55 protein-coding genes and 1 riboswitch (1 of these 56 running past the window's edge) are annotated in these 55,052 nt (G+C 68.6%); of the genes, 28 read left to right on the top strand and 27 right to left on the bottom strand.

Annotated features, from left to right (window positions below):
• A protein-coding gene (locus LRF89_RS01535; protein WP_238636481.1) for an ammonia-forming cytochrome c nitrite reductase subunit c552 crosses the window boundary here: on the bottom strand, positions 1-156 show its beginning. Its footprint begins 1,446 nt before the window's first position; only the first 156 of its 1,602 coding nucleotides appear in the window; it begins with the start codon at positions 154-156; its stop codon lies beyond the left edge, outside the window.
• A gap of 155 nt (positions 157-311) precedes the next feature.
• On the opposite strand from LRF89_RS01535, the gene LRF89_RS01530 reads away from it, so the two are divergent.
• Complete coding sequence (locus LRF89_RS01530) at positions 312-764, top strand: hypothetical protein (protein ID WP_238636480.1); 453 nt, start codon at positions 312-314, stop codon at positions 762-764.
• A gap of 70 nt (positions 765-834) precedes the next feature.
• Here LRF89_RS01530 and ccmI read toward each other — a convergent pair whose 3' ends face one another.
• From ccmI to LRF89_RS01480, 10 genes are all read right to left on the bottom strand, one after another.
• Positions 835-1,731, bottom strand: a complete 897-nt coding sequence (ccmI, locus tag LRF89_RS01525) for a c-type cytochrome biogenesis protein CcmI (RefSeq protein WP_238633919.1) — start codon at positions 1,729-1,731, stop codon at positions 835-837.
• A gap of 15 nt (positions 1,732-1,746) precedes the next feature.
• Positions 1,747-2,277, bottom strand: coding sequence for a cytochrome c-type biogenesis protein (locus LRF89_RS01520; protein ID WP_201170428.1), 531 nt, complete (start codon positions 2,275-2,277; stop codon positions 1,747-1,749).
• Positions 2,274-2,807, bottom strand: coding sequence for a DsbE family thiol:disulfide interchange protein (locus LRF89_RS01515; protein ID WP_201170425.1), 534 nt, complete (start codon positions 2,805-2,807; stop codon positions 2,274-2,276). Before LRF89_RS01515 ends, LRF89_RS01520 begins: the two co-directional genes overlap by 4 nt.
• The gene (locus tag LRF89_RS01510; protein ID WP_238636479.1) at positions 2,804-4,831 is read right to left on the bottom strand and encodes a heme lyase CcmF/NrfE family subunit; all 2,028 of its coding nucleotides are present in this window, start codon (positions 4,829-4,831) and stop codon (positions 2,804-2,806) included. The genes LRF89_RS01515 and LRF89_RS01510 overlap by 4 nt, the downstream gene beginning before the upstream one ends.
• Positions 4,832-4,833: 2 nt before the next feature.
• Entirely contained in the window at positions 4,834-5,283 is a 450-nt protein-coding gene (gene ccmE / locus LRF89_RS01505; protein WP_201170422.1) for a cytochrome c maturation protein CcmE, read from the bottom strand.
• Positions 5,284-5,286: 3 nt separating this feature from the next.
• Positions 5,287-5,475 carry a heme exporter protein CcmD gene (gene ccmD / locus LRF89_RS01500; RefSeq protein ID WP_201170419.1) on the bottom strand — a complete coding sequence of 63 codons (189 nt, stop codon included), beginning with the start codon at positions 5,473-5,475 and terminating at the stop codon, positions 5,287-5,289.
• On the bottom strand, positions 5,475-6,299 hold the full coding sequence (locus LRF89_RS01495; RefSeq protein ID WP_201241938.1) for a heme ABC transporter permease: 825 nt from the start codon (positions 6,297-6,299) through the stop codon (positions 5,475-5,477). The genes ccmD and LRF89_RS01495 overlap by 1 nt, the downstream gene beginning before the upstream one ends.
• A gap of 95 nt (positions 6,300-6,394) precedes the next feature.
• Positions 6,395-7,063: a heme exporter protein CcmB gene (ccmB, locus tag LRF89_RS01490; RefSeq protein WP_201170415.1), complete on the bottom strand. Its 669-nt coding sequence runs from the start codon at positions 7,061-7,063 to the stop codon at positions 6,395-6,397.
• Positions 7,064-7,072: 9 nt separating this feature from the next.
• Complete coding sequence (ccmA, locus tag LRF89_RS01485) at positions 7,073-7,753, bottom strand: cytochrome c biogenesis heme-transporting ATPase CcmA (protein ID WP_238636478.1); 681 nt, start codon at positions 7,751-7,753, stop codon at positions 7,073-7,075.
• A 127-nt stretch (positions 7,754-7,880) separates the two neighbouring features.
• On the bottom strand, positions 7,881-8,222 hold the full coding sequence (locus LRF89_RS01480) for a high-potential iron-sulfur protein (RefSeq protein ID WP_201241936.1): 342 nt from the start codon (positions 8,220-8,222) through the stop codon (positions 7,881-7,883).
• A 181-nt stretch (positions 8,223-8,403) separates the two neighbouring features.
• Here LRF89_RS01480 and LRF89_RS01475 point away from each other — a divergent pair, with 181 nt between their 5' ends.
• Genes LRF89_RS01475 through apbC form a run of 3 tightly spaced genes read left to right on the top strand, consistent with a single transcriptional unit; the run spans position 8,404 to position 11,766 of the window.
• On the top strand, positions 8,404-10,182 hold the full coding sequence (locus LRF89_RS01475) for an ABC transporter transmembrane domain-containing protein (protein WP_443134956.1): 1,779 nt from the start codon (positions 8,404-8,406) through the stop codon (positions 10,180-10,182).
• A 25-nt stretch (positions 10,183-10,207) separates the two neighbouring features.
• Positions 10,208-10,672 (top strand): molybdenum cofactor biosynthesis protein MoaE, encoded by a 465-nt coding sequence (locus LRF89_RS01470; protein ID WP_201241934.1) that lies wholly within the window; start codon positions 10,208-10,210, stop codon positions 10,670-10,672.
• Positions 10,669-11,766, top strand: coding sequence for an iron-sulfur cluster carrier protein ApbC (apbC, locus tag LRF89_RS01465; RefSeq protein WP_201241933.1), 1,098 nt, complete (start codon positions 10,669-10,671; stop codon positions 11,764-11,766). Before LRF89_RS01470 ends, apbC begins: the two co-directional genes overlap by 4 nt.
• Positions 11,767-11,790: 24 nt before the next feature.
• Here apbC and LRF89_RS01460 read toward each other — a convergent pair whose 3' ends face one another.
• Genes LRF89_RS01460 through LRF89_RS01450 form a run of 3 tightly spaced genes read right to left on the bottom strand, consistent with a single transcriptional unit; the run spans position 11,791 to position 15,017 of the window.
• On the bottom strand, positions 11,791-12,528 hold the full coding sequence (locus LRF89_RS01460; RefSeq protein ID WP_238636476.1) for a glutamine amidotransferase: 738 nt from the start codon (positions 12,526-12,528) through the stop codon (positions 11,791-11,793).
• Between the two features lie 58 nt (positions 12,529-12,586).
• The gene (locus LRF89_RS01455) at positions 12,587-13,822 is read right to left on the bottom strand and encodes a GGDEF domain-containing protein (protein WP_238636475.1); all 1,236 of its coding nucleotides are present in this window, start codon (positions 13,820-13,822) and stop codon (positions 12,587-12,589) included.
• A 25-nt stretch (positions 13,823-13,847) separates the two neighbouring features.
• Positions 13,848-15,017 (bottom strand): HD-GYP domain-containing protein, encoded by a 1,170-nt coding sequence (locus tag LRF89_RS01450; RefSeq protein ID WP_201170409.1) that lies wholly within the window; start codon positions 15,015-15,017, stop codon positions 13,848-13,850.
• Between the two features lie 117 nt (positions 15,018-15,134).
• Between LRF89_RS01450 and LRF89_RS01445 the strand changes: the two genes are divergently transcribed.
• Positions 15,135-15,692: a class I SAM-dependent methyltransferase gene (locus LRF89_RS01445; protein WP_238633927.1), complete on the top strand. Its 558-nt coding sequence runs from the start codon at positions 15,135-15,137 to the stop codon at positions 15,690-15,692.
• Position 15,693: 1 nt separating this feature from the next.
• Here the strand turns inward: LRF89_RS01445 and LRF89_RS01440 are convergent, their stop codons facing one another.
• Positions 15,694-16,869, bottom strand: coding sequence for an HD-GYP domain-containing protein (locus LRF89_RS01440; protein WP_201241929.1), 1,176 nt, complete (start codon positions 16,867-16,869; stop codon positions 15,694-15,696).
• 240 nt (positions 16,870-17,109) lie between these two features.
• Positions 17,110-17,282: riboswitch (cobalamin riboswitch) on the top strand.
• Positions 17,283-17,423: 141 nt separating this feature from the next.
• On the opposite strand from LRF89_RS01440, the gene LRF89_RS01435 reads away from it, so the two are divergent.
• The 14 genes from LRF89_RS01435 to LRF89_RS01370 are packed head-to-tail and all read left to right on the top strand — an operon-like array spanning position 17,424 to position 32,246.
• Positions 17,424-18,539: an ABC transporter substrate-binding protein gene (locus tag LRF89_RS01435; protein ID WP_201170405.1), complete on the top strand. Its 1,116-nt coding sequence runs from the start codon at positions 17,424-17,426 to the stop codon at positions 18,537-18,539.
• Positions 18,532-19,623, top strand: coding sequence for a FecCD family ABC transporter permease (locus LRF89_RS01430; RefSeq protein WP_201170403.1), 1,092 nt, complete (start codon positions 18,532-18,534; stop codon positions 19,621-19,623). The genes LRF89_RS01435 and LRF89_RS01430 overlap by 8 nt, the downstream gene beginning before the upstream one ends.
• On the top strand, positions 19,620-20,417 hold the full coding sequence (locus LRF89_RS01425) for an ABC transporter ATP-binding protein (protein WP_238636474.1): 798 nt from the start codon (positions 19,620-19,622) through the stop codon (positions 20,415-20,417). The genes LRF89_RS01430 and LRF89_RS01425 overlap by 4 nt, the downstream gene beginning before the upstream one ends.
• Positions 20,407-21,186: a precorrin-4 C(11)-methyltransferase gene (gene cobM / locus LRF89_RS01420; protein ID WP_201170400.1), complete on the top strand. Its 780-nt coding sequence runs from the start codon at positions 20,407-20,409 to the stop codon at positions 21,184-21,186. The genes LRF89_RS01425 and cobM overlap by 11 nt, the downstream gene beginning before the upstream one ends.
• 12 nt (positions 21,187-21,198) lie before the next feature.
• Positions 21,199-22,023, top strand: a complete 825-nt coding sequence (locus LRF89_RS01415) for a sirohydrochlorin chelatase (protein ID WP_238636473.1) — start codon at positions 21,199-21,201, stop codon at positions 22,021-22,023.
• 10 nt (positions 22,024-22,033) lie between these two features.
• Complete coding sequence (locus LRF89_RS01410) at positions 22,034-22,702, top strand: precorrin-8X methylmutase (RefSeq protein WP_201241927.1); 669 nt, start codon at positions 22,034-22,036, stop codon at positions 22,700-22,702.
• Positions 22,699-23,997, top strand: coding sequence for a precorrin-6y C5,15-methyltransferase (decarboxylating) subunit CbiE (cbiE, locus tag LRF89_RS01405; protein WP_238636472.1), 1,299 nt, complete (start codon positions 22,699-22,701; stop codon positions 23,995-23,997). The genes LRF89_RS01410 and cbiE overlap by 4 nt, the downstream gene beginning before the upstream one ends.
• The gene (cobI, locus tag LRF89_RS01400; RefSeq protein WP_238636471.1) at positions 23,994-24,746 is read left to right on the top strand and encodes a precorrin-2 C(20)-methyltransferase; all 753 of its coding nucleotides are present in this window, start codon (positions 23,994-23,996) and stop codon (positions 24,744-24,746) included. Before cbiE ends, cobI begins: the two co-directional genes overlap by 4 nt.
• Complete coding sequence (locus LRF89_RS01395; protein WP_201170395.1) at positions 24,743-25,483, top strand: cobalamin biosynthesis central domain-containing protein; 741 nt, start codon at positions 24,743-24,745, stop codon at positions 25,481-25,483. The genes cobI and LRF89_RS01395 overlap by 4 nt, the downstream gene beginning before the upstream one ends.
• Positions 25,483-25,881 (top strand): cobalamin biosynthesis protein, encoded by a 399-nt coding sequence (locus tag LRF89_RS01390; protein ID WP_201170394.1) that lies wholly within the window; start codon positions 25,483-25,485, stop codon positions 25,879-25,881. The genes LRF89_RS01395 and LRF89_RS01390 overlap by 1 nt, the downstream gene beginning before the upstream one ends.
• A complete protein-coding gene (cobJ, locus tag LRF89_RS01385; RefSeq protein WP_238636470.1) occupies positions 25,878-27,191 on the top strand; it encodes a precorrin-3B C(17)-methyltransferase in 1,314 nt (437 codons plus the stop codon). Before LRF89_RS01390 ends, cobJ begins: the two co-directional genes overlap by 4 nt.
• Before the next feature lie 4 nt (positions 27,192-27,195).
• A complete protein-coding gene (cysG, locus tag LRF89_RS01380) occupies positions 27,196-28,650 on the top strand; it encodes a siroheme synthase CysG (RefSeq protein ID WP_201170392.1) in 1,455 nt (484 codons plus the stop codon).
• 15 nt (positions 28,651-28,665) lie between these two features.
• Positions 28,666-31,059 carry a helicase-related protein gene (locus tag LRF89_RS01375; RefSeq protein ID WP_238636469.1) on the top strand — a complete coding sequence of 798 codons (2,394 nt, stop codon included), beginning with the start codon at positions 28,666-28,668 and terminating at the stop codon, positions 31,057-31,059.
• 5 nt (positions 31,060-31,064) lie between these two features.
• Entirely contained in the window at positions 31,065-32,246 is a 1,182-nt protein-coding gene (locus tag LRF89_RS01370) for an NAD(P)/FAD-dependent oxidoreductase (RefSeq protein ID WP_201170385.1), read from the top strand.
• Here LRF89_RS01370 and LRF89_RS01365 read toward each other — a convergent pair.
• From LRF89_RS01365 to LRF89_RS01355, 3 genes are read right to left on the bottom strand one after another with little or no spacing between them, the layout of a single operon-like run.
• Entirely contained in the window at positions 32,243-33,616 is a 1,374-nt protein-coding gene (locus LRF89_RS01365) for a sigma 54-interacting transcriptional regulator (protein WP_201241921.1), read from the bottom strand. The two genes, LRF89_RS01370 and LRF89_RS01365, sit on opposite strands and share 4 nt — an antisense overlap.
• Positions 33,613-35,100, bottom strand: a complete 1,488-nt coding sequence (locus LRF89_RS01360) for a sensor histidine kinase (protein ID WP_238633938.1) — start codon at positions 35,098-35,100, stop codon at positions 33,613-33,615. The genes LRF89_RS01365 and LRF89_RS01360 overlap by 4 nt, the downstream gene beginning before the upstream one ends.
• A complete protein-coding gene (locus LRF89_RS01355) occupies positions 35,097-37,796 on the bottom strand; it encodes a PAS domain-containing protein (protein ID WP_238636468.1) in 2,700 nt (899 codons plus the stop codon). Before LRF89_RS01355 ends, LRF89_RS01360 begins: the two co-directional genes overlap by 4 nt.
• Before the next feature lie 177 nt (positions 37,797-37,973).
• On the opposite strand from LRF89_RS01355, the gene LRF89_RS01350 reads away from it, so the two are divergent.
• Together LRF89_RS01350 and LRF89_RS01345 are read left to right on the top strand one after the other, a co-directional pair.
• Entirely contained in the window at positions 37,974-38,357 is a 384-nt protein-coding gene (locus LRF89_RS01350) for a hypothetical protein (protein WP_238634882.1), read from the top strand.
• A gap of 76 nt (positions 38,358-38,433) precedes the next feature.
• Positions 38,434-38,919, top strand: coding sequence for a thioredoxin fold domain-containing protein (locus tag LRF89_RS01345; RefSeq protein WP_238636467.1), 486 nt, complete (start codon positions 38,434-38,436; stop codon positions 38,917-38,919).
• 48 nt (positions 38,920-38,967) lie between these two features.
• Here LRF89_RS01345 and LRF89_RS01340 read toward each other — a convergent pair whose 3' ends face one another.
• The 5 genes from LRF89_RS01340 to LRF89_RS01320 all read right to left on the bottom strand — a co-directional run bounded on the left by LRF89_RS01340 (position 38,968) and on the right by LRF89_RS01320 (position 43,555).
• Positions 38,968-39,213: a hypothetical protein gene (locus LRF89_RS01340; RefSeq protein WP_201170372.1), complete on the bottom strand. Its 246-nt coding sequence runs from the start codon at positions 39,211-39,213 to the stop codon at positions 38,968-38,970.
• A 125-nt stretch (positions 39,214-39,338) separates the two neighbouring features.
• Complete coding sequence (gene pyp / locus LRF89_RS01335) at positions 39,339-39,731, bottom strand: photoactive yellow protein (protein ID WP_201170371.1); 393 nt, start codon at positions 39,729-39,731, stop codon at positions 39,339-39,341.
• A gap of 14 nt (positions 39,732-39,745) precedes the next feature.
• On the bottom strand, positions 39,746-41,833 hold the full coding sequence (locus LRF89_RS01330) for an AsmA family protein (RefSeq protein ID WP_238636466.1): 2,088 nt from the start codon (positions 41,831-41,833) through the stop codon (positions 39,746-39,748).
• Positions 41,834-41,918: 85 nt separating this feature from the next.
• On the bottom strand, positions 41,919-43,223 hold the full coding sequence (locus LRF89_RS01325) for an NAD(P)/FAD-dependent oxidoreductase (RefSeq protein WP_238636465.1): 1,305 nt from the start codon (positions 43,221-43,223) through the stop codon (positions 41,919-41,921).
• 11 nt (positions 43,224-43,234) lie between these two features.
• On the bottom strand, positions 43,235-43,555 hold the full coding sequence (locus LRF89_RS01320; RefSeq protein ID WP_201170364.1) for a c-type cytochrome: 321 nt from the start codon (positions 43,553-43,555) through the stop codon (positions 43,235-43,237).
• 91 nt (positions 43,556-43,646) lie between these two features.
• On the opposite strand from LRF89_RS01320, the gene LRF89_RS01315 reads away from it, so the two are divergent.
• A complete protein-coding gene (locus LRF89_RS01315; protein WP_201170362.1) occupies positions 43,647-44,612 on the top strand; it encodes an NAD-dependent epimerase/dehydratase family protein in 966 nt (321 codons plus the stop codon).
• A 98-nt stretch (positions 44,613-44,710) separates the two neighbouring features.
• Positions 44,711-45,106, top strand: coding sequence for a DUF2141 domain-containing protein (locus LRF89_RS01310; RefSeq protein ID WP_201242374.1), 396 nt, complete (start codon positions 44,711-44,713; stop codon positions 45,104-45,106).
• A 74-nt stretch (positions 45,107-45,180) separates the two neighbouring features.
• Here the strand turns inward: LRF89_RS01310 and LRF89_RS01305 are convergent, their stop codons facing one another.
• Entirely contained in the window at positions 45,181-46,863 is a 1,683-nt protein-coding gene (locus tag LRF89_RS01305) for a GGDEF domain-containing protein (protein ID WP_201170358.1), read from the bottom strand.
• Between the two features lie 74 nt (positions 46,864-46,937).
• Entirely contained in the window at positions 46,938-47,396 is a 459-nt protein-coding gene (locus LRF89_RS01300; RefSeq protein ID WP_238634878.1) for a c-type cytochrome, read from the bottom strand.
• A 219-nt stretch (positions 47,397-47,615) separates the two neighbouring features.
• Here LRF89_RS01300 and LRF89_RS01295 point away from each other — a divergent pair, with 219 nt between their 5' ends.
• Positions 47,616-48,275, top strand: coding sequence for a cytochrome b/b6 domain-containing protein (locus LRF89_RS01295; protein WP_238634877.1), 660 nt, complete (start codon positions 47,616-47,618; stop codon positions 48,273-48,275).
• 40 nt (positions 48,276-48,315) lie between these two features.
• Here the strand turns inward: LRF89_RS01295 and LRF89_RS01290 are convergent, their stop codons facing one another.
• Positions 48,316-49,080: an SDR family NAD(P)-dependent oxidoreductase gene (locus tag LRF89_RS01290; RefSeq protein WP_238636464.1), complete on the bottom strand. Its 765-nt coding sequence runs from the start codon at positions 49,078-49,080 to the stop codon at positions 48,316-48,318.
• 6 nt (positions 49,081-49,086) lie between these two features.
• On the opposite strand from LRF89_RS01290, the gene LRF89_RS01285 reads away from it, so the two are divergent.
• Positions 49,087-49,242 carry a hypothetical protein gene (locus LRF89_RS01285; RefSeq protein ID WP_238636463.1) on the top strand — a complete coding sequence of 52 codons (156 nt, stop codon included), beginning with the start codon at positions 49,087-49,089 and terminating at the stop codon, positions 49,240-49,242.
• Positions 49,243-49,273: 31 nt separating this feature from the next.
• On the opposite strand, the gene LRF89_RS01280 is transcribed toward LRF89_RS01285, so the two are convergent.
• Positions 49,274-50,098, bottom strand: coding sequence for an alpha/beta hydrolase (locus LRF89_RS01280; RefSeq protein WP_201242381.1), 825 nt, complete (start codon positions 50,096-50,098; stop codon positions 49,274-49,276).
• 199 nt (positions 50,099-50,297) lie between these two features.
• Here LRF89_RS01280 and LRF89_RS01275 point away from each other — a divergent pair, with 199 nt between their 5' ends.
• The 3 genes from LRF89_RS01275 (at position 50,298) to LRF89_RS01265 (ending at position 54,972) form a co-directional block, all read left to right on the top strand.
• Positions 50,298-50,939 (top strand): hypothetical protein, encoded by a 642-nt coding sequence (locus tag LRF89_RS01275; protein WP_238636462.1) that lies wholly within the window; start codon positions 50,298-50,300, stop codon positions 50,937-50,939.
• Complete coding sequence (locus LRF89_RS01270; protein ID WP_238636461.1) at positions 50,939-51,853, top strand: homocysteine S-methyltransferase family protein; 915 nt, start codon at positions 50,939-50,941, stop codon at positions 51,851-51,853. Before LRF89_RS01275 ends, LRF89_RS01270 begins: the two co-directional genes overlap by 1 nt.
• Before the next feature lie 311 nt (positions 51,854-52,164).
• Positions 52,165-54,972, top strand: coding sequence for a sensor domain-containing protein (locus LRF89_RS01265; RefSeq protein ID WP_238636460.1), 2,808 nt, complete (start codon positions 52,165-52,167; stop codon positions 54,970-54,972).
• The last annotated feature ends 80 nt before the right edge of the window (positions 54,973-55,052 follow it).

Below are 55,052 nucleotides of genomic sequence, written 5' to 3'. Positions count from 1 at the left end.
GGAGGTGTCGGCGTCGCCGTCCTGATGCGCCGCTGCGGCCCCGGTGGGGGCGCTCCCATCGCCGTTGCCGGCAACGGCCAGGGTCAGGCCGACGATACCGCCGATCAGGATGAGACCGAGTATCACTGTCGTGAACCGAGTTGCCCACTCGCCCATCGTCCCACTCCGTGGTCGATCGGATTGATCATGATCATCGTAGTGCTCGATGAGCGGAGCCGTCCAATACAGAACCTTGCATGTTCCTTCGCCCGGCGGCAGCCTTGGATGCTGGTTCAGTCCGACCATCCATTGCAGAGCAGGGGAGGAGCAACATGGCCGAGACCAGGCAGGGGCCGCCGGGCGGGAAGAAACAGCGGCCGAGGAATCTGCCGCGCTGGGCCAGCTGGCTGCTGGCGCTGGGGATCATCTTCGGTGCCGCGGGCCTGATCTGGCAGAGCTTGCCGGGGGGCGGTTTCAGCACCGACCTGACCCGGATCGGGCAGGGGGAGCCGATCGGCGTGCTCACGCACGAGACCGCCAACCCGACCAGCATGGGGATCATGGATCAGCTCGATGGGCTCAGCGAAGAGGAGCGGGCCGGAATCGCGTTCATCGTCGCCGACCTGGGCACCCCTGAGGGGCAGGCGTTCGCCGAGCAGTACGGGGTAAGCACCGCCGGGGTGTTGATGTTCTTCGACGGCGAGGGCGCGTTCCAGGATGCCCTGGCTCCGCCGCGGGATGCGTCGGAGATCCGCGATATGGCTCAGGAGGTGGCGGACAACTGATTCATTCCCGCGTCGGGGGGGGGGGGGGGGGGGGCCCCCCCCCCCCCCCCCCCCCCCCCCCACGGCCGGATCAGCCCTCGCCGTCCGGCAGCTGCCGCAGGTTCGACTGGATCGCCTGCGCCTCTTGGGAGTTCGGCGGTACGACGTCCAGAAGCTCTTCCCAGTAGGATCGGGCCCCCTCGTAGTCCGCGTTGTTGTAGGCCGCGGTACCAGCCAGCCACAGCGCGCGGACGTTCTCCGGATCGATCTCCAGGGCGCGCTGGAGATACTCCATGGGTTCACCCTGCAGGTTGCCGGTGGTCGCCGCCAGGATATCGGCGTACTCGGCGAGAAGGTTGGGGTCGTCGTCCGCACCCAGATCCAGCGCCCGCCGGAAGGCGTTCTCGGCCTCGTCGAGGTTCTCCAGGTAGATCATGGTGCGGCCGTAGAGGACCCATCCGGTGGGGTCGTCGGGGCTCTGCTCCAGCCGATCACGCAGCTGTTGCGCCATGGCCTCGATCTCGTCCGGGTCGTGCTGTTGCGGCTGCCCCGGTGCGCCAGACTGCTGCTGGCGATCCGGCGTGGTCGGAGTGCCAGCCTGGGTGAAGGCGCGCTCGTCGCCAAGGGAGTGGTACATGGACAGCGCCAGCACCGGCACGGCCACGGCACTGACGGTGGCCGCCGCGATGACCACCCCGCGGCGGGCCCGCGGCAGATAGCCGGCTTGCTCCTCCTCGCTGTCGATGGCCCCGCTCTGGACCAGGTCCCGGTCCAGGTCGGCGACCGCCGCGTCGTACTGCGCCCGGCTCAGGGTGCCGTTCTCCAGATCCTGGTCCAGCTCACGGATACGGTCCCGGTGGATCGTCGCATTGACCTGCCGACGCGACTGCGTCCGCGTCCGCGCGGCATCCCGCAGCAGCGGGAAGAGCACGAAGATCAAGGCGAGGGTGCAGAGGACCACAACGGCCCCTACGAAGGCTCCACTCATCGATTCCCCCTTGGGTTAGTCGCCGCGCCGGAAACGTTCCAGCGCCCGCCGCTCGGATTCGGTCAGATCAGTCTGCGCCGCCTTCTGCTGACGGTGGCGGATGACCTGCAGCCACGCCACGCCGCCGATGACCAGCAGCAAAAAGGGGCTGACCCAGAGCAGGGCTGTGTTCATCTGCAGCGGCGGGTTGTAGCGGACGTAGTCGCCGTAGCGCGCCGTCATGAAATCGACGATTTCGTCCTTGTCGTAGCCATCGACGGTCATCTCGTAGACGCGGCGGCGCATGTCCCCGGCCAGCTCTGCCGGCGACTCGTAGATGGTCTCGGTCTGGCAGACGGTGCAGCGCAGCTGCCGGACCAGGGTGTAGTACTGCTCTTCCTGCTCTTCGGTCTCGAAATCCAGCGGCTCGCCAATGGAGACCGCGCCGGCCGGCGCGGCCACCGCCGCCCCGGCGAGCAGGAAAAGCGCCACGAGCAGCCCTCGAAGACGCTGCCCGGTGGTGTCGCCGCGGCGCGCCTGCGACGCTGCAACCAGAGTTACGCTCATGACCGCTCCGCCTCCAGTTCCTCGATCAAGGGCAGGATGTCGTTGCGCAGTACCTCGGCGTTCACCGGCCCGATGTGCTTGTGCCGGATGACGCCTTGGGCGTCCAGCAGATAGGTCTCGGGGGTGGCGTACACGCCCCATTCCATGCCCGCCTCCGCCCGCGGATCGTAGGCGATCTCGCGGAACGGGTCGCCGAAGAGATCCAGGTAGCGCTGGGCACTCTCCCGGCTGTCACGGTAGTTGAAGGCGTGGATGGCGATGCCCCGCTCAGCCAGCTGGCGCCAGTAGGGGTGCTCATGGCGGCAGCTCTCGCACCAGGACGCCCAGACGTTGACCAGGGCGATCTCGCCCACGAAGTCCTCCCGGGTCAGGGTGACCCCGGAGTCGCGCAGCGACTCCAGCTCGAAGGCTGGTGCCGGTTGGCCGACCAGCGGCGAGGGCAGGCTGCGCGAGTCCAGGCTCAGGCCCACGTAGAGCAGGCCGAGGACCGGCAGGGTCAGCAGCAGCGGCAGCAGCAGTCGCTTGTTCATGATGACGGCTCCTGCGCCGAGGCCGGTCCCACCACGCGGTTGTCGTTGCTGTCGACGTGGGCCTCGGAGACCGTGCGCCGGTCGCTGGCCATGCGGTAGCGGCGATCCGCGGCCGCCAGGAAGCCGCCGAAGGCCATCAGCAGGCATCCGGTCCACATCCAGAACATGTACGGCTTGTAGTAGAGCCGCATGGTCCACGCCCCCTCGCCCAGATCATCACCCAGCGATACGTAGACATCGCGGGTCATGCCGCGGTTCAGCGAGGCCTGGTGCATGGGCATCTGCGGCTGCGAGTCGTAGTAACGCAGCTGCGGGTGGAGGACGTCGATGACCTCGCCGTCCTGATTGAGGACCTCGACGGTGGCCTGCTGGGCATCGAAGTTCGGCCCGCGGACCACCTCGCTGTCGAGCATGCGGAACTGGTACGCCCCGGCGGTGGCCGTCTCACCCGGGGCCAGGCGTACGTCCCGCTCGACCTCATAGGTGTTGACCATGGCGATGGCCATGACTACCAGGGCCAGGCCGCCGTGGGCCAGGTGCATGCCGAAGAAGCTCGGGCGCAAGGCCGCCTGCAGCGCCTTGCCAGCCCCCTGTTGACGCCGCCGGCTGAAGCGCCGGAACAGGTCCACCGCAGCGGTCAGCAGGATCCACGCCGCCAGGCCGAGGCCGAGGGCGGTGAGCGGGTTCCAGGCGCCCATGGTCAGCGGCCAGACGCCGCCGATTAGGGCACTGACCAGCAGCACCCAGCGCAGCTGGCGGACCGTCTCCATGGGGTCCGACTGTTTCCAGGAGACCACCGGCCCGATGCCGATCAAAAACAGCAGCGGTAGCATCAGCGGCATGAACACCGCATCGAAGTAGGGCGGGCCCACCGAGATCTTGCCCAGGTCAAAGGCGTCCAGGGCCAGCGGGTAGAGGGTGCCGATGGCGATGGCCGCGCAGGCGACCACCAACAGCACGTTGTTCGCTAGTAGCAGCGATTCCCGCGAGTACCAGCCGAATACGCCGCCCAGTCCCACCTTGGGGGCACGCCAAGCGTAGAGGGCCAGGGACCCCAGCAGGGTGACCGCCAGGATAGCGAGCAGGAAGACGCCGCGGTCGGGGTCGGTGGCGAAGGCGTGGACCGAGGTGATCACGCCCGAGCGGACGATGAAGCCGCCGAGGACGGTCAGCGCGAAGCTGACGATGGCCAGCATCACGGTCCAGACCTTGAAGCCGCCGCGTTTCTCGGTCACCGCCAGTGAGTGGATCAGGGCGGTGGCCGTGAGCCAGGGCAGCAGAGAGGCGTTCTCCACCGGGTCCCAGAACCACCAGCCGCCCCAGCCGAGCTCGTAGTACGCCCACCAGGAGCCGAGCCCGATACCCAGGGTCAGGAAGCCCCAGGCGGCTGTGGTCCACGGCCGCGACCAGCGCGCCCAGGCGGCATCGAGGCGACCGCCAATGAGCGCGGCGACGGCGAAGGCAAAGGCGACCGCCAGGCCCGTATAGCCGATGAACAGCAGCGGTGGGTGGATGATCATCCCCGGATCCTGGAGCAGCGGATTCAGGTCCGTGCCCTCGGTCGGTGCCGGGAAGATGCGCTCGAACGGGTTGGAGGTCAGGGCAGTGAAGGCGATGAACGCGACGGCCACCATGCCCAGCACCGCCAGCACCCGGGCCAGCATCTCCCGCGGCAGGGCGCGGCTGAATACCGCCACGGCCACCGTCCAGGCGCTGAGGGTCAGGACCCAGAAGAGCATCGAGCCCTCGTGGCCACCCCAGACACCGGTGATCTTGTAGACCAGCGGCAGCGCTGCGGCCGAATTCTCGGCCACGTAGCGGATCGAGAAGTCGTTGGTGACGAAGGCCGCCGTCAGGATCAGGTAGGCGACCAGCAGGAAGACGAATTGCCCGACGGCCAGCGAGCGGCCCGAGTTCATCAGCCGGGCATCCCCGGTGGCCGTGCCGACCAGCGGGAGGATCGACTGGATGACGGCCAGGCAGAAGGCCAGGATCAGGGCAAAGTTGCCGAGCTCACCAAGCATCGTTAATAGTCCCCGGCTTCATCGAAGGAGTGTTCGACCCGGTCCAGGGCCTCCTGCGCCTCGGCCGGCATGTAGTCCTCGTCGTGACGTGCCATGACATTGTCGGCCTTGAACACCCCGTCGGAGGTGATCCGGCCCTCGACCACGACGCCCTGACCTTCGCGGAAGAGGTCGGGGAGGATGCCTTCGAAGTCGACGGGTACGCTCGCCTCGGTGTCGGTCACGTGGAAGCGGACCCGGGTGGAGGCGCTGTCACGCTCCACGGAGCCGTCCTCGACCAGTCCGCCGATGCGAAAGTGCCGTTCCGGCATATCGGACTTGGCCATCACCTCGGACGGCGTGATGAAGAAGGTCATGTTGTCACGGAAGGCATTGAGCACCAGCGCCGTGGCAACGCTCACCCCGGCGACCACACCGAGTACCAGGAACAGCCTCTGGTGTCGCTTCTTCATCGTTCACTCCCCCTGCGATTGTGCGGCGGTCGTGCGCCGCGACTGCCGCTGAAGCATGGTCTGCAGGTGACGGCGGCGGCGGCTGACCAGCAGCCACTCGACGAGCAGTACCGCGGCCACCATGCCGAACGACCCCCAGACGTAGGGCGCGTGTCCGCCCATGGCCAGAAAATCACCGATTCCGTCCCACATCAGGCTTCTCCTCCGGACTCCGCGATGCGCTGTTCACGCGCGGTCTCGTCAGCAGCCCGCTCGCGCTGGTCGCGGGTGAGGGTGCCGGCGGCCGCCGCCCGGGCCCACTCCTTGCGCGACTCCCGGCTCATGGCCTCGGCCTGGGCGCGTCGCAGCACGATGGCCGCCGAGTAGATCCAGAAAGCCGCGGTCATCAGCAGCAGCGCAGCGAGCATTGAATCGGCCATGCTCGGCCCGTCCGCCCGGATGACCGAGGCGCCCTGGTGCAGGTTGTACCACCACTCTACGGAAAAGTAGATTATCGGTACGTTGACCGCGCCGACAATAGCCAGCAAGGAGGCGGCCCGACCGCCTTTCTCGCGGTCGTCCGAGGCGGCGTGCAACGCGATGTAGCCGAGAAAGAGGAAGAGCAGGATCAGCGTCGAGGTCAGCCGCGCGTCCCAGACCCAGTAGGTGCCCCAGGTGGGCGCGCCCCACAGGGCGCCGGTCCACAGGCCCAGGAAGGTCATCAGCGCTCCGGTCGGGGCGATGGCCCGGGCCATGATGTCGGCCATCTTGATCCGCCAGATCAGGTAGATCGCCCCGTATAAGGCCATCAGTAGATAGAGGAACATCCCCATCCACGCCGCCGGGACGTGGATGAACATGATCCGGTAGCTGTTGCCCTGCTGGTAATCCGGGGGTGCGACAAAAAACCCCACGTAAAGGCCTGCCACGGCGAACAGGGCAGCGGCCGCCCAGAGCCAGGGCACCAGGCGCTGGGCCAGCACGTGGAAGTTGGCTGGTGCCGTGTACTTGAGCCAGGGAATGGGTCGAGCGGTCATGCAGTTATCCCGTCGTTCTCCGTAACGCGTCTACGTCACTACGCCTTCGATCCCGGAAACGGGTGTCAAGTTCCCGTTACGCGGATGCTCTCGTCTCAGTCCAGGGCAATGCGCAGCGCCCCGGCGATCGCCAGGGGCACCAACGGCAGCGCCAGGGCCAGCATGGCACCGAGCAGCGACAGGTGCGCCTGATAAGAGGCGTCGAACATCGCCTCTGAAACCGCCCCCGCGCCCAGCACTAGGACCGGCACATATAGGGGCAGGATAAGCAGTGCCATCAGCGCCCCGCCGGCCCGCACGCCCAGGGTCATGGCGGCCCCCACCGCGCCAAGCAGGCTCAACACCGGGGTCCCGAGCAGCAATGATAGCGCGAGTACCAGCAGTTCCGCCCCCTCCAGACCCAGCGAGTAACCCAGGGCCGGGGAGAGAATCACCAGCGGCAGCCCCAGGGCCAGCCAGTGAGCCACGACCTTGGCCAGCGCCACCAGGGCCAGGGGCTGTGGCGACAGGGCCAGTTGCTCCAGGGTGCCGTCGCGCCAGTCATCGGCGAACAGCCGGTCCAGCGAGATGAGGCTGGCCAGCGCTGCCGCCACCCACACCCCGCCGGGCGCTAGCGTGCGCAGCTTGTCCGGCTCGGGGCCGATGGACAGGGGAAAGAGGGTGATGACGATCACGAAGAAGGCAACGACGGTCAGTACGTCCTGACGGCGCAGGACGATGAGCGAAACGTCGCGCCGCAGGAGTGTCCAGAGAGACCTCACCATGGTGTCGTTCTAGTCCAGATCCAGGATGCGCGGCTCGGGCAGGCCGTCGATGGATTGATGGCTGGTAGTGATGACCAACCCCCCGTGCTGCAGGTGGCCGGCGATGCGCTCGAAGAGCCACGCAACGGCGCGCCGGTCCAAGGCGGTCAGCGGCTCGTCGAGGATCCACAGTCGCGCCGGCGAGAGCAGCAGGCGGGCCAAGGCCGTGCGTCGGCGCTGGCCCTGGGAAAGGTACCGGACTGGGATGTCCTCGCGTCCGGCGAGGCCGGCCTGCTCGAGGGCGTCGAGGCGTTCGTCCAGAGAGCTCGACTCACCGCGCAGCCCCTGGTGGACCTGCAGGTTCTCCAGTGGGGTCAGCTCGTCCTTGACGGCGTCGCGGTGGCCAACGTAAAGCATTTGCCGGCGGGCCCGGTCATCGAGCCGGCGGACCTCCTGATCGAGCCAGTGGATGCGGCCACGGGTCGGTTCGGTCAGGCCGCAGAGGGTGCGCAGCAACGTCGTCTTGCCGCTGCCGTTGCGCCCGCGTACGAAAAGTAGCTCGCCGGGGCCGAGGGCGAAGGAGATCTCCTCGAAGAGGAACTCCTCGCCGCGGCGGCAGGCCAGGTGCTCGACGCGCAGGCGGCTGGCCGCAGCGTCGGTCTCGCCGCGAGTGTACTGGTTGTTCGGTGTATCGCTGCGTAGGGCGTCCATCGTCGGTCCCGGGTTGCCTCCGATGCCCTGTGGCGATCGCGCTCAGGGTATAAAAAAGGGAGCGCCAGCCGGCGCCCCCTCGTCGCTCCGCCTGGCAGGCGGAGCCGCTCGCCGAAGTGCGAGCAGCTTACGCCGGTGCGTAGACCGAGCACCAGCCCTCGCCGTGCACCAGCACGTCGGTGAAGCTCGGATGCTCGCAGTAGCCCCAGTCGCCGTCCACGTAGTCGACCCAGAACTGGCAGTTCTCGCACAGCTGCCCTTCCTGGAAGCGGGCGTGGTCGGTGTCGGCGGCGTCGTTCACGTAGTCGTGATCGTGGTCATCCTCCGCCTTGGGCAGGTCTTCCACGTCATCGGGCAGGCCGGCAACGGCGGTGCCCTTGGTCACCAGCGTGGCCAGCGGAATGGCGGCCACGGCCATGGCGCCGTTCTTAAGGAACTTGCGGCGGTCACCGTCGATCGGGTTGCTCATGCTCACCCTCCTGTCGGTTTTCTCTTGGGTGTCACGGTGGGACACGGACTTTATCATTTGGTTCCGCGCCGCCCCCCGGGGCGCCGTTCCAAGCGGGGGGGGGGGGTCGCGATTCATGTCCGCACCACGCAAGCTGTAACCTTACTGGTCCATCCACCGCCAAGGCAAACGGAGTCAGACCCTGAGACGTCGATCGACACTGCTGCGCCTGGTGCGCATGCTCGAGCCGTACCGCTGGCGCCTGGCCGCTGCGGCCGCAGCGCTGCTCGTCGCCGCCGGAGGCGTGCTGGCCATCGGCCAGGGGCTTCGGCTGGTCATCGATCACGGGTTCGCCGATGGCGATGCGGCGATGCTCGATCGTGCGCTGCTGGCGACCCTGGCGATGATCCTCATCCTGGCGCTGGCCTCGGCAACCCGCTACTACCTGATCACCTGGATCGGCGAACGGCTGGCCGCGGATCTGCGCGAGCAGCTCTTCCACCGCCTGCTCCGCCTGGAGCCGGCCTTTTTCGAGCGCACCGGGGCGGGCGAGGTCCAGTCCCGGCTGACCGCCGACACCACGGTCCTGCAGAATCTCTTCGGCTCGGCGTTGTCGATCGCCCTGCGCAACGCCCTGACCTTCGTCGGCGCCCTGTTGCTGCTGTTCGTCACCAGCCCGCGCCTGGCCACCCTGGTGGTGGTGGGCATTCCGCTGATCCTGATCCCCATCCTCTGGTTCGGGCGGCGGGTGCGCAGCCTCTCTCGGGACAGCCAGGACCGGGTGGCCGACGTGGGCCGTTTCGCCGGGGAATCGCTGCACGCCATCGGCACGGTCCAGGCCTTCGGCCATGAGGCCGAGGACCGCAAGCGCTATGCCGAGCGGGTGGAAGAGGCCTTCGCGACCGCCATCCGTCGGACCTGGCAGCGGGCGTGGCTGACCGGCGTAGCCCTGCTCTTCGTCTTCGGCGCGGTCGGTGCCGTGCTCTGGCAGGGCGGTCACGATGTGCTCGCCGGGCGCATGACGCCCGGGGAGCTGTCGGCGTTTGTCTTCTATGCGGTGCTGGCCGCCGGGTCGGTGGCCGCCATGGCCGAGGTGGCCGGAGAGATCCTGCGTGCCTTGGGGGCCACCGACCGCATCTTCGAGCTGATCGATGCGGAGCCGCGGATCCGGGCTCCGGACCGCCCGCGAGCGCTGCCGCACCCGGTGCGTGGCGAGGTGCGTTTCGATGGCGTGACCTTCGCCTACCCGGCGCGGGCGCATCAGCCGGCACTGCGTGGGGTGACCCTTTGTGCGCGCCCCGGCGAGCGACTGGCCCTGGTGGGACCGTCGGGTGCGGGTAAGAGCACGCTGCTGCAGCTGCTGCTGCGCTTTTACGATCCGGATGCCGGTTGCGTGCAGCTCGATGGGGTGGACCTGCGCGACCTGGATCCGGCGGAGCTGCGCCGCTGCACCGGGCTGGTTGCCCAGGAGCCGGTGCTTTTCACCGGGACTGCCGCCGAGAACATCCGCTATGGCCGCCCGGAGGCCGGCGATGCCGAGGTGCGTGCAGCAGCGCACGACGCCAACGCCCTCGGGTTCCTCGAGCGGCTGCCGCAGGGGCTGGATACCGAACTCGGCCCCGGTGGGGTCCAGCTCTCCGGCGGTCAGCGCCAGCGCGTCGCCATCGCCCGCGCCATCCTGCGCGACCCGGCGGTGCTATTGCTCGACGAGGCCACCAGCGCACTGGATGCGGAGAGTGAGCAGGCCGTGCAGCAGGCGCTTGAGCGCCTCATGGCCGGGCGGACGACCTTGGTCATCGCGCACCGGCTGGCTACGGTCGTGGCCGCCGACCGCATCGTGGTCCTGGACCAGGGGCGGGTGGAAGCCCAGGGGACCCACAGCGAGCTGCAGCAGCATAGTCCCCTGTACCGGCGCTTCTGCGCCCTGCAGCTGGGCGGGGCCGAGCCGGCGAAGGCCGACAGCGGAGCCAGCGTGTCATAATGACGCGGACTGGCCAGGAGGTGGTATGAACCGGGTGACCGACGAGCCCATCGCACTCGAGCCGCTGCTCGCCGATACCGCCGACCCCGCGGCCGGCGCCCTGGTGGTTTTCGGCGGGACGGTCCGCGATCACCACGAGGGGCGGCGCGTGGCGGCGATTGCCTACTCGGCGTACCGCCCCATGGCCGAGCGCGTGCTGGCCGAGCTGGAGGCCGAGGTGATCGAGCGCTTTGGTGTCGGGGCTTGTCGCATCGTTCATCGCGTCGGCGAGTTGGCCATCGGTGAGGAGAGCGTCGTCGTCGTGGTTCGAGCTGCCCACCGGGGTGAAGCTTTCGAGGCGGCCCGTTACGCCATCGACACGCTCAAGGTGCGGGCGCCATTCTGGAAGGACGAGCATTATGAGGACGGAACCCGCGCGTATCAGCAGGGGGTGCCGCTGACCCCCCTGACCGGCGCGGATGGGAAAACGACTGCCGGGGGAAAGGTATGACGAATCTCACCCGTGAGGCCGTGGAGCAGGCTCTGCGCCAGGTCCGGGATCACTATCTGGGCACCGATCCGGTCTCGGCCGGCTGCGTTGACGAGATCGCGATCGACGACGAGAGCGTTCGGGTGGTGGTGCAGCTCGGCTACCCGGCCGGGGGCTATCGCCAGACGCTGGGCGAGGAGCTGCGTGCCGCCATCGAGCAGGGGACCGGGGCGCAGCAGGTGCAGATCTCGGTGCAGACGCGCATCCACGCCCATGCGGTTCAGCCGGGCGTCAAGGCGCAGGACGAGATCAAGAACATCATCGCCGTCGCCTCCGGAAAGGGCGGTGTGGGCAAGTCGACGGTCACGGCCAATCTGGCCCTCGCGCTGCAGGCCGATGGCGCCCGGGTCGGGGTGCTCGACGCCGACATCTACGGGCCGAGCCAGCCGCGCATGCTCGGTGTGCGTGGCCAGCCGGAGTCCCGGGACGGCAAGCACATGCAGCCGATGCTCGGCCACGGCATCCAGGTGATGTCGGCCGGCTTCCTGGTCGATGAAGAGACCCCGATGATCTGGCGAGGGCCCATGGTGACCCAGGCCCTGGAGCAGCTGCTCACCGAGACGGCCTGGGAGGGGCTTGACTACCTCATCGTGGACATGCCGCCTGGGACCGGGGACATTCAACTCACTCTGGCCCAGAAAGTGCCGGTCAGTGGCGGCGTGATCGTCACCACGCCCCAGGACATCGCGCTGCTCGACGCACGCAAGGGGTTGCGCATGTTCGAGAAGGTGGATGTGGCCGTGCTCGGTATCGTCGAGAACATGAGCACGCACATCTGCTCGAACTGTGGCCATGAGGAGCACATCTTCGGCAGCGGTGGCGGCGCCGCCATGGCCAGCCAGTACGGGGTGCACCTGCTCGGATCGCTGCCGCTGGATATCACCATCCGCGAGCAGTCGGACAGCGGCCACCCCACCGTGGCCGCCGACCCCGACGGCCGGATCGCTACCGATTACCGGCACATGGCGCGCAGCGTCGCGGCCCAGTTGTCGTTGCGCGAGCGCAGTTCCGGCAGCGCCTTCCCCAACATCGTCGTCGGTGATTCCTCCGAGTAGCCAGCGGCCAGCCGGGCGCGTTGTCTAGCGCGCCCGGCTGGTGACGTAGGCGGCGAAGCGATCGAGCAGCGCCGTCGCCTCCGGCGTGGCCGCGACCTGGCGATAGAGCGCGCGCGGGTCGAAGCCCTCCCGGCGCAGATCCGGGCGGCGATGGAAGATGTAGCCGCGGGTGATGGCGGTGTCGAACTCCGGGTGGAACTGGACGCCCCAGGCGTGACGCCCCCAACGGAACGCCTGGTGAGCGTCGTGCCCGTTGGCGGCGAGAACGACGGCGCCCTCGGGCAGTTCCAGCACCGACTCCTCGTGGGTGACGTGGGCTGCGAAGCGCTCCGGCACGGGGGCGAACAGGGGGTCGTCGGCGCACGGTGCCAGGCGCTCGACGCCGACGGTGCCGATCTCGCGGCCGCGTGGGTTGGGGCCGGCGTGGCCGCCGAGGCCGTGGGCCAGCAACTGGTGGCCGTAGCAGATACCGAGGATCGGGATATCTTTGCCGGCGGCTTGCGCGAGCCAGTCGGCGGCGGCTTCGCTCCACGGTTCACGATGCGAGACCATCGCCGGTGAACCAGTGACCACGATACCGGCCGGGTGAGCCGGTTTCGGCAGGGATGCGGGTCCGGCGGTGGCGTCCACGGTGCGCCAGGGAGCACGCCCCAGGCCGGCGCCGATCCAGTCCTCGAAGTCACCCTGCCGGCGCAGTGCAGGGAGGGTGCGTCCGGTCTTGACCACCCAAATGGTTCCGTCGGTGGTGTGCTCATTCGTCATGCCCGAAAGCTCCTTATCGGTCCTCTCCAATCCCGGCGTGGGGTTGCGGAGGATTGTGCTACTGGGCCAGCCGGTTGCGTCCGCCCTTCTTGGCCCGGTAAAGGGCTTGATCGGCGGCCTGTACGACGGCGTCGGCGTCTGTCGCGGTACTGCTGTCGGCGACGCCGATGCTGATGGTGATTTGCGTCTGCTGCCGCCCGCGCTTGATGCCCCGTTTGCGGCTGCCGTGCCGGTCATCGGCCGGCCGGTCGCTACCCCGGAGGCGGAACGGGGTGCTGGCGATCGTCTCGCGCACCGTTTCCAGCGCCTCGACGACCTGCTCCGCGGTGCGCCTCGGGAAGACGACCGCGAACTCCTCGCCACCGTAGCGGAAGGGGTGCCCGCCCGCGCCGACCCGGCCGATGCTTGCCGCCACCCGGCGCAGCACCTGGTCGCCGACTTCGTGCCCGTGGGTGTCGTTGAAGGACTTGAAGTGGTCGACGTCGGTCATGGCGATGGCGTAGCTTCCGCTCAGTCCCTGCGTCAGGCTGTCCATGGCGCGCCGGTTCGGTAGGCCGGTGAGTCCGTCGCGGAACGCCATGCGGTGGGCTTCCTGTAAAACGGCGACAAGCAGGAGGAAGAGGGCAACCGCGCCCAGCAGGGTGGGCAGCACCAGCTCGCCGCCCCTTGCAAGGGCCAGTTCCAGGCCGAGGGTGGTGGTCAGCAGCGCGCTGAAAGCGCCCACGTGGGCCGGGGTGGGGTCGAGCAGGGCCCACAGGAGCAGGCTCGCGGCGGCCAGCGCGGCGAGCAGCAGGCCCTGTTCGGGCAGGCTGCTCCAGTCGGCCAAGCCAAGCGGCAGGAAGGTGGTGGCGGCCAGTGCTTCCAGCCAGTCGGGCTGGTAGCGGAACAGGCCGAGGACGAGCAGGGCTTGCAGCGCCAGGGCGGCGCAGCGCCACAGCCCGGCTCGGCTGAGCAGGCCCCGGTCATCGAGCAGGGTCAGGATCAGGAGGTTGATCGGCAGCAGGATGGCGGCCGCCGTGACCCCGTGGGCCGGTGACGGCGCAACGCCGATCCCGCTGATGGCCAGGCTGATGGCGGCGGCCTGCAAGGCCAGGTTGGCGCGCCGGTAGAGCAGGGCCAGCACCGCCACCATGCCGCCGGCGATGGCGAGGAACTCGAACGAGTGGGCCTCCAGCAACGCGATCGCCGGGCGCGGGAAGGGGGCGTCAAGCAGGACGATCCAGGCCGCCAGGGCGGCCAGGAACAGCAGGTGAAGCAGCCAGGCGGAACTGAGCAGGCGTTGCACGGCGGCCATTGCGTCTCCATCCGGGGCGCGCAGCTCAGGAATCGTAGCCCCACAGCGAGGCGAGCTGGAAGCGCTGTGCCAGCTGATGGGTGGGCTCCAGTGAGTCGACGTTGGGCATGTCCGGCTGGCTGGTGTCGCGATAGAGCGGTCGTGCCGTGGGCTGGCCGTTGGCCTTGATCAGGACGGCCACGACCGGGTTGGCGCCGCGGTTGCCGCGCTGGATGACGACGCCGCGCTCGCCGCTGTCCAGGGCGACGAAACTGCCTGCCGGATAGATCCCGATGGTCTGGATCAACCCGGAGAGGATGTCGCGGTCGTAGATCCGGCCACTCTGATTCATCAGCTCGAGCAGGGTCTCGCGGACCGCCGTGGCAGGCCGGTAGACACGGTTGCTGATCATCGCCAGATAGGTGTCGGCGATGGTCAGGAGCCGCGCCCCGCGGCAGATTTGAGTACCGTGCAGGCCCGCCGGGTAGCCGCTGCCGTCGAGCCGTTCGTGGTGCTCGGCGACGACCCGGAGCCAGATCGGGTCCTCGACCCCGGCTGCCGACAGGCGTTCCACCGAGCGCAACGGGTGCTCTTCCAGGTCCCTGCGCTGGGCGTCGTCGAGTGGTGCACTCTGGCGATCAAGGCCATCCTGCGTCTCGAGCATACCGATGTTCGCCGAGAGGGCGGCGAGGACGATGGAACGCCGCTCGCTGTCCGGGATGTCCAACTGGCTGCCAACGACATCGCAAAGGATCGCCTGGCGGATCGGGTGGCGGATCGAGTAGGCGAACGCCTCGTCGAGGTGGGCAGCCCCGATGGCCGCATCGGCGTCGCGCTCGACCAGGTCGCCGATACGGCTGGCGAGGTGGTCGAGGCGACGCAGGAAGCGGTCGTTATCCTCGCCCAGCCACTTGAAGGTCTCCTGCAGCGCGCGGGAGATCTGATAGATCAGGTCGAAGGGGTTGCGGAAAGCGGCCAAGGCGAGCTCGCGCCGCCGCGAGACCCCGCCGGTCTCTTGACGCCGGGCGGCCACGTGGTAGGGCGTCCGGCCGATCTGCAGGAGCCGCTCCAGCTGCTCGCGGGAGCGCAGAATCGAGCCGCGCCGCAGCAGTAGGTGCCCGTAGGCGTCCTCGATGTCGTAGGGCACGGGCTTTCCGAGCGCCAGGTCGTCGGCTTGAACGGTGGCCCGCTTGGTGGGGATGGCCCGCTGGTTCATGGTCTCAGGCTCGTTGTCCGGCTCCGACCATTCTACCAGCCTATGCGTGGGTATACGCCCGCGGAACGAACCGGCCCTGGGCGGGGCTGTGCGAGACTCCATGGAGGAACGGTGTTTTTGGAGGCGTTGATTCTTGTCGTCATGCTGGGGGGCATGCTGCTGATCGTCGGCTACACGGTGGTCACGGGCATCTCGCCGCTGCCCTCCACACGTCTGGGGCAGGAGTTGGTGATTGCTGCGCTACCGGACGAGCTCGAGGGAACGGTGATCGAGGCTGGCTCTGGATGGGGCGGGCTGGCCCGGGCGGTGGGGCGACGGTGCCCGCGGGCCCGGGTGATCGGGTACGAGCTCTCGCCGCTGCCGTGGTTGTTCGCCTGCCTGCTGCAGTGGATCCGGCCGGTGCCCAATGTCGAATTCCGGCGCCGCGACCTGCGCCAGGTGTCCTTCCGTGATGCCCGTGCGGTGGTTTGCTATCTGCACCTTGAGGCGATTCGCGAGCTCGAGCCGCGATGGCGCCGGGAGTTGCCCGCCGGGGCGCTGGTGGTGAGCAACACGTTCCGCATCCCGGGCTGGCAACCGTGCGCCGTGCACCGGCCGCCCGTGCGCCTGGACGCCCCGGTCTATCTCTACCGGATTCCGCGGGCCTGTCGCGCTCGTTTGGACGTGTGCGGCTAGCTCAGCGGTGGCCGTGGCGCTGTCTGATCGCCTCGATCTCGGCGCCCCGGCGCAGGAAAGCCTCCACGCACTCCCCGCACAGCTTGCCCGCCTTTGCCTCGGCTCGCAGGGTCTCGGCAGCCTCGGCGAAACCCCAAGGCCGTTTGTAGGGGCGCTCGCTGGTCAGGGCGTCGAAGACGTCGGCGACGGCCACAATGCGCCCCTCCAGCGGGATCTGCTCGCCGCGTGCACCGGTCGGATACCCGCTGCCGTCAAGGCGCTCGTGGTGGTAGGCGACGATGTTGCGCATGATGGCCGCCCGCCGGTCCTCGCTCAGCCCCAGCTCCTCGGTCATCGCCAGCACCATGGCCACGCCGCGGCTGACGTGCTCGCGCATCTGCGCGAACTCCTCGTCGGTGAGCCGGCCGGGCTTGAGCAGGATGCCGTCGGGGACGGCAATCTTGCCCACGTCATGCACCGGGGCGAACTGATAGACCATCTCGATGTATTCGTCGCCGAGACCGTGAGCTGCGGCCAGCTCCAGAGCGATCAGTCGGCTGTACTCCGCCATCCGGGCGAGGTGGCCACCGGTCTCGTCGTCCCGCGCACGGCCGAAGGCCATGGCCGTGCGCGCCGCGCCGCGCAGGGTCTGCGTGGTGCGGATGGAGGTGATGGCGAGCAAGCGGGCCAGGTCGATGTAAGGCGCCAGCCGCTCGACGACGGCCTCCGAGAAGTAGCCCGGCCGCCGGGAGTTGAGGAACAGGAAGCCGAAGAAATTCTCGTCGTGCTGCAGCGGCAGGATCATCCCGGCGCGCAACCCGCTCTCGCGGATGCTGACGGTGTGCGGTTTCGGGCTGGGGTGTTCCCGGTAGTCGTCGATGATGCGCACCTGCGGCGCCTCGGCCAGGGCGCGCAGGGTGGGGGCCTCGCCTAGCCGGGTCTCGTAGTGATCCAGGGGGCTGGGAGCATCGCCGCCGGCGCCGTAGGTCTTGAGACGGTTGGCGTCCGGTTCGTAGATGGCGACGGCGATGCGGTGGATCGCGCCGCCGGGCAGCGCTTGGTTGATATGGCAGCGCAGGCGTTCAAAGCGCTCGCTAAGGCGCAGGTGCGGTTCCTGGTCGCTCAGCGGCAGGGTATCCAGCGCGTCGGTGACTATGTCACCCGCCTGGGGGCAGGGTGAATTCGCGTCTGTGCCCATGACATCTCCGTCGGGGGGTCGGGAGGGGTCGCGGGCGTCCATACCCTTCTTTGATACTGCGCAATTGTGCCATAAAGTTCGAGGTTGTGGCCATCGGCCCGGCTGGGCGCCCGATCGGGCCGCGTTGACAGCTGCCCCGAGCCGGCCGTAAAGTCCAGCCTCCCCAGGTGACCTGGCAGTTACCATCGCTGCCGGGGCCGTTCCCCGCCGCGTGGTCCGCCCGACAGCGCCGGGGACGGTCGGGAAGTCGGTGCGCACTGCGGCCCGGGCGGGCGCAGGCAAGGCCGACGCTGTCCCCGCAACGGTAGGCGAGAGTGGGCGCTGCATCGCCACTGCATCCACGGTGTCCCTGGCACCCGGTGCGGGAAGGCGCGGCGCCCGGGGTTCGACCCCGCTCGCGAGCCCGGAGACCGGTCTGGGGGTCGCAGCCACACGGCGGGGAACCGTGCGTGGCGGTGACGGTAGCTTCAGCCGCGCCCTGTCCCAGCGCCACGGCGTGCCCGTTTCCGACCCGCTCCCCGCATGGCGTACTGGATCCAGTGACTGGAGGAGCCATGCACCGCAATCCATGCATCGCCCTCGTGGCCGGGGTCGGCCTTATCCTCGGCGGGTGTGGGGATGCCCTCGACGATGATCCGGATGGAGGGGGTGTCCGGGAAACCCGTGAGGTTGAGGATATGCTCGGCCGCAGCGTGGAGGTCCCGGAATCGGCCGAGCGGATCGCCACGGTCAATGTCGACGCCTTCCGCATGGCGCTCCACCTGGGGGTTGAGGAGCGCCTGGTGGGCATCCCGAGCGATATGTACGGCTCGCGTTTCTCCGAGGCGAAGCCCATCGAGGTCGAGGCCTTCGGGCGCCTTGACGAGGTGGCCATGGTCGGCGGCGGCCAGCCCGGTTCGGAGTTCAGTGCCGAGCGGGTGCTCGCCACGGAGCCGGATCTGTTTATCTACTGGGCCTTCAGCCGCGGTGATGACGATCAGGCGATGGCCGAACAGGCAGAACGCTACGAGCAACAGCTGGGCGTGCCAGTGGTGGCGCTGAACACCCTGGGCCGGGAGCGGGCGTCGCAGGAGGCCGTCGAGGAGCAGATCGAACAGGCCTACCGGCTCCTCGGCGAAGTGTCCGGTCGCGAGGAGCGGGCCGAAGAGCTGCTCGATTTCTACCACGCCACGGTCTCCGCCGTGCAGCAGCGGGTCGCTGGCGAGCAGCCGCCTCGGGTCTATCTGGCCCACCGGCGCAATCTCTACAACCACGTCTCCTTCTACTTCCCCGTCGAGCTGCTCGGTGCCGAGATGGTCACTGCCGGCCGTGCCGGCGACGATGGCGAGGTCAGTGCCGAGGAGCTGCTGAGCTGGGATCCCCAGCATATCCTCCTCCACACACCGTCCCGAGCGAGTCGCGTGGAACGCGCCGAGGTGCTCGACGATGAGCGCTTGTCCGGTGTAGCAGCCATCGAGGCGGAGCGTATCCACCGCTTCAAGGGCACCTACATGGGCTGGGACCTGGCGACGGGGTTGATCGATCTGGTGCACATGGCTCGCGTCCTCTACCCGGAGGCCATGGCAGGCGTCGATCTCCGCGACCGCGGCGAGGAGATTCTGGAGGTCTTCTACGGCGACCCCGGTCTCTACGACCGGCTCATGGAGCTCAGCAGCCTCGAGGATGGCTGAGTTGACCGTCGGCACCCCCGTCCGGCCGGCGCCACCGCGGGGCCTCATTGACGACTACACGCGCGCGATCCGGGCCAAGACGCTGGTGCTGCTCGGCCTGGCGGCAGCCCTGGTGGCTACGGCGGGCTTTGGCTTGGCGCTGGGCCCGATGGGCATCCCGCTGAGCGAGGTGGTGCAGGCGCTGGTGGCTCGCCCGCTCGGGGCGTCGTGGGTCAGCGCGCAGACCGAGAACGTGGTCTGGAACATCCGCCTGCCGCGCCTGGCCACCGCGATGGTGGCCGGCATGGGGCTGGCGCTCGGCGGCGTCATCCTGCAGAGCCTGCTGCGCAACCCCATGGCCTCGCCGTTCACCCTGGGGATCGCCTCGGGAGCCTCGCTGGGGGCGGCGCTGGCGATCATTTTCGGCTTCTCGGCCTTCGGTGTTTACGGCATCGTCGGCAACGCCTTCCTCTTCGCCATGGCGGTGTCCCTGCTCATCCTGCTCATCGGGCAGTGGAAGGGGGCGACGCCGATGAGCCTGATCCTCGCCGGCATTGCTCTGATGTACTTCTTCGGGGCGACCACGACGCTGCTGATCTACTTCGCTGATGCCGACGCCACCCGAGAGGTCATGTTCTGGAGCGTGGGCAGCCTCAGCCGCGCCGACTGGGAGAGCTTCGTATTCATCAGTGCGGCGCTGGTGGCGACCCTGCCGGTCTTCCTCTGGAAAAGCGGCGATCTGAACCGGTTGCTGCTCGGTGACGAGACCGCCACCAGCTTGGGGATCGCGGTCGGTCCGCTGCGCATCGGCCTGATGTTCCTGGTCGCCCTGTTGGTCGCGGTCACCGTGGCGTTCACCGGCGGGATCGGCTTCCTCGGTCTGGTGGCGCCGCACCTAGCGCGGCTTTTGATCGGCTCGGATCACCGCTTCCTGATCCCGGCCACTGCCCTGATTGGCGCCCTGCTGCTGACGCTGGCGGATCTGGTATCGCTGCACGCCTTTGAATCGGTGGTGTTGCCCGTGGGTGTGGTCACGGCGTTCATCGGTTCGCCGCTGTTCATCTATCTGATCCTGCGCCGCCGCGAGACGGGAGGGGGGGCGTGACGGCGACCGGGATCGAACTGCGCGGCGTGCGCTACGCCTATCGGCGCACCGAGGTGCTTCGTGGTGTCGACGCCCGCGTGGAAGCCGGCGAGGTGGTCGCCCTGATCGGGCCCAACGGCTCTGGCAAGAGCACGCTGCTCAAGTGCATCACCGGCATCCTGCGTCCGCGCCACGGGACCCTCACCATCGCCGGTGAGCCGGTGCAGGGGCAGCGGCAGGCGCGCATCGCCCGCCGGCTCTCCTACGTGGCGCAGACCGCCGATGCCGTCTACCCGCTGACCGTGCTCGAGAGTGTACTGCTCGGTCTGCGTCGGGCGAGCTGGCGGCACGATCCGGCGGACCTCGCCCGCGCCGAGGCTGTGCTCGAGCGTCTGGGTATGGCGGAGTTGGCGCAGGCGCCGCTGACCGAGATCAGCGGCGGGCAGCGGCAAAAAGCGGCCATCGCCCGGGCGCTGGTCCGGCAGACGCCGTTCCTGCTGCTCGACGAGCCAACCAACCACCTGGACATGAAGCACAAGCGCGATGCCATCGAGATCCTGACCGCGTGCGCCCGGGAACAGGGGCAGGGCGTGCTGGTCGTGCTCCACGATATCAACATCGCCGTTCAACTGGCTGACCGCATCGTGCTGCTGCGCGATGGCCGGGTCATGGCCGACGGACCGCCGCAGGCGGTGATCGACACGCCGACCATCCGTGCCGCCTATGACGTGGATGTCCGCGTTGTCGAGCACCAGCAGGTGCCCTTCGTGGTCGGCTACCGATTGCAGCAGAGAGGGGGTGTGCATGACGGGTGAGGTCTGGTTCGTGGGGGCGGGGCCCGGGGCGGCCGATCTGATCACGGTCCGCGGGCGGGATCGTGTCGCGGCGGCGGACGCCGTGCTCTACGCCGGCTCGCTGGTACCCGCCGGGGTGCTGGAATGGGCGCCGCCCCACTGTGAGGTCGCCGACTCCAAGGGCATGACCCTGGAGGAGATCCAGGGCTGGCTGCTCGAGCGCGCCCGGGCCGGACGCCGCGTGGTGCGGTTGCAGCCCGGCGATCCGGGGCTCTACGGCGCTTTCGTGGAGATCGTGCGTCCGCTGGATGCGGCTGGCATCCCGGTCCACCTGGTCCCGGGGGTGACCTCGGCGATGGCTGCCGCGGCGGCCGCCGGCGAGAGCCTGACCCTGCCCGAGGGGACTCAGACCGTGATCTTCACCCGGGTGGAGGGGCGTACCCCCATGCCGGCCGGCGAGCAGCTCGCCGACCTAGCCCGCCACGGCAGCACCCTGTGCATCTATCTCTCGATCACCCTGCTGGAGCGCCTGGCGGACGCCCTCTGCCGGGGTGGTTGGGAAGAGGATGCCCCGGTGGTGGTGGTCCACCGCGCCTCCTGGCCCGGGGTGGAGCAGGTGCTGCGCACCTGCATCCGCGATCTCGCCGAAGACTGCCGCGCCGCCGGGCTCAACAGCCAGACGATGATCCTGGTTGGACCGGCGCTGGGGGCGCGGCAGGCGGCGCCGGCGGCGCGCTCGCGGCTCTACGATCCGGACTTCGCGCACCGTTTCCGCCGCCCTGAAAGCTGAGGACGTTTCTGGATGAGTGATTGTATCCTTCTGATCGGGCATGGATCACGCCAAGAGGACGGCAATGAGGAGATCCGCCGGTTCGCCGGGATGCTGGCCGAGCGCTATCCGGACTGGCGACTGGAGACCTGCTTCATCGAGTTCGCCGATCCGCTGCTTAGCGAGGGCCTGGATCGCGCCGCGGCCCGTGCCGAGCGCGTCATTGCCGTGCCGCTGATCCTCAATGCCGCCGGGCACGTGAAACTCGAGGTGCCCGAGCAGGTCGATGCGGCTCGAGAGCGGCACCCCGGCGTCGATTTCCGCCTGGCACGCCACCTGGGAGTCAGTGAATCGTCGCTGGGTCTGGTCGAGCGGCGTCTGCGCGATGCCATGCAGGCCCTGCACGTCCCCGATCCGCGGACCACCGGCGTCATCCTGCTCGGTCGGGGGTCCTCGGACCGCACCGCCAACGGGGAGCTCGCGCGGTTGGGGCGGTGGCTCTACGAGGGTGGCGAGCATGACCTGGTCGATATCGCCTTCACTGGCGTGACGCACCCGCGCCTGGAGGCGGTGGTGCAGCGCCACCACCTGCTGGGCGCGACGCAACAGGTGATCCTGCCGTACTACCTGTTCACCGGACGGTTGATCGAGCGCATCGAGCAACAGGTGGAGCGGCTGCGCATCCAGTATCCCCGGACGGTCTTCGCCCTGGCGGATTATCTCGGTTTCGAGCCGGAAGTCTTCGATCTGATCGCCCACCGGGTGGAGGAGGCGCGGACCGGGCAGGCCATGCTCGAGTGCGACGGCTGTCCGCACCGGGTCGCGGCCGGTCATCACCACCATCATCACCACCACTGAGGGTGCCGCAATGTCCCGTGAGCCGTCCGTGACCGAGCAGCAGACCGCCTCCGGGCGGCGTATCGAGGAGTGCTCCTTCGCCCGTGTTGATGCCGAGGCCGGAGATCGCAGCGCCTACGACACCGCGCAGTGGCCGGTAGTCCGGCGCATGATCCACGCCACGGCGGATTTTGATTTCAACGGTGTGACCCGCTTCCATCCCCAGGCGGTGGCAGCCGGGGTGGCGGCGATCCGCTCCGGGGCGCCGGTGTTCGTCGATGTCGAGATGATCCGGGTCGGCCTCTCGGCGGCACGCCTGCGCTATTTCGGGGTCGAGGCCCACTGCTTGATGAACGACCCGCAAGCGGCGGAGCGTGCCGAGCGCGCCGGGACGACACGGGCCGAGCAGGCCGTCGCCCTGGCCGCCGAGCAGGGGCGGCTCGACGGCGCCATGGTCGCCGTGGGCAACGCCCCGACCGCCCTGCGGGCGATCCTCGCGCGCATCGAGCGTGGCGAGGTGGCGCCGCGACTGCTGATCGCCATGCCGGTGGGATTTGTCGCCGCCGCCGAGTCCAGCGACGAGGCTATGGCGCAACAGCGGGTGCCGTGGATTGCCACGGCCGGGCGCAAGGGCGGGACGCCGGCGGTGGTGGCCTGCCTCCACGCCCTGCTTGGCCTGGCCGGGGAGGCCGGCACGTGAGCCCCGTGTGCACCATCGTCGGCGTGCTGGATGACGGCCCCGAAGCGCTGGCGCCTGCTGCCCGCGAGGCGATCGCCGGGGCGGATCTGCTCATCGGCGGGCGGCGCGTTCTCGAAACCTGTGCGCCCCTGGCCCCCGGGGCGGAGCGCCGGGATCTGACCGGCAGCGTGGCGCAAGTTCCGGCCTGGATCGAGGCCGCGGCGGCGCAGCGGCGGCACGTGGTGGTTCTTGCCAGTGGCGACCCGCTCTGCCACGGCATTGGCGAGCGCGTCACCGCGAGCCTCGGTGCCGCGCGCTGCCGGGTACTGCCGGCCCCGTCGCTGGTTCAGCTGGCCTGTGCCGGGCTCGGTTGGCCGGTGGCGCAGACCGCCATCGCCTCGGTGCACGGCCGCGCGGCCGATGACTGGTCGGCGCAGGCGGCGTCGCCCGAGCACCCGATGAGCGGGGTGCTGCGTGCCCTGGATGATCACGAGCGCGTGGCGGTCTACACCACCGGTGAGAATGGCGCCGACTGGCTGGCCCGGCAGCTGCAGGCGGTCGGCTACAGCGATGAAGAACTGGAGGTGGCCGTAGTGGCGCGCATCGGGCGGGAGGATGAACAGCTCCATCCGCCGGCGCCGCTCGGCAGCGCTGCGGCGCACCGGTATGCGCAGCCCCATGTGGCGCTGGTGCGGCGCCGCACGGCGGCACTGGCCTGGCCATTCGCCGGGGCCGATGCATCGTTTGCCCAGCGTCGCCCGCAGCGCGGCCTGATCACCAAGCGGGAGGTCCGGGCGGTTGCCCTGGCCAGTCTGGCGCTGACCGCCGAGAGCCGGGTCTGGGATATCGGGACCGGTTCCGGGGCGGTGGCCCTCGAGGCCGCGAGGCTCTGCCCGCGGGGGCATGTCTGGGCCATGGAGCGCCGCCTCGAGGATCTCGCCATCGCCGAGGAGAATCGGCGCCGGCGTCGGGCGGGGAATGTCACGCTCCATCACGGCCGGGCTCCGCAGGGGCTGGAACAATGGCCGGATCCGGACGCGGTGTTCATCGGTGGCTCCGGCGGAGCACTGGGCACGTTGATCGACCACTGCCTGGAGCGACTGCGTCCGGGCGGGCGGCTGGTGATCAACGTGGTGACCCTGGAGAATCTCCAACAGGCCATGGCCCGGCTCGATGCCGCCGCGGCCCAGGGGACCGTGCAGTGGGAGGCGGTGCAGCTGCAGGCCAGCCGCAGTGGTGAGCTGGCCGGGATGCGCACTTTCCGCGCGGAGAACCCGGTCTGGGTACTCACGGCGAACAAGACGGAGACAGCATGACGACAGCCTCGGGAAGGTTGATCGGGGTTTCGCTGGGCCCCGGGGATCCCGGATGGATCACGCGCCGGGCCTGGCAGGTCCTGCAGGGAGATGCGCGCTGGGCGTATCCGGTGCGGGCCCAAGGGCAGCGCAGCTACGCGCTGGATATCGTCGAGCGCGGCGGGCTGGTGGCACCGGACGATGCCATGCCCCTGGTCTTCCCGATGACCCACGACCCGGGGACGCTGGCGCTGCACTGGGGGCGGGCGGCGACGACCGTGGCCACGACCCTGGCGCAGGGGCGGGATGTGGCCTTCCTGGTCGAGGGCGATGCCTCGACCTACGCCACCTTCGGGCACCTGGCCCGTACCGTGCTCGCCGAGGAGCCCGGTGCCGGAGTGGAGACCATCCCGGGGGTGGCCTCCTTCCTGGCGGCCCCGGCGCGCGTCGGCTGGCCGTTGGCCAGCCAGGGCGACGCGCTGGCGGTGCTCCCGGGGGGGTACGGGATGGAGACCGTGGAACGACTGTTGCCGGAGGTGGATACGCTGGTGCTGCTCAAGGTCAAGCCCTTGCTCGACCCGCTGATCGAGCTGCTCGAGCGGCGCGGGTTGAGCGACGCCAGCGTCTTCGTCGAGCGCGTCGGCACCCCTCAGGAGCGGGTGGTTACGGAGATCACCGGGCTGCGCGGCGAGATGGTTCATTACCTCTCGCTGCTGATGGTCTGCAAGGGCCGCTCCGGCGCGCCCTCCGGAGGAGGCGAGGGCGTTTGAGCGAGGCGGGTGCAGGGCTGTTGCTGGTGGTGGTCAGCCGTGGCGGTGCCGCCGGTGCGGCGCGCCTGGCGGTGCTCTGGCCCGGGGCGGAAATCCTGGTCACCGAGCGGGTCGCGCCACTGCTGGCCGACCACGGCGAGCGCTGCACGCCGGTGGCATCCGGGGCACTCGCGGAGGCCCTGGGGGAGCGTCTCCGCTCCCCCCTCGAACAGGTTATCTGCTTCGCCTCGGTGGGTGCCTGTGTGCGCCTGCTCGCCCCGTATCTGGTCGATAAGACCCGTGACCCCGGGGTGGTCAGCGTGGATGATTCGGCGCATTTCGCGGTGGCGGTGCTCGGCGGCCACCTGGGCGGGGCCAATGCCTGGGCGCAGCGCGTCGCCCGGGAACTCGGCGCCACTCCCGTGGTGACCACGGCCTCGGACCGACGCGGGTTGCCTGCGGTGGACCTGCTCGGCCGGGAGCAGGGCTGGCGGGTGGTGGCGTCCACTGCAGCCCTACGTCGGGCCGCGGCGGCGCTGCTTCACGGTGAGCCGGTCGCGCTGATCGAGGAGGCCGACACCTGGCGCCCGGCAACCCCACCACCGGCGAACCTGTACCGCTTCACCAAGTCCGATGCCCTGGACCCGGGGGCCTACAGTGCCGTGCTCTGGGTCCGCGACGAGGCGCCGTCCGCCGATTGGCAGGCACGCCTGGGCGATCGGCTGGTACGCTACCGAACCGCGCGCCGGGGTCCGTAATGCCGCGTGTGGTGTTGGGGATTGGCTGTGACCGCGGTGCAGCGGAGGAGACGGTGGCCGCGGCGGTGGCCGCGGCACTGGCCGAGGCTGGGCTGTGCAACGCGGACGTGGTTGCGGTGGCGAGTATCGACCTCAAGCGCGATGAACCGGCGCTGCACGCCCTGGCGCGGGCCCACGGCTGGCCCCTGGTTTTCTATCCGGCGACGCAACTGGCCGCGATCCCGGTGCCGCACCCCTCTGAGGTGGTGCGCCGGCACACCGGGACGCCGGCGGTCGCCGAAGCGGCGGCGCTGTGCCGGGCCGATGCCGACAGCGCCGATCTGATCATCGAGAAACGCCGCTGGCGGGGCGGCGACGGACGCAACGCCACGGTATCGATAGCGAGGCTGAACGCATGACAGGCGATGTTCCCCCTCCGGGGCGGATCCTTCTGGTGGGGATCGGCCCGGGTGACCCGGCGCACATGACTGCGCGGGCCCGAGAGGCGATCGCCGAGGCCGAGGTGGTCATCGGTTACCAGACGTACCTCAAGCTGATCCCGGAGCTGCTGGAAGGTAAGACAGTGATCGGCAAGGCCATGACCGAGGAGCTTGACCGGGTCGAGGCAGCCTGGCAAGCGGCCCGGGCCGGGCAGGTGGTGGCCCTGGTCTCTTCCGGCGATCCCGGGGTCTACGGCATGGCAGGGCCGACCTACGAGTTCCTGCTTCAACAGGGCTGGCAGGGGGGCGCCGGGGAGGTTCAGGTGGAGGTGGTGCCGGGGACCTCGGCGCTGTCCTCCTGCGCTGCCCTGGTCGGTGCCCCCCTGACCCACGATTTCTGCACCATTTCGCTCTCGGACCTGCTCACGCCCTGGCCGGTGATCGCGCGCAGGCTGGAGGCCGCCGGGCGCGGTGACTTCGTCACCGTCCTCTACAATCCGGCGAGCAAACGCCGCCAGGCGCACATCGCCCGGGCGCAGGAGATCCTGCTGCGCTATCGCGATCCGAAGACTCCGGTGGCGGTGGTCCGCTCGGCCTACCGCGAGCGCCAGCAGGTCCAGCACCTGCCCCTAGAGCAGCTCCACCAGGCCGAGCCGAGTATGCTCAGCACGGTGATCATCGGCAACCGCTCGACCCGGTTCGAGCACGGCCGGATGGTGACCCCGCGGGGCTACACCGCCAAGTACGCCGAGGCTGGCACGCCCGTGCCCGGTGAGCAGCGCGGGCAATCGCTGAGTCTGGGGCTGGAGGGCTGGCCGGTGGTCCTGCGTCAGTGGTTGCGCGAGCAGCAGACGCCAAGCCTGGAGGCCGCGGCGGCGCATTTCGACGTCGATTGGGCCGAGGCGTTGGCCGCCGTTGCGGACGACGTGGCGGAGCCGGATACGCCGTTCATGACCAGCCGGATCGAGGTGACGGACCTGCCGCGTCACCTGGAGGAGTGCCGCGAGTGGCCGCGGATCCGGGCCGTCGTGCGCGGGCCGGCCGGAACGCGCATGGTTTGTTCGGTGGCTGGTGCGGGGCTTTACTACGACGGTGAGACGCTGGTCCTCGGTGCCGGAGGCGGCCGGGTCGAACTCGACTGGCAGCGCGTGGCCGCGGCCTGGGCGCTAGCCGGTACCTGCCAGCACTGCAGCCTGGAGCTGGTGGATGAACGCGGTCGGGGCCTGCTTTCGCTGCAGCGTGTTACCGGCAGGAACCCGGCCGGGGACGCATCGGGGCGTGCGGGCTGAGTCTATGCACCACTATCCGATCTTCCTCAAGCTTGACGGGTGTCGCTGCCTGGTGGTCGGCGGCGGCGAAGCCGCGGCCCGACGCGCCGGTGATCTGCTGCGGGCCGGCGCCCGCGTGGAGCTGATCGCGCCGGAGCTGGGTGCGCCGTGTGAGCGCCTGCTGGAGAACGCTACCGGCGAACTCCACCACCGCGCCGAGGGGTTCGCCCCGGGCATGGAAGAAGGCGCAGCACTGGTGGTGGGGGCCACCGGGGACGAGGCCACCGACCGCACCATCTATCACGCCTGCCGCGTCCGGGGGATCCCGGTCAATGTAGCCGGACGCCCTTCATTGAGCACCTACATAACACCTGTGCAGGTCGATCGTTCGCCCCTGCAACTGGCGGTCTCTAGCGGCGGCGCCGCCCCCGTGCTGGCTCGACAGATCGCCAGCCGGCTGGAGACCCTGCTGCCGGCGGCCTACGGTCGGCTGGCGCGCCTGGCTGGCCGGATGCGCGAGCGGGTGCGTGTGGCCTTGCCGGACAAGGACTGGCGGTTGCGGTTCTGGGAGCAGATCTTTGATGGTGCCGCCGCGGAATCGGTGCTTGCCGGTCGCGAGGCCGAGGGGGAGGCCGAGCTGTTGCGGCTGCTCGAGGAGGAGCGGGCGCGGCCGGCCCCGCGTGGGGAGGTCTTTCTGGTCGGGGCTGGCCCCGGGGATCCCGATCTGCTGACCTTCCGCGCGCTGCGGCTCATGCAGCGGGCGGACGTGGTGCTCTACGACCGCCTGGCGGCGCCGGCCCTGCTAGATCTCGTGCGCAAGGAGGCCGAGCGGATCCCGGTGGGCAAACGACGGGGGCGGCATACGCTGCCACAGGAGCGGATCAACGAACGGCTGATCGATCTGGCCCGCTCCGGCAAGCGGGTGCTCCGGCTCAAGGGCGGTGATCCGTTCCTCTTCGGCCGCGGCGGTGAGGAGATCGAGGGCCTGATCGAGCACGACATCCCCTTCCAGGTGGTGCCGGGCATCAGTGCTGCCCAGGGGGCGGCGAGTTACGCCGGCATCCCACTGACCCATCGGGACTACGCCCAGACCTGCCGCCTGCTCACCGGCCACCGGCGTGCCGGGCACCCGCAGATGAGGGCCCACGCGCCCTATCGCGAGGACGAAACGCTGATCATCTACATGGGCCTGGTCAACCTCGAGGCGGTTTGCGAACAACTACGCGAATGTGGGCTCCCGCCCGAGCATCCGGCCGCTGTGGTCGCCCAGGCGACGACACCGCAGCAGCGGGTGGTTCTGGGCAATCTCCGGACGCTGGCACAGCGGGTCCGCTCCGAGCGGCTAGAGAGTCCAGCGTTGGTGGTGGTCGGGCCGACGGTGCAGCTGCATCCGCGCCTGGGCTGGTACCGCGGCGAGGCCGAGGAGCGCGATGCGGCGGCGAGTATCGACCCCTGCTGGACGGGCGGGCTGAACGGCTAATCCGGTGAGGACCTCATGAGCGAGGAGGAGCAAGATCCGGCTCTGCCCATCGACCCGCTGCGTCCGTCGTTCACCCGGGCGCTGGAGCAGGGCCACTGCGTGGTGGCGGCCGCAACCGGCTCCGGCAAGTCCACTCGGCTGCCGGTCTGGGCGGCGGAGGCCGGCGGTCCGGTGCTGGTCGTCCAGCCCCGCCGCGTGGCGGCGACCAGCCTGGCCGATTTTGTGGCCGCACAAATGGCGACGGAATCGGGAGAGCGCGTGGGCTATGCCGTCCGCCTGGAGCGCCGCTACTCGCAGCGGACGCGCATCCTGTTCGTTACCCCCGGCGTGGCCCTGCGCTGGCGGGCCGAGGGGCGGCTGGCCGAGTTCACGACGGTGATCCTCGACGAGTTCCACGAGCGGCGCTGGGACACCGACCTGCTCCTGGCGTTGCTGCGCGCCGATGCCGCTCAGCACCTGGTGATCACCTCCGCAACCGTGGACGGGGAGCGACTGGCCAAGGAGCTGGGTGGCACGTACCTGGAGACGCCGGGCCGGGGGTATCCGGTGGGTGAATGCCACCTGGGCGAGCAGCCCCGGACCATGCCGCAGCGCAGAGATCTCGGCAAGCGCCTGGCCGAGGCGATCCGGCGGGCGCTGGACGAGACGGCCGGGGACGTGCTCGCCTTCCTGCCCGGACAGGGTGAGATCGAGGAGGCGCGCCGGGCGCTCTCCGGGGTGGAAGCCGAGGTGATCCGGCTCCACGGCGGGGTCCGGCTGTCCGAGCAGCGCCGGGCGCTGGAGCCGGGAACGACGCGTCGCGTGGTACTGGCCACCAATATCGCCGAGACCTCGCTGACCGTACCTGGGATTACCGCGGTGGTGGACAGCGGCCTGGAACGGCGGACCTTGCGCCGCAACGGCCGGACGGTTCTCTCGCTGCAACCGATCTCGCGGGCGAGCGCGGCGCAGCGCGCGGGGCGCGCCGGCCGTCTGCAGCCGGGCACCTGCTATCGACTGTGGGGGCATGCCGCACCGCTGCCCGAGCATGCTCCGCCGGAGGTGTTGCGCGAGGATCTCACCGAACTGGTGCTTGCGGGAGCCTGTGCCGGTTATCGGATCCCCGATCTGCCCTTCGTGGACACGCCCCGGGCCGAGAGCCTGGAGCAGGCTGAGGGGCTGCTCCAGGCGATGGGGGCTCTGGATGCCTCTGGGGGCATCACCCCGCGGGGGCAACGGCTGTTCCGCATGCCCGTCGATCCGGAGCTGGCCCATCTCGTGCTTGCCATGCCCGACGCCGAGACCGGTGGCTTGATGGCCGACTGGATTGCCGGGCTGGCGGTGGGGGATCGCTGGCTGCAGGTCCGCGGCGATCCCGACGAACGCGAGCAGCTGGCCGGGTTGCTTGGGCAGCGTTGCGATGCCCGGTTACGCGTGGCGGCGCTGCGCTGTGAGCGTCTCCCCGGTGTGCAGGTCGATGCGCGGGCGTGGGAGGAAGCGCGACGGCTGGCAGGTCAGCTGCGCGAATTGCTCGATCTACCGATACTGCCGCGGCCTGAGGCGAGGCCGAGGGAGGTGGGCGTACCGGGCGTCGACCGCGCACGGGTCGAGCGGGCCCTGACCGCCGCCGCCCGGGCGATGCCGACCTGGCTCTATGTGCGTCGGCAGCGAAGGCGGCAGGCGCTCGGCAATGGCGCCGGCGACGAGGTGGTGCTCGGCGAGTACTCTTGGTTCCCGGAGGAGGCCGAGGCGGCGCTGGTCCTCAGTGCGCACAGTGTCCCCGGTCGCGGCACGCGGCAGACCATCAGCGTGGCCACGGCGCTGGCGCCGTTGCCGCTGCCATGCGTCATTGCCAGTGGCGCCTGCAGCGAGGGGATCAGCGAGCCGGCATGGACTGGGGAGCGACTGACTGCCCGCCGCGAGTGGCTTTTTGCCGGGCGCTGCATCGGGTGCGAGGAAGTGGAGCCGGAGGGAGCCGCGGCGCGCGAGGCAGCGGCCGACCTGATCCTGGAGGACGCGCTGCTGGCGCCGGCCGGTGGTCGGCTTCGTGACGATCTGGAGGCGTGGGCCCTGTACGTCGCTCTGGGGTATGCCGAGGGCGCTGTTCCAGAGCCGCGGCCGTGGCTGCTGGAGCAGCTCGAGCGCTTGGGCGTGGAGCGGGGTGAGGATCTCGCGCTGCTCGAGCCCGGGGACCTGCGTTTCCCGGGGATTCCGGAGTGGCAGCGATCCGACTTCGATGAGCGCTATCCGCGCCGGCTCCAACTCCCCGATCTCGAATTGCGTATCCACTACCACGTCCGGCGCCGGGAGGTGGTCGCTGAGAAGGTCGGCGGCATCCGCCGCACCGATCCGAAGCGCTGGGAACTACCGGCCTGGCCGGGCTGGCGGGTCCGCTTCCAGCGGGCCAGTCGGGTCGTCGACATTCGGTAGGAGTGATGACGGAACAGACCGATGTGATCGTGATCGGTGCCGGTGCCGCCGGGCTCATGTGTGCCGCCACCGCCGCCGGGCGGGGCCGGCGGGTGGTGGTGCTCGATCACGCTCGCAAACCGGGACGCAAGATCCTCATGTCGGGGGGCGGGCGTTGCAACTTCACCCACCTTGATAGCGGGCCGGAGCACTTCTTGTCGGCCAACCCGCGTTTCTGCATCTCGGCGCTGCGGCGCTACCCGCCGGCCGCCTTCCTGGAGTTGGTGGAGCGCCACCGCGTTGCCTATGAGGAGCGTGAGCCGGGGCGACTGTTTTGCCGTGACTCGGCCCGCCCGATCCTCGACCTATTGCTCGATGAGTGCGCGCGGGCGGGGGTGGAGCTGCGCATGGCGACGGGGGTTCGTAGCGTCGGCTCGACGGCGGCGGGCTTCGCCGTGGCAACCCCGACCGGTACGGTGCACGCCGAGGCATTGGTGGTGGCCACTGGTGGCCTGTCGATCCCCCGGATGGGCGCCAGCGGCCTGGGATACGCCATCGCCCGGCAGTTCGGCCTGCCGGTGCAGCCGACGCGCCCGGCGCTGGTGCCGCTGACCCTGCCGGACTACCTCCACCGGCCGATCGGATCTCTGGCGGGGATCAGCCTGCCCGTCCGTATGCGCTGTGCTGGGGCTGAGTTCAGGGATGACCTGCTCATCACCCACCACGGGTTGAGCGGACCCGCCGCGCTGCAGGTTTCCAGCTACTGGCAGCCAGAGGCCCCCTTGAGCGTGGACTGGCTACCGGATACGGCCCTGCGCGAGGAGCTGGCCCGGGTGCGCAGCGGACGCGGCCGGCGGGCCCTGCATCGTTGCCTGGAGCGCCACCTGCCACGACGCTTGGCGCGGGCGTTGTGCGAACTCGAGGGCTGGTCGGGACCGTTGCAGGGCTACAGCAATCAGGCCCTGGATGAGGTGGCGCGGCGGCTTGAGGATTGGCGATTGACCCCGGCCGGTACGGCCGGCTACGCCAAGGCCGAGGTGACCGCCGGCGGCGTCGACACCGACGCGCTCTCTTCGCGCACCCTGGCGGCCCGTCAGGTGCCCGGGCTTCACTTCATCGGCGAGGTCGTCGATGTGACCGGGCAGCTGGGCGGCCACAACTTCCAGTGGGCGTGGTCCTCCGGCGTGGCAACCGGCCAGGCCGTCTAGACGTCGTGGCGGGGCTCGCCGGTGCCCTTGAAGTCGGCCACCTGGAGGTGGTGGCGACCGAGCAGGCGGTAGAACTCGGTGCGGTTGCGCCCGGCGATCCGGGCGGCCTGACTGACGTTCCCCTCAGTGAGCTTGAGCAGCCGGATCAGGTAGTCACGCTCGAACGCCTCGCGGGCCTCGGCCAGGGTGGGAATGGCCGGTTCCTGATCTTGGTTGAGGGCTTGGCGGATCAGGCGCTCGGGGAGGATCTCGCTGGTGCTCAGGGCCACGCACTGCTCGATGACATTCTGCAGCTGGCGCACGTTGCCTGGCCAGTCGGCCTGGACCAGCACCTCGATGGCCTCCGGCGAGAGGTCCTCGACGGGACGACCGTGGCGGCGGGTGGCCTCGGTCAGGAAGTGGCGGGCGAGCAGGGGGATGTCCTCGCGCCGCTCGGTCAGCGCGGGCAGGGCCAGGGTGACGACGGCCAGGCGGAAGTAGAGGTCCTCGCGAAACGAGCCGTCGGCACGGGCGGCCTCCAGGTCTCGGTGGGTAGCGGAGAGTACGCGCACGTTGATCGGGATCGGGTCGCGTCCGCCCACCGGGCGGATGACCTGCTCCTGGAGGGCACGCAGGAGTTTGACCTGCAGCTGCGCGGGCATGTCGCCGATTTCGTCGAGGAACAGGGTGCCGCCGTCGGCATCGCGGAACAGCCCAGCACGATCCCGGTCGGCGCCGGTAAAAGCGCCACGGACGTGCCCGAAGAGCTCGGACTCGAGCAGCGTCTCCGGGATGGCCCCACAGTTGACCGGCACGAACGGCCCCTCGGCGCGGGGACTATGGGCGTGCACGGCGCGGGCGACGAGTTCCTTGCCCGAGCCACTGGCGCCCTGGATCAGGACGTTGGCGTCGGAGTCGGCGACCAGCAAGGCGCGCTCAAGGACTTCCTCCATGCGCGGGCTGCGGGTCACCAGGCCATGACGCCGTCCCGCCTCGCGGGCGGTGTCGGAGGTCTGGCCGCCGCGTGCTGACAGGGCCTTCTCCAACTGCTCAAGAAGCTCGGGCGGGTCGAAGGGCTTGGTGAGGAACTCGTGGACGCCGCGGCGAGTCGCCTCGACGGCATCCTGGATGGAGCCGTGGGCGGTGAGGATGATCACCGGCAGGGCCGGCCAGCGCTCGCGGACCGCATCGAATAGCGCCAGCCCGTCCATGCCTTCCATGCGCAGGTCGGTGATCACGGCGTCCGCCGGTTGGCGTTCCAGTTCGGCCAGGGCTCGCTCGCCGCTCTCACAGGTGGTGGGCATGTAGCCCGAGGCCTCCAGACGCATCTCCATCAGCCGGCACAGGCTCGGGTCGTCGTCGACCACTAGGATCCGAGGGCGTTGCGTCATACCGTTGCCTCCTTCGCATCTCTGGGCAGCCAGACGCGCATGTTCGCGCCGGGCCCGTCGGGACGTGCCAGCGCCTGGATGGTGCCGTCGTGGGCATTCAGGCATTCGCGGACCAGCGACAGCCCCAGCCCGCTGCCCTTGACCGAGCCGCTGCCCCGGGTCTCGCCCTGGCGGAACGGCTCGAAGATCAGCGATTGCTCGTGCTCGGGGATGCCTTGCCCGCGATCCTGTACCTCGAGCGTGACCCCTTGGTCGTCGCCGCGCAGGAGCAGGTCGATGGGCTGGTTCTCCGGCGAATAGCGCAGGGCATTGGAGAGGAGGTTATCGATCACGGTCGCCATGAGTTCACGATCGGCCTCGATCTCGGCGGGTTCCAGGTCGGTCCGGATCTCGATGCCGCGGCGCCGGGCCGTGAGCTCGTGGCGCTCGACGACTTCGCGGACCAGCGCGGCCAGGTCCAGGCGGTTGAAGTGGGCCGGGCGGGCAAGGGCCTCGCCGTGGCGCGCGAAACGCAGAAGATTGTCGATCTGGCGGCGCAGCTCGTGGCCGTTCTCGCGGACGATCCCGGCGATCTCCTCGCGTCGTGTCGGGTCGCCGTTGAACGTGGGATCGCGGAGGAGTTCGGCCCCCTCGAGCACGGCGGCCAGCGGCGTCTTAAGCTCGTGGGAGAAGTGGCGCAGCAGCCGCTGGCGCTGGTTGCGGAGCTCGGCCAGTTGCCGGCGCAGGTCATCCAGCTCGCGGCCCAGGTTTTCCAGGTCCTGTGGGCCGCGGACCGCCACCGGGCGCTCGAAATCCGCCGTCCCGAGCCGGCGGATGTTGTCACCGAGGGCCTTGATAGGCCGGTGGATGCGTCCGGCAAAGTAGAAGGTGAAGGCCAGCGTGATCGGTACCGCCGCAAGCAGATGCCAGACGAAGATCTGGCGGGCCCGATCGGAGAAGGCCTGAACCTGGTCCACCTCCTCGTCGATCCGTCGGTAGCCGGCTGCGGAGATGCTGGCCACCGAACGGTGCAGGGCCAGACTCAGTGCCGGCACCTGGGCGGTGGCCTCAGGCCGGTCCGGCCCGAGCAGGTGCAGCGTGGTCACCAGGGTGGACTCTACGACCCGCAACCCCTGGTGAAGCCAGGTGGCCTCCTCGGGTCCGAAGGCACCGGGCGGGGCGCCGGCTGCGGCCAGCTCGCGGCGCCAGTGGCGATACTCCTGAAGGGCGGCGGGGTCGTTGTGGGTGGCATAACGGCGGGCAGCGCGTTCGATATCCATGGCGACACGCGCCATGTGGGCACTGTTCTCGGTGACGCCGACGGCTTCATAGATGGCGATCTGACTGTCGCTGGCGAGCCGATCCACGGACCATGCGGCGATGGCCAGAGCCAGGATCAGCGGCGCCGTCACTACCGCGAAGCCGGTCAAAAGCAGCCGGAGCAGGGATTTGGTAGGGCCGAACGGGTTGCGAAACCGGGCGGGGCGGACCGGGCGCAGCCTCATCCCGAACTCTGACCCCGGGCCCAGTCCAGGACGGCGTGCAGGGCGTCCGTCGCCACCGGCTTGGTCAGGTAGCGGTCACACCCGGCCTGCAGGGCGCGCTCGCGGACGTCGTCCAGGGCGTGGGCGGTGAGTATCACAATGGGCGTATACGGAACCCGATGCCTCCGTTCGAGTTCCCGAATCCGCGTTGCGGCCCGGTCGCCGTTGGTGTGTGACATCTGCATGTCCAGGATCATCAGGTCCGGTTGTGCCTGCTGCCACGCGGCTATCGCCTCCTCGCCGTCAGAGACCGTGGTGACCTCCCAGCCGGCGCGCTGCAACAGCTTGCTGAGCAATAGGGCGCTGGTTGGCTCGTCTTCGGCCACCACGGCCTGCGGTGGTGTGTCGCCCGGGATCGGACGCCGCGGCGCGTGAACGCCGGTGTCGGCCTCCGTCGGTGCATCCGTTGCCTCGCAGGTGGGTAGCGACACGGTGAAGGAGAAGGTGGTGCCGCATCCCTCGGTGCTCGTTACCTCGATCCGACCACCCATCAGGGCAACGAGTTCCTTGCAGATGGCCAGCCCCAGCCCGCTCCCCGGGGCGCGGTGCAGCGCTGGGTCACCGCGGGCGAATGGCTCGAAGACGGAGGCCCGGAGGGCTTCCGGGATCCCGGGGCCGGTATCGCTGACGCGGAAACTGATGCGCTCGTCGCCTTCGGGAGTCACGTAGACCGCCACCGACCCGCGCTCGGTGAACTTGATGGCGTTGCCCACGAGGTTATTCAGGACCTGAGCCAGCCGGGTCGGATCGCCGCGGACGATCCCCGGGAGGCGCTTATCCGGGTGCCAGTGCAGGGTGAGCCCTTGGTTTCGGGCCTGATGCTCCAGGGGGGCTAGCTGCTCATGGAGGAATTGGCGCAGCCGTAGCGTCCGAGGTTGAAGCCGCAGCCCGCCAGCGTGCAGCCGGGACAGCTCCAACAGCGTGTCGATTAGCCCTTCCAGCTGCCCCGCCGCGTTCCGGCAGTAGCCGAGGTACTCCTCCTGCCGGGGGGTGAGTGGCGTATCGGCCAGCAGCCCGCAGAAGCCGGCGATGGTGTTCAGGGGGGTGCGCAGATCGTGGCTGACCGCAGCCAGGAAGGTATCCCGGGCGCGTTCCGCCTCCTTCTGTTCGGTGATGTCGTAGATCGCGCCCTGCAGGACCCAGTCTTCCTGGCTGTTGAGTCGCACCAGACGGCCGATATCGCGCACCCAGCGCACCGAGCCATCGCGGTGTACGATGCGGTAGTTCAGGTCCGAGGTGCCGCCCTCGGCAATCAGCACCCTGATCCGCTGCCGGACCCGCTCGCGGTCCTCGGGGTGGATCAAGGAGGTCCAGTCGCAGTGGCCGCCCATGAAATCCGCCTGGTTGTAGCCGGTGATCTCAGCGACCATGCCGCGCAGCAGGACCGGGGCCGGTTCACCGAGTCGCCTCTGGTAGGCAATCCCGATGAAGTCCTCCAGGAACCGTCGGTAGCGTTGATCACGGGGTGACTGCTCGGCTGCCTTGAGTTCACTGATGTCCGTGTGGATGCCCAGCACCTGCCGGGGGAATCCCTCGGCATCCCGCGCCACGACCTGGCCCCGGGCGTGGATCCAGTGCCAGTCGCCGTCGGCCCGGCGCAGGCGCAGCTCCAGCGAGTAGCTGCCGTCGTCGCGGGCGATCAGATGCTGGTAAATGGCGTTCTCCGCGGCCTCGCGATCGTCCGGGTGGATGTGCTCGCGGAGGGTGGCGTAGTCCATGTCCATGCGCTGCTCCGGCGGGTAGCCGAGCAGACTCCAGGCGTCGTCGTCCCAGTGCACCCGGTCGGTGCTGATATCCCACTCCCAGATGCCGAAGCGGGCGGCGCTCTGCGCCATTCGGTAGCGCTGCTCTTTCTCGGCGAGGGCCCGCTCAATCTCCTTCTCGCGGGTGATATCCACCAGGTAGCCGTAGTGGTAGTCGGGCCCATTGTGGCGTCGGTCGATCACCGTCGAGTCGTAAACCCAGCGGTAGCTGCCATCGGCGTGGCGCACGCGGTAGGGGCGGTGCTCGAAATGGCGCGAGCCGAGATCGCGGTGGTGGGCGACCTCCTCGGCGACGCGCTGGAAGTCGTCCGGGTGGATCAGATCGCCATAGCGCACGGTGCCGCTGAGCAAGGCCTCGGGTGAATGGCCGAGGACCTGCTGAACGTTGGGCGAGACGTACTCCACCGGCCATTGAGCGGTGATGCGCCACTGGAAGACGACAGTCGGTCCGCCGATAAACAGCTGCCGCTCGCGCTCGAGGGCCCGTTTTTGCTCGCGCAGCTCCCGCTCCAGGGCCTGCTGGTGGCTGCGATCCTGGAAGGAGACCACCGCACCGGTGATTTCGCAGTCGTCGGCTGCCAGCGGGCTGGCGTAGACCTGGACGGGAAGGCCGGTACCGTCGCTACGCCAGAACAGGTCCTGCCAGGCCTCGAGGGCCTCGCCAGTCTCGATGACCCGGTAGATGGGGCAATGCTCTTCCGGGTAAGGGCGCCCATCGGGGTGGCTGTGGTGGGTCAGCGCATGGGCCGATTCGCCAATCACGCTGGCTTCGTCGCGGAACCCGAGCAGTCGCAGGGCGGCCGGGTTGAGAAAGGTGAAGCGTCCCTGGCGGTCGACGCCCATTACACCCTCGCCGAGGGCTCGGAGAATGTGCTGCGGGGGGAGGTTCACCATGTTTGCCGCGCGGGGCCTCCTTGCCGGGTTGCGAGGATCAATGGCTATCGATCGACGTTAACCGGTCAATGATAGAGCGAATGCACCTTTCCGTGGCCGAGCGCATCGTCGCGGTGCGACAGCGGGGCGATCCTGCGTTACGCTGCGCCGACCCAGATGACGTTTCGGAGGAGATCCATGCGGCCACAACGCAACAGACCGTACTGGCTCGCTGTGGTGCTCGTGCTGGCGGTCGCCGGCTGGGGCGGCGGTGCCCAGGCCACGGAGCCGGGAGCGGCGTCCGGCCAGGACGAGGAGCTGAGCGAAGCGGATCAGGCCCTGAACGAGGCCCTCGAACTCCACGAGCAGGGGAAGCTGGAAGGTGCCTACGAGGCCTTCCGGGATCTGGCTGACGCCGGAGATGCCGAGGCCAAGGTTCAGCTAGGCTGGATGTACCTGGAGGGGCATACGACGGAGCCGGACATGGAACGCACCGCCGAGCTTTGGGAGCAGGCGGCCGAGGCCGGCCACGAGCGCGCGGCGCACCTGCTCAACGCCGTGCTGCCCGGGGTGGAGCACTGAGGCGGGGTGCCCGGGCGCGCCGCAGCGGCGCGCCCGGGTGGCTCATTACGCAGGTGGATGGATGAGGGAGTGATCGATGAGTCGAGTAATGCGTCAGGCGGTTTTGGGACTCGTGGGCGGTGCGGTTTTGATGGTGGGCTGCTCTGACGGCACGCCGGGGGAGTCCGCCCGGGCGGACGTCTTCGATCGCCTTGCCGATAGCCACTACATCGCGCAGGGCGAGAGCGACTTCCGCGTCTACGCCTTCAAGGATCCGCACTGCCCGGCCTGCACCAACCTGAAGAACGCCGTGGATAACGATGCCACGCCCAGCGTGGAGTGGCGCTGGGTACCGGTCGGGTTCCTCGGCTCGGGCGCGCAGGCAGATGCAGCGGCGATGATCGAGGACGAGAAGGATGTGGACGGCTACGACGCCGTCCAGGCCAACATGCGTCTGGCCCAAGAGCTGGGCGTGCGTAGCGTACCAACGGTCTTCTACCGGGACACCGATGGCGAGGTGCGGTTCTTTGTCGGGGGCGAGCAGCAGGCCCTCGATGCCCTCGAGCGCATGGCCGCCGAGTAGGTCGCGGGGTCGGCCCCGGGGCTACCTACCGCCCGGGGGCCGGTGCGATCACGGTTCTTCGCCCGGTTCGTCTTCCAGGTCGTCGTCGGCCCGCTCGACGTGCTCGGCGACGAAGCGGAGATAGTCGGCCAGGTCCGCACCGCTCATGTAGTTGCGGGCGAAGGAAAGCGTCCCGAGCATGAGGGCTTCCACCGTGGCCATTGGCTCGTCGTCCTGGGCGTCGACGGCCTCCAGGCCCAGGGCCTGAACCTGTCTGGCAAGGTCGGTGTTGAGTCTGGGGGTGTCTTCGCTCATGCGGCTCCCTCTGGCTTGGGCATGCGCCCGGTGGGCTTGGGCGGGTCCCCATTATCCCCGAGCCACCCGGCTGCGCGCCACGCCAGCGGGATCCGGGGGTGCAGGCGGCCGACGGGCCCCTTCCATCAGGCGGCCGGGGCACTGATCCGCTTGACGAAGATCCAGTAGCTGTCCCCGCTCAGGGCCCGTTTCATGTGCACCCGGACCTTCGTCGGCGCCATCCGGTAGTCGAAGGTGTAGTCGAAGATCTCGTTGAGATCGCCGCTCCGGACGCCCTCCCGGAAACGACCGTAGAAGGTCTCCGTATGACCGCATGGGGCGACCTCGTTGAAGAAATCGCGACCGATCATCTCCGCCGGATCCCGACCGGTGATGGCCCCCTCGGTGGCGTTGTAGAGGAGGATGCATCCGTTGTCGTCGATCTGGATGACGCCGAAGGGAAGCTCGTCGATCTCCTCCGGCGTCATGGCCGCCAGCCGGTTCTCCAAGTCTGCGCGACCGAACAGGAGTGTGCCCATCCGATGATCCCTCCTTAGAAGAAGCTCTCCACCTCGTCGCGGAGGCGCCGTTCCGCCTCGTCGCGCTGCTCTTCCGCCTCCTGCTCGAGGCGTTCGCGCTGCTCCCGCGCCTCCTGTTCGAGACGCTCCTGCTCCTGCTCGGCCTCCCGTTCCAGGCGTTCGCGCTCCTCGTCCACCCGCTCCTCGATCTCTTCGCGTGCGGCACCGAGACGCTCCAGGCGCTCCTCACCTAAGGCTTCGGCGAGGTCGAGCCGGATGTCCGGCTCAAACAGAAAACCGGTGATCTCCAGGGGGATTGTGGCCCCGGCCAGGCGGTGCAGCAGCGGGGCATCCTCCTCGTTCAGGCCGTCGGGCAGGGTTGCCCGCACGCGGTAGTCGATCTCCTCGGCAAGGATGTTTGCCGACCCTTCGCCGGTGGCCTGGAGCACGGGCGACTCGAGCAGCAGGTCCTCGTTGTGCGCGATGCCGTCTTCCAGGGTGAAGCTCGCGGTCAGGTCCGAGAAGTCCGTCCGCTCGTCATGGCCGGGGGCCTCCGGCGGTTCCTCACGGCGCAGCTGGGCCGCCGCCTCGCGGATCTTGTGGGGGATGTTCAGCCCGAGCAGGTTGCCGTCCTCGGCGGCGATCCGGCCCGACCCCTCGAAATCCTCGATCAGCCCGTGCAGGTGCGCGCCCCCGCCACTGCCCTCGAAATGGAAATGGCCGCGCCCGTGGAGCCAGTCACGATCCAGCAGATCCTCCAGTAGGGGCGCAAAGGCCACGCCTTCGAGGGAGGTGGCCACGTTGAAAGCGGGTACGTCGCCGCGGGCATCCAGCCAGGCGTGACCGGCCAGCTCGCCTTCGTAAAGGCGGGCGCGCAGGGACTCGGCACCCAACTCGCCCTCGCTGCCGGTGAGCCGGGCCTCGAAGTCGCTGACCGTCAGGTCGGCGGCATGGAGTTCGTCGATGCCGATGCGGCCCTCGACGACCAGCGGGCGCAGTGGCTCCAGCGGGAAGTCCAGGGCCACTTCGCGCAGATCCCCCAGCCCCTCTCGCGGACCGTCGTCGCTGTCCGTGTTCCCGCCGTTGCCATGGCCGCTTGGCTCGCCCTCAGCTGTTTCGGGCAGCAGGTAGCGGTCAAGATCGATGTGGTCGAGCTGCAGCGCCAGCTCGATGGTCGGATGCGCGGGCTCGATGGCCGCCTCGCCCTCGACCCGGCTGTCATCCAGCTCGACGGCGAGCCCGGTCAGATCGATGCGCTCTGCCGTGGCGTCGATCTCCCCGGAGCCGCTAAAGCTGCGCAGCACCCCGGGATCCTCGGTCTCCGGCGGCTCCTCGCCGAGCGCCTCGAGCAGGCCCTTGGGATCGAGGGGGCTCAGCGACCAGCTGGCCGTCAGCTCCGGGCCGGCATCGGCTTGGCGCAGCCGGGCCTCACTGGTGAACTCGAGGTATTCCTCGTCACCGACCAGGGCGTCGGCCCGGATCCCCACGGGTTCGTCCAAGCGCAGGGTGTCGATCTCCAGGTTGACGGGATCCAGCCGGATCCGCCGGTCATCGCTGCGGTCCTCCCAGTAGACGGCCCCCTCGTTGAGACGAACTCCGCCGATGACCATCCCCGCCAGGGCCTCAAGGTCGGCCGGAGGGGGCTCGGTCGCGTCAGCATCCGCCGGGGCATCGGCGCCGGCGGGCTGCTGCCCGGCATCGGACTCCTCCGCGGCGAATCGCTCTGCCAGGTCCGTCCAGTTGTCTTGGCCATCCTCGTCACGCATCAACCGCACAACCGGACGCTCGATCTCGACGGCCCGCGTGTGCAGTTCGCCGCGCAGCAGCGGCCAGACCTTCATGGCGGCGGCGAGCCGGTCGAACTCAACGAACGGCTCGTCGTGGTAGCCGTCGGCGTCGGCCATCGTGATGCGTCCGACCTCGATACCGAGCCAGGGGAAGAACGACCACTCGATCTCGCCCTCGATCTCGAACTCCCGGCCCAGCTCGCGCTCGGCGAGGGCGGCGAGGTCATCGCGGTATTCGTTCGGGTCGATAACCAGCGCCGCCACGGCAATGGCGACGCCCAGGGTCAGGATCAGGGCGAGGAGGCCCAGCAGGAGCCACTTGAGAAGGCGCAGCATGGTTGAACGGGTCCTTTCCGGCATCCGGTGATGCGACCCACTCTAGCGCGGCCGTATCCCCGATCGCCAACCGGGCAGAAGCGCCCTACCCGAACATGTCCCGGGTGATCGATTCGTACCAGCCGGGTGCGTAAATGGCCTCGACCTGACGAAACTCCTTGCCCTCGTCCTCTGGGCTGAGCCCCCCGGAGCCCTCCACCTCGCGGATTCGTCCGTCGCGGTGCTCGAAGACCGCCGCGATGGTGAACGCCCAATCGGGTGCGACCAGGCTGTAACAGGTGTTGACCGTGGGGAACCCCGGGCTTGGCTCTCCAGTGAGTTCGCCGACGAGGGTTGCGGACACCAGTTTACCCTGGTTGTTGGCGCTGTGGGCTGACTTGGGCATGTCGCCTGCGATCGCCGCATCCCCGATGATGTAGACGTCTTCGTGCCGCTTCGACCGGAAGGTCTCCTGATCCACCGGGCACCAGCCGGTGTCGTCGACCAGGCCGGCCCGATGGGCGATGGCGCCGGCCTGCTGAGGCGGGATAAAGTTGATGACATCACCCTGGTGCATCTGGTCCCCCCCGTCGGTGAAGACTCTGCGGTCTGCCACCGAGAGCCGTTCGGGGGCGCCGCCGGCGGACGCGGGAACCCACTCGATCATGTCGCCGTAGAGCTCCTCCCAGCCCTGCTTGAACAGGGTCTGCTTCGAGAAGCTGTCCTTCGGATCGAGTCCCAGCACTTTCGCCCGCGGTTTATGGGACTTGAGGTAGTGGGCGATCAGCGCCATGCGCTCGTAAGGCCCGGGCGGGCAACGGTACGGCGACTCAGGCGGGCAGACGATGACGGTGCCACCGTCGTCCATAGCCTCGAGCTGCTCGCGCAGGATCCGGAACGGGCGGCCGCCCTGCCAGGCGTGTTGGATTTGCTCGGTACCTTCTCGGTCGAGGCCCTCGACCCGGTCCCAGTCGAAGTCGATACCTGGGGCGACCACCAAGCGGTCGTACTGGATGGGGGTATGGTTGAGGGTCATGACGCGCCTGCCGGCCAGGTCCAGCTCTTCAGCGCGGTCATGGATCACTTCGATGCCATGGCGTTCACGCAGGTTGTCGTAGCCGTGGCCCAGCGTGTCCAGATCCCGGAAACCGCCGAGGTACCAGTTGCCAGCGTAGCAGGTGTAGTAGGTCTCGTTGGGCTCGATCAGAGTGATCCGCAGGTTGGGTGCGTGCTCCTTGAGGTACCGGGCCACGGTGGCACCGGCGGAACCGCCCCCGACCACGGCGATGCGGGCATCGAGCTGGCTGCGGGCCAGGCTCAGGGTGGGGAAGCCGGCCAGCCCCAGTGCGGCTATGGTGCCACCGGTGGCACCCAGGCGCAGGAAATCGCGTCGGGAGTATGATCGGCTCATGATCCAGGGCCTCAGTCGAGTTCACTCAGGTAGGCGGCAAGCTCGCGGATCTCGTCCGCGGTGTAACCGGTTGCGTGACGGTCCATCACGGTGGGGTTGCGCTTGCCTTTCTGGAAGTCTTCCAGATATTCCACCATCAGCTCCTCGTCCCAGCCGGCGATCGGCGGCATGGTATCGGCACCCTGGCCATCGGGGCCGTGGCAGGCAAAGCAGCTCTGGGCGATGAGCTCACCGCGGGTGAGCGGGTCGTCGTCGGCCTGGACGGGGGTGACAAGGAGGGCCCCGCACAGGGCGATCAGGATGGTGCGAAGGGGTGGTTTCCTGACGGGCATCGCTCGAAGTCTCCTCCCTTTGATGTCGAGCGCGGCGCGATTAAGCTGCGGAGTATACGCCACACCCTTCGCCGCACGGAACGGTCTGCCCATGAGAAAACCCCACGAGTGGCTACTCGATGCATCCATCTACTTCTCATTCGACCGTAGCGGCTTCGAGCGCCACGCGCGCACCTGGCCCGGGTTCCGGGACCGCCTGCGGGAAGGCCCGCAGGAGGCACTGACCGGCCTGATTACCGGCGGCAGTCGTGGCATCGGCGCTGCAGCCGTTGAGCGCCTGCGCGGCATGGGCCATCGAGTGCTGAGTTGCGGGCGCGGGGCAGGGACCGGGGACCCGGATTACCGCACGCTGGATACGGGGGACTGGGCGGCCGTGGCACGCGCGGGGGAGACCCTTCCGCCGCTTGACTTTGTGGCCCTCAACGCCGGAGGGATGCCGGAGCAGTTCACGCGCAATGCCGACGGCGTTGAGCTGCAGATGGCCTCGCAGCTCTTCGGGCACTACCTGCTCGTCCACAACCTGGCCAGCTCCGGCAGGCTGCGCGAGGGCGCCCGCGTGATCTGGATGAGTTCCGGGGGGATGTACCTGCAGCGCCTGCACCTGCGCCATATCTTTGAAAACGAACGCTACGACAAGGTCGCCACCTACGCCAACGTCAAGCGCGCACAGACGATCGTCAATGCGCAGATGGCCCGCATGCCGCTGTTCCGCGATGTGGACTGCTGCGCCATGCATCCTGGCTGGGTGGATACCGCCGGGGTGCGTGAGGCGATCCCGGGGTTCTGGCGCTGGACCCGCGGCCGGTTGCGCAGTCCCGAGCAGGGGGCGGACACCTTGGTGTGGCTGGCGGCAAGGGCCGGCGGGCCCAGTGGGGCTGAGGCCTCGAGCGCACCGGAATCCGGGGGGTTCTACTTCGATCGTCGGAGCGTCTCACCGTACCTGGTGCCGGGTACCCGCGAGCCGCTGGCCGAGAGGCGCCAGCTGCTGGAACTAATCGACCGCCTGCTGGCACCGTACCGCGATGGCGGCGGCGCGCTGGCGGACACGATCGGCTAAGGAGGACGAACGTGAGGGTGCGGCAGTTGACGCCCCGTTCGGGGAAAGCGGGGCTGTGTCCAGGGGCGGGGAGGCTCGGGGTCCGGGTGGTGGCGCTCATGCTCGGTCTGACCGTTGGTGTCGCGGCGCGGGCCGTGACGCTGGAGGTGGAGATCCTGTTGCCGAAGGCCGACCAGGGCAGTGTCTACGTCGCACTCTTCGACGACGCGGAGGCCTTCCCCGATGCGGACCGGGCGCGCGCGCGCAAGACCCGTCCGGTGGAGGGCGACGCGGTGACGCTGACGATCTCCGATCTGACCCCCGGTCAGTACGCCGTGGCCGCCTTCCAGGACCTGGACGGCAGTGGCGATCTGACCACCAACTTCCTGGGTGTGCCGAGAGAACCCGCCGGTTTTAGCCGCGGCGCCATGGGCCGCATGGGACCGCCCGACTTCGAGGATGCCGCGTTTACGGTGGAAGAGGGCGGGACCCGCATCACCTTAGATCTGCGTTAGCGCCGGCGGGCGGCGTATGCTCGGGCCGTTTACCGGCCCGGGGGCGTGGGCTCCCGCCTCGCGTCACCGTCGGGTCAGGAGCCCGGTGCGCGGATGCAGACCCGATTGCGCCCCTGGGTTTTCGCGGCATAAAGCGCGCAATCGGCGCGCTCGAAAAGGTCTTCACCCTCATCATCCGCCTCCAGCGTGCTCACCCCGAAGCTGGCCGTCAGCTGGTACTGGCGGAACACCGGGTGATCGGCCAGCGCCCTGCGCAGCTTCTCCGCCGTTCGATGGGCCCCAGCCAGATCGGTGGCCGGCAGCAGGACCACGAACTCCTCGCCACCCCAGCGGCCCACCGTATCGGCCTCGCGGACCCCGGCGCGCAGCTGACTGGCCAGGGTGCGCAGGACGGCATCGCCGATGGCGTGGCCGTGCTCGTCATTGACCTGCTTGAAGTGATCGAGATCGATCAGCAGCAGCGACAGGGGGTGATCATTTTGGCGGTGGTAGTCAATCTCGTTGGCCAGCTGCTGATCCAGCCCGCTGCGGTTGAGCAGACCCGTGAGCTGGTCTGAGTGGGCCTGCCGGTTCAGGGCCGCGAGTTCGCGGTGGCTGTGGGCCAGCCCGCGGTTGATCTGTCGGGCCAGCAGGCGCAGTTCGCGCAGCCACGCCACCGGCCCATGGATCGGGATGGGGCGCCGGGCGGCTGCCGCCTGCGCCGTCCGGCGTAGCGGAAAGACCAGCAGCCGGCGTGCGATCTGATGAAAGAGCACGGTGGCAAGCACGATGGACCCGCCGGTCCCTGCCAGCACGGCGATCCAGACGCGGCGCACGTCCTCGGAGGCGGATTGCTCCATCTCCAGGCGGGCCAGGATGTCCAGGTGGTGGCCGTCCTCGTCGAGATCGATGCGGTTCAGCCAGGCGTAGTAAGTGCCGGGCTCGTCAGCATTCTGCGGCCGGTAGACACCACGGCGCTCCACCGCTTCCAGGGAGTGGCGGGTGTGTTCATCGAGCTGGACCTGGCTCTGCGCGAAGGCCTCGGCCTTGTCGAGCCCGCCCAGGTCCGGATCCAGGCCCAGGGGGATCAGCCACTGGCCGTTGACCAGGAAGAAGAGCTCACCCTCATACGGGGTCCGCTGCTCCATGCGCCGCTCCATGCCCCGAAAGACCTCATCGATGAAGTCAGGGCTGAACCCGAGCTCCAGCGCGTAGCCCTCATCACCGAGGGGGCCGTAGGTGTAGAAGCGGAACTCCCGGCTGACCAGTTCCAGTGTGGGCGGCCCAATGAGAACCTGATCTTGCGCCAGCGCGGTCTCGAGCATGCCGCGGGCGTCCTCCATCCCCTCCATGGTGAAATCCAGATCCTGGTCGGGTTCGAAGGTCGTCCGGGTGATGCGCAGCTCCGGGTCGACGATATAAAGATGCACCGGATCGCCCAGGGCTTGGCTAAGCTGTGCAGCCAGGGCATCCAGATCGACCGCCTCAATCCCTTCCGCCTCGATGGTCTGGCGGGCCTGTTCGTGGGCCTGGCGATAGCGGTCCTCGCTACTCTCCAGAAACCGCTCGAGTTCGGCGTAGCCGGCGCGCAGTTCGGCCCGCACGCCCTCGACCAGCGCCGCATTGACCTGCTGGTCATGGGCCTGCTGGCGATCGAGCAGGATGTAGCCGCCGACGATGTGAATGGTGATCAGCGCGGCGAGCAGCGAGGCGATGCCGAGGAGCAGCAAGGCCCCGACGCCCAGACGTGGCCGGTATCGAGAAGGGATCAGAGCCATGCCTGGCGCGTTTCCGTCCTGGTTGCGAAGGGTTGGGGCGCCCGGAGCGGCGCCCCTAATCGATCATCCGGGGATCAGTTGTCCCGGTAGTTGTCGTGGCAGCTCTGGCAGGATTCAGCGACCTGCATGAAGCGATCCTGAACATCCGCCAGCTCGCGATCCCCCCCTTCGGTGGCCTCGGCAAGCTCCTGGGCGGCGGTCTTGAAATGGGTCATGCCCTCGGAGAAGCGGTCCCACTCATCCCAGATAGCCGGCTTGGCATCGGTGTCACCATCGTGAGGGCCGCCCTCAAAACCCTCCTTGGCCATGCGGCTAAGGTCCGCAACGCGGGCCGCATTGCGGGCGAACTGCTCGGCGTCATAGTCGATCTCACCCTGAGCCATGTCGCCCATCGGGCCGAAGTTGGCGCCGACCAGGGTGAACACGGCCTGCCGGTAATCGATCTGATCCTCGTCGGATTGTGCCACTGCGCCGGTCGCCAGCAGGCATCCGGTCGTGATGGCCAGGGTGGTGGAGAGCAGTCTGCGCATCATGGCACCTCCTTTCGCGCTAGTCGGGTCCGGGGAAGTGGACCCCGATGGATCCGTTGCTTGGCAGCACTTGCTCAAGCCTAGTCGGTGGTTGGGGCTGGATCAAACGCGGGAGTACCCACGGGGCCTGACAGGCACCGGGTGAGGAGCTAGGCTGGATACCGTGCGAGCAGCGGGTCAGCGGTACGCACAAGGATCGCCCGCGTGCATGGAAGGGGGATGATGAGCGGAGAACAGCGGGTTCTGGTCTGGGACTTACCCACACGGCTCTTCCACTGGGCCCTGGTGGTTGCCCTCGGGCTCTCGTGGTACAGCGCGGAGCAGGGGCTGTCGGGCTGGGATCTCCATCAGTGGAGCGGTTATGCGGTCATCACCCTGATCCTGTTCCGGCTGCTATGGGGGTGGTTCGGCAGCGAGACGGCGCGATTCGGCGACTTTCTGGCGGGCCCACGGACCATTGCCCGCTACCTCCGGGACTGGTGGCGCGACCGCACCCCGAGTCGTGGCCACAACCCGCTGGGCGGCTGGGCGGTGGTCGTGCTTCTGGCCGTGGTGCTGGTCCAGGCGGTGTCCGGGCTGTTCGCCACCGACGACATCCTGCGCAGTGGCCCGCTGACCGGCTGGGTCGGCTCCGACATGGAGCGGACCATGACCCGGCTGCACAGCCGCACCTTCGACCTGCTGCTGATCCTGGTCACCCTCCACGTGGTGGCCATCGCGGTGTACCGCTGGGTGCGTGGCGAGCGGCTGCTCATGGCCATGATCAGCGGCTATAAGCGCAACGGCTTTGCACCGCCCTGGATCGCGCCGCTCTATCGCGCCGCTGTCGCCGCTGCGGTGGCGGTCGGCGTGGTGTGGCTGCTCCTGGCCACGGCGCCGTAAGACGCGCGGGCCACCGGGTCGGCGGCCCGCGCGTGGCCGGTCAGTGGGCGGTCATCCCGCCGTCGACCATGTAATTGGACCCGGTGATCCCCGAGGCCGCGTCGGAGAGCAGGAAGACCGCCACGGCGGCGACCTCGTCGTTGCTGACGTAACGGCCGAGCGGGATGCGCGCCGTGAACCCCTGCTTGACCTCGTCGCCGTGCCCGGGGCTGACCTGATCCTCGATCGAGCGCATCATCCGGTTGTCCACCGGGCCCGGGTTCACGCAGTTGACCCGGATCCCCTCGGCGCCGAGCTCAGCCGCGGCGGTGCGCATCAGGCCCATGACCGCGTGCTTGCTGCTGACGTAGGGGCTCAGGCCGGCGGCGCCGCGCACGCCGGCGACACTCGAGGTGATCAGGAGGCTGCCGCCACCGGCGCGGCGCAGAGCGGGCAGGGCGGCCTGGATGCCGTAGCGGACGCCGTGCACGTTGACCGCCAGCACCTGCTCCCAGACGCTGTCGTCCGCCGCTTCCAGCGGACCGGCCCGACCCTCGATGCCGGCGTTGAGAAAGACCCCGTGCACGGCCCCGAAGTGCGACTCGGCCTCGCGGATCATGGCCTCGTTGTCGGCCTGGCTGGAGACGTCCACCGCCATGGCGGCGGTGCCTTCGCCCAACTCCTCGGCCAGCCGCTGCACACCATCGAGCTCCCGGTCGGTGAGCAACAGGCGCGCCCCCTGGGCGTGGAGGTGGCGTGCCGTGGCCTCACCGATGCCTCCAGCGGCCCCGGTGATGACGATGACCTTGCCGTCTACTGCCTTCATGGTTCTTTGCCCTCGTTCAGATTCGGCGGCGCCTACTCGCTGATCATTCTAGTCCTGTGGATGCTGGCGCTCTACGTGGCCCGCCCGGTGGTGCTGATGCGGGCCAGCTCGGGTGCGGATCGCACCTGGCCCTGGCTGGATACCCCCGGGGATCGCCCCTAATAATCCCTGGGGGTGCCTCGGCCCGGCCGGGTCACGGCAGGTGCTGGTCCAGGAACTGCCGCAGCCCGTCGCGATACGCCCGGCCGCTGGTGAGAAAACCGGTGTTGTGGTCACCGCGGATGGTGAGCAGCTGCGCCTCGCCCGGGGCGGCCTCGCGCAGGGAGCGGGCGTGGTGGTAGGGGATGATCTCGTCGTCACGGCTGTGAACGATCAGCACCGGCGCCCGGGTCTCGGCGAGATAGTCAGCAGTGGCGTATTCGAGCCGCGTTAGCCAGCGGGCGGGGTAGAACGGATAGAGGTCGCGGGCCACCGCCTCGGCCGATGTGAAGCTCGATTCCAGGATCAGCGCCGCCGGGCTGGTGTGGCGCGCCGCGCTGGCCGCCAGGGCGCCGCCCAGCGAGCGGCCATGGAAGACCATCCGCTCGCTGGGCACGCCCAGTTCCTCACGCACCCACCGGGCCACCGCACGGGCATCCTCGTGCAGCCCCGCCTCGTGGGCACTGCCTTCGCTTTGCCCGTATCCGCGGTAGTCGAAGATGATCACATCCAGCCCCAGATCGCGGAGGATTGCGATCGTGTCCAGGCGGTGGGAGATGTTCCCGGCGTTGCCGTGGAAGAACACCACCACCCCGCGCGGGCTATCGGCCGGGATGCGCCAGCCGTGCAGGGTGACCCCGTCGGTGCTCGGGATGGCCAGATCCTGATAGTCCCAGCCGCGGTCCGCCGGGGCGGATTGCAGCTCGCGGGAAGGGATCTGCGGCAGGTGGACCATCCGCTCCTGCCCGAAGAAAAGCAGCGCGCCGAAGCCGACGTAGATCAGGCCGGCCGCCGCAGCGAGGCTCAGCAGCAAGCGCATCCGGATCTCCGTGAGCAGGCTGGGGGTTCCTGGCGGACAGGGTAACGGCTCGTGCCGCGCCGCGACGAGGGCGGGGCAGCGCTGGGCTACATTGGGGGCTGGGGAGTCGTGCGGGCGCAAAGGTGTGATCGTTATGAGGGGAGGCCGGCTCGCTCTTGTCACGCTGATCCTGGTCCTTGCGGGCCCGTCGTCTGGGGCCATGGAGCGGACAGAGCCGGCGGGAGCCGGTGACAACCGCTCCTATGTGGCGCTCTACGTCGGCCAGAGCGCCCAGAACCGGCTGGTTCACATCATCAGCCGGGCCTCCGCCAGCCGCCAGGAGAGCTATATGGTAAGCGTGGCCTACGGCACTCGGATCGCCCGCCGCGGCGGCCTGGACCTGGAGGTCGAGGGGCAGCTGGTCCGGCACACCGGCCTGCAGCGCCATGGGGAGATCAACGGCGTCCTGGTCGCGCGCTGGACCCGTTTCCCCTGGGATCGTTGGCTGGATACCCGGGCGGCCTTTGGGGAGGGGCTGTCGTGGGCGACCGAGGAGCCCGCTATCGAGCCCCGCGGGGACAAGGATGACGAGAAGGACTCGGCGCAGCTGCTCAACTATTTGTTGCTGGAGTTGGAGGGCAAGCCCCCGGGACGGGCCTGGAGCGGATTCGTGCGCATCCATCACCGCTCTGGCGTTTTCGGCCTGTTCGATGGCGTCCGTGGCGGTTCCAACTTCGTCGGCGCCGGGGTGCGGCGCTATTTTCGGGACCTGCCCCTTGTGCGTAAGGTGAGGCGGTCACCCTCGGGGCGAGCGGGCCCCGCCGGGGTCGACAGCTTTCGCGGAAACAAGGGGATACTTTAATGGTGAATGCTCAAGGCAATCGGGTCGTGGTACTGGATGGTGGCATGGGGCAGGAGCTGCGGCGGCGCAGCAGCCGCCCGGCATCACCGCTGTGGTCCGCCCAGGTGATGCTGGAAGAGCCGGAGCTGGTGGTCGCCGCCCATCGTGACTTCATCAAGGCCGGCGCCCGGGTGATCACCGCCAACACCTACAGTGCCACCCCGCGCCGTCTGGCCCGTGACGGGGACCCCGATCTATTCCATCCCCTGCACGAGGCGGCACTAAACGCCGCCCGCACGGCCCGTGAGGAAACGGGTCAGGATGTGCGCATCGCCGGTTGCCTGCCACCGCTGGTGGCGAGCTATCGCCCCGACGTAGCGCCGGACGACGCCACCTGTCACGCCGACTACCGCCAGATGGTCGAGGCCCAGGCCGAGGGGGTCGATCTTTTCCTCTGCGAGACCATGTCCCTCGCCCGTGAGGCCCGTGCCGCGACGATCGCCGGGGTGGAGAGCAATCTGCCGGTCTGGACCGCGTTCACGGTGGACGACGGGGATGGCACACGCCTGCGCTCCGGCGAGTCTCTTGCCGAAGCGGCTCGTGAAGTGGTGGCCGTGGGCGCGCAGGGCGTTCTGATCAACTGCGCGGTGCCCGAGGCAGTCGCGACGGCCATGAGCGAGATCGCGGACCTTGGTGTGCCGTTCGGCGCCTACGCCAACGCCTTCACCTCCGTCGAGGCACTGCAGCCGGGGGGTACGGTCGATGTGCTGGAGGCCCGCAAGGACCTCGACCCCGCCGCCTATGCCGAGCATGCGCTGGGCTGGGTGCGACAGGGTGCGAGCATCGTCGGTGGCTGCTGCGAGGTGGGCCCGGCCCACATCGAGACCCTAAGCAAGGAGCTGGCCGCCGCCGGGTACGAGTTGGTATCGGCCTAGCGGCCGGTTACCTCCTGAAGGACCGCGGGCCGTGATGGCCGCGGGGCGCTCGATCAGGGACGATCGAGCCTTGAGGGGTGCCGGACGTGCCGCGGCGACCGCCTGTCGCAGCCCGATGCACAGTGCCGCAAGAACATCCCGGACCGGCGCAGCTTACCCCCAGCGGGCTCCTTGACTTCTTCTCCAACCCTGGTCCAAGTTCAAAGAACCACCGCGGCTCATTTGCTCTCCTCAGATAGCCCCTGCCGAGCGACTAGCCCATGAAGCAGCGTCGAAGATCGCCAGCCAGGTACCGGGATGCCCCCGAGCGGTTGCGTGAGGAACGTGAACGGCTTCTGGCGGATTCCTTACCCGAATGGGTCTACTGGGTGGGGCAGGACGGACGACTCCTCTACGTCTCGTCGGCCTGTCAGTCGGTTACCGGTTACTCGGCGCAAGAACTGTTGGATGATCCTAACCTTTTGGAGCGCCTAATCCACCCCGACGACCGCGCCCACCACGGTGAGCATTGCCAGACCAACAACGATACTGCTGCAACAACTTTACATTTCCGCATCCTCACCCGATCGGGGGAAGTTCGCTGTATTGAGCAGGCACGCCGAGAGGTCTGGGACGATTCCGGTTCGTACCGGGGGTACTGCGCGATTAACCACGATGTGACCGCCCGGAGAGAGACCGAGGAGTCCCTCCGCCGTAATGAGATCGCGCTGGCGCATGTCCTGGATACCGTACCGGATATCGCGATCCAGGGGTATCAGCTCGACGGCACAGTGGTTCACTGGAACCGTGCCAGTGAACGGCTCTATGGCTATACAGCCGAGGAGGCTATGGGGGGCAACCTAGCAGACCTTATTATCCCCCCAGAGGCGCGCGACTCGTTTATCCGGCGCATGCAGGAGCTGCGTGAGGGCGCGAGTCTGCCCTCCTCGGAGATCCTGGTGCTGCGCCATCGGCACGGCCATCCGGTAACCGTCTTCTCCTGCCATGTAATGGTTCGCGTTACGGAGGATGACCTGCGCCTCTACTGCATGGATGTCGATATCACGGCGCGAAGCCGGGACCGCGAGCGGCTCTGGGAAGCCGTTCAGGGCGGCAACCTCGGCCTCTTTGAGTGGCGACCGTCTAGAACGGTCTTTTTCTCCCCTGAGTTCAAGGCGCAGCTCGGCTATCAGGACCACGAACTGAGCGATGCCCTGGAGGCATGGCTGTCGCGCATTCACCACGAAGAACAGGGTGCAGCGGAGAGTTTGTTTCAGGCGTGCACCGAGCAGCCGCACGGACGCGCCCGCGCCGAGGTGCGGGCGCGCCACCGGGACGGTAGCTGGCGCTGGATCCTCTACCAGGCCACCGCCGTGTACGGCGCGCATGGCCGACTCGAGAAGATCCTTGGGTCTAGCTTGGATATCACCGAGCGTAAACGCGCGGAGGAACGCAACGAGTGGCTGGCCTACGCCGTTGAGCAGAGCCCCGGCCTGGTCGTTATCTCTGATACCGAGGGCGTGATCGATTACGTCAATCAGACTTTCTGCGACGTAACCGGGTTCGCTCGAGACGAGATCGTGGGGCAAGCGACCGGGTTTCTGAGCCATGAGCAAGAAGAGTTTCAGAAACACGGCGAAATCTGGCAGGCGATCCGCACCACGGGCATCTGGGAAGGCGAGTTAACGAATCGCAAGCGTTCCGGCGGGTCTTACCTAGAGCGAGCCAGGATTGCACCGGTGCGCGATGCCTCGGGTGAAATCACCCACTACATCAAACTGGCGGAGGACATCACCGACAAGCGCGCCTTGATGGAGCGCCTGGAGTATCTCGCTTTTCACGACCCGCTGACAGGCCTCCCCAATCGCAACCTCCTGTTGGACCGGATCAGCCAGGCCGTGGCGCAATCACAGAGGGAGCAAGGTGTCCTCGCGGTTGTGTTCATCGATCTGGACGATTTCAAGGTCGTGAACGATTCGCTCGGTCACACACTTGGTGACGAGCTGCTGGTCGAAATCTCCAGAAGGGTACGGGGCATACTCCGGGCGCAAGACACCATCGCGCGTTTCGGCGGAGATGAGTTCGTCCTGCTTTTGCCGCGTCTCGATCATGAGGAGAGCGTTATCGCGGTAATCGAGCGGATCCAGGCGGCCATCGGCGAGCCGGTGTGGCTTGACGGCAAAGAGGTTCGAGTGACGGTGAGCATGGGCATCGCCATGTCTCCGGAAGACAGCGACGCAGCCGAGGAACTAGTTCGACACGCTGATACCGCCATGTACCGAGCCAAGGCCGAAGGAAGACGGTGCTATCAGTTTTATACCCCGGAGATGGATGCCGCGCTACAAGAGCGCATGGAACTGGATCAGGCAATGCGCGTCGCGCTGGACGAGGGGCAGTTCCACGTCATCTATCAACCACGCGTCAACCTCTCAACGGGAGCCGTGCTCAGCCTCGAAGCCTTGGTGCGCTGGCAGCATCCGATCCGGGGACAGCTCGCGCCAGATCGCTTCATACCGCGGGCGGAGGAAACGGGGTTCATCTTGTCTCTGGGCCCCGAGATCTTGCGACAGGCCTGCATCCAGATCCGCACCTGGAAAGATCAGGGTGTCCCGACCGTACCGGTCGCCGTCAATCTCTCGGCGTGCGAACTGCGAGACCCGGCAGTCATTTCACGGATCCGCACGGTGCTCCACGAAACCGGTGTGGATGCTGGCGACCTCGAGCTGGAGATTACCGAAAGCGCTGCCATGCACCACGTAGCCGAGACGGCGCACAAACTGTCTGAACTCAGTGAGTTGGGCCTGCGGATCGCTATCGATGACTTCGGGACCGCCTACTCATCCCTAAATTATCTCAAGCGCCTACCTGTCCATGCGATCAAGATCGACCGTTCCTTCATAGCCGAGATGGAGGCGAACCCGGCTCACCATCCCGAGGATGCCGCTATCATCCGCGCCATCATCGCGATGGGTGAAAACCTGGACAAGCAAGTGATCGCCGAGGGCATCGAGAACCGGGTGCAGCGGGACTTCCTGGTCGATAACGGGTGCCTCGAAGGTCAAGGCTACTTCTTCAGTCCTCCTTTGTTACCGCAGGACGTGGCACCCCTACTAACGGGCATTAGCAAACTGAATAAATAAGTCAATGGCAGGCACTGGTTGAGTCCGGCAACGACTCAGCAGTCCGCAGGGACTGCACACCAGACCGCGGACTCTCGTGG

The organism is Halorhodospira sp. 9621, assembly GCF_022228055.1.
GTDB classification, from domain to species: Bacteria; Pseudomonadota; Gammaproteobacteria; order Nitrococcales; family Halorhodospiraceae; genus Halorhodospira; species Halorhodospira halophila_A.
The sequence above is the reverse complement of the archived record's forward strand: the minus strand, read 5'-3'. Positions and strand labels throughout refer to the sequence as shown.

Bases quoted from the DNA above. Each gene is read 5' to 3' on its own strand.
- ccmA (WP_238636478.1), bottom strand. From the start codon at position 7,753: ATGGACGCCCTACGCAGCGATACACCGAACAACCAGTACACTCGCGGC.
- LRF89_RS01340 (WP_201170372.1), bottom strand. From the start codon at position 39,213: ATGAGCGAAGACACCCCCAGACTCAACACCGACCTTGCCAGACAGGTT.
- LRF89_RS01370 (WP_201170385.1), top strand. From the start codon at position 31,065: ATGACGGAACAGACCGATGTGATCGTGATCGGTGCCGGTGCCGCCGGG.
- LRF89_RS01530 (WP_238636480.1), top strand. From the start codon at position 312: ATGGCCGAGACCAGGCAGGGGCCGCCGGGCGGGAAGAAACAGCGGCCG.
- LRF89_RS01375 (WP_238636469.1), top strand. From the start codon at position 28,666: ATGAGCGAGGAGGAGCAAGATCCGGCTCTGCCCATCGACCCGCTGCGT.
- ccmD (WP_201170419.1), bottom strand. From the start codon at position 5,475: ATGTGGGACGGAATCGGTGATTTTCTGGCCATGGGCGGACACGCGCCC.
- LRF89_RS01450 (WP_201170409.1), bottom strand. From the start codon at position 15,017: ATGAACCAGCGGGCCATCCCCACCAAGCGGGCCACCGTTCAAGCCGAC.
- apbC (WP_201241933.1), top strand. From the start codon at position 10,669: ATGACGAATCTCACCCGTGAGGCCGTGGAGCAGGCTCTGCGCCAGGTC.
- LRF89_RS01365 (WP_201241921.1), bottom strand. From the start codon at position 33,616: ATGACGCAACGCCCTCGGATCCTAGTGGTCGACGACGACCCGAGCCTG.
- LRF89_RS01515 (WP_201170425.1), bottom strand. From the start codon at position 2,807: ATGAACAAGCGACTGCTGCTGCCGCTGCTGCTGACCCTGCCGGTCCTC.
- LRF89_RS01295 (WP_238634877.1), top strand. From the start codon at position 47,616: ATGAGCGGAGAACAGCGGGTTCTGGTCTGGGACTTACCCACACGGCTC.
- cobI (WP_238636471.1), top strand. From the start codon at position 23,994: ATGACGACAGCCTCGGGAAGGTTGATCGGGGTTTCGCTGGGCCCCGGG.
- LRF89_RS01320 (WP_201170364.1), bottom strand. From the start codon at position 43,555: ATGCCCGTCAGGAAACCACCCCTTCGCACCATCCTGATCGCCCTGTGC.
- LRF89_RS01440 (WP_201241929.1), bottom strand. From the start codon at position 16,869: ATGGGCACAGACGCGAATTCACCCTGCCCCCAGGCGGGTGACATAGTC.
- LRF89_RS01480 (WP_201241936.1), bottom strand. From the start codon at position 8,222: ATGAGCAACCCGATCGACGGTGACCGCCGCAAGTTCCTTAAGAACGGC.
- LRF89_RS01360 (WP_238633938.1), bottom strand. From the start codon at position 35,100: ATGAGGCTGCGCCCGGTCCGCCCCGCCCGGTTTCGCAACCCGTTCGGC.
- LRF89_RS01355 (WP_238636468.1), bottom strand. From the start codon at position 37,796: ATGGTGAACCTCCCCCCGCAGCACATTCTCCGAGCCCTCGGCGAGGGT.
- ccmE (WP_201170422.1), bottom strand. From the start codon at position 5,283: ATGAAGAAGCGACACCAGAGGCTGTTCCTGGTACTCGGTGTGGTCGCC.
- LRF89_RS01315 (WP_201170362.1), top strand. From the start codon at position 43,647: ATGAGAAAACCCCACGAGTGGCTACTCGATGCATCCATCTACTTCTCA.
- LRF89_RS01280 (WP_201242381.1), bottom strand. From the start codon at position 50,098: ATGCGCTTGCTGCTGAGCCTCGCTGCGGCGGCCGGCCTGATCTACGTC.
- LRF89_RS01345 (WP_238636467.1), top strand. From the start codon at position 38,434: ATGAGTCGAGTAATGCGTCAGGCGGTTTTGGGACTCGTGGGCGGTGCG.
- cobM (WP_201170400.1), top strand. From the start codon at position 20,407: ATGACGGGTGAGGTCTGGTTCGTGGGGGCGGGGCCCGGGGCGGCCGAT.
- LRF89_RS01290 (WP_238636464.1), bottom strand. From the start codon at position 49,080: ATGAAGGCAGTAGACGGCAAGGTCATCGTCATCACCGGGGCCGCTGGA.
- ccmB (WP_201170415.1), bottom strand. From the start codon at position 7,063: ATGGTGAGGTCTCTCTGGACACTCCTGCGGCGCGACGTTTCGCTCATC.
- LRF89_RS01460 (WP_238636476.1), bottom strand. From the start codon at position 12,528: ATGACGAATGAGCACACCACCGACGGAACCATTTGGGTGGTCAAGACC.
- LRF89_RS01330 (WP_238636466.1), bottom strand. From the start codon at position 41,833: ATGCTGCGCCTTCTCAAGTGGCTCCTGCTGGGCCTCCTCGCCCTGATC.
- LRF89_RS01310 (WP_201242374.1), top strand. From the start codon at position 44,711: ATGCTCGGTCTGACCGTTGGTGTCGCGGCGCGGGCCGTGACGCTGGAG.
- LRF89_RS01350 (WP_238634882.1), top strand. From the start codon at position 37,974: ATGCGGCCACAACGCAACAGACCGTACTGGCTCGCTGTGGTGCTCGTG.
- LRF89_RS01455 (WP_238636475.1), bottom strand. From the start codon at position 13,822: ATGGCCGCCGTGCAACGCCTGCTCAGTTCCGCCTGGCTGCTTCACCTG.
- LRF89_RS01390 (WP_201170394.1), top strand. From the start codon at position 25,483: ATGCCGCGTGTGGTGTTGGGGATTGGCTGTGACCGCGGTGCAGCGGAG.
- LRF89_RS01435 (WP_201170405.1), top strand. From the start codon at position 17,424: ATGCACCGCAATCCATGCATCGCCCTCGTGGCCGGGGTCGGCCTTATC.
- LRF89_RS01300 (WP_238634878.1), bottom strand. From the start codon at position 47,396: ATGATGCGCAGACTGCTCTCCACCACCCTGGCCATCACGACCGGATGC.
- ccmI (WP_238633919.1), bottom strand. From the start codon at position 1,731: ATGAGTGGAGCCTTCGTAGGGGCCGTTGTGGTCCTCTGCACCCTCGCC.
- LRF89_RS01430 (WP_201170403.1), top strand. From the start codon at position 18,532: ATGGCTGAGTTGACCGTCGGCACCCCCGTCCGGCCGGCGCCACCGCGG.
- LRF89_RS01410 (WP_201241927.1), top strand. From the start codon at position 22,034: ATGTCCCGTGAGCCGTCCGTGACCGAGCAGCAGACCGCCTCCGGGCGG.
- cobJ (WP_238636470.1), top strand. From the start codon at position 25,878: ATGACAGGCGATGTTCCCCCTCCGGGGCGGATCCTTCTGGTGGGGATC.
- LRF89_RS01495 (WP_201241938.1), bottom strand. From the start codon at position 6,299: ATGACCGCTCGACCCATTCCCTGGCTCAAGTACACGGCACCAGCCAAC.
- LRF89_RS01305 (WP_201170358.1), bottom strand. From the start codon at position 46,863: ATGGCTCTGATCCCTTCTCGATACCGGCCACGTCTGGGCGTCGGGGCC.
- LRF89_RS01275 (WP_238636462.1), top strand. From the start codon at position 50,298: ATGGAGCGGACAGAGCCGGCGGGAGCCGGTGACAACCGCTCCTATGTG.
- LRF89_RS01415 (WP_238636473.1), top strand. From the start codon at position 21,199: ATGAGTGATTGTATCCTTCTGATCGGGCATGGATCACGCCAAGAGGAC.
- LRF89_RS01325 (WP_238636465.1), bottom strand. From the start codon at position 43,223: ATGAGCCGATCATACTCCCGACGCGATTTCCTGCGCCTGGGTGCCACC.
- LRF89_RS01520 (WP_201170428.1), bottom strand. From the start codon at position 2,277: ATGAGCGTAACTCTGGTTGCAGCGTCGCAGGCGCGCCGCGGCGACACC.
- pyp (WP_201170371.1), bottom strand. From the start codon at position 39,731: ATGGGCACACTCCTGTTCGGTCGCGCAGACTTGGAGAACCGGCTGGCG.
- LRF89_RS01510 (WP_238636479.1), bottom strand. From the start codon at position 4,831: ATGCTTGGTGAGCTCGGCAACTTTGCCCTGATCCTGGCCTTCTGCCTG.
- LRF89_RS01270 (WP_238636461.1), top strand. From the start codon at position 50,939: ATGGTGAATGCTCAAGGCAATCGGGTCGTGGTACTGGATGGTGGCATG.
- LRF89_RS01470 (WP_201241934.1), top strand. From the start codon at position 10,208: ATGAACCGGGTGACCGACGAGCCCATCGCACTCGAGCCGCTGCTCGCC.
- cysG (WP_201170392.1), top strand. From the start codon at position 27,196: ATGCACCACTATCCGATCTTCCTCAAGCTTGACGGGTGTCGCTGCCTG.